The sequence below is a fragment of the Paractinoplanes rhizophilus genome (assembly GCF_042664765.1).
Taxonomy (GTDB): domain Bacteria; phylum Actinomycetota; class Actinomycetes; order Mycobacteriales; family Micromonosporaceae; genus Actinoplanes; species Actinoplanes rhizophilus.
Map to the genome: position 1 here is coordinate 1 of NZ_JBHTBJ010000010.1, position 56,713 is coordinate 56,713.

At 71.1% G+C, this 56,713-nt stretch carries 53 protein-coding genes, 1 tRNA gene and 1 pseudogene (1 of these 55 cut by a window edge); 19 read left to right on the plus strand and 36 right to left on the minus strand.

The window, feature by feature from the left end:
* Window positions 1-126 precede the first annotated feature (126 nt).
* The 7 genes and pseudogenes from ACFQS1_RS15985 to ACFQS1_RS16015 all read right to left on the minus strand — a co-directional run.
* Window positions 127-990: pseudogene (locus tag ACFQS1_RS15985) on the minus strand (IS982 family transposase); the annotation flags it as partial.
* 85 nt (window positions 991-1,075) lie between these two features.
* On the minus strand, window positions 1,076-1,429 hold the full coding sequence (locus tag ACFQS1_RS15990; protein ID WP_378968659.1) for a hypothetical protein: 354 nt from the start codon (window positions 1,427-1,429) through the stop codon (window positions 1,076-1,078).
* 47 nt (window positions 1,430-1,476) lie between these two features.
* Window positions 1,477-2,217 carry a respiratory nitrate reductase subunit gamma gene (gene narI / locus ACFQS1_RS15995; protein ID WP_378968661.1) on the minus strand — a complete coding sequence of 247 codons (741 nt, stop codon included), beginning with the start codon at window positions 2,215-2,217 and terminating at the stop codon, window positions 1,477-1,479.
* A complete protein-coding gene (gene narJ, locus ACFQS1_RS16000; RefSeq protein WP_378968663.1) occupies window positions 2,214-2,798 on the minus strand; it encodes a nitrate reductase molybdenum cofactor assembly chaperone in 585 nt (194 codons plus the stop codon). Before narJ ends, narI begins: the two co-directional genes overlap by 4 nt.
* Entirely contained in the window at window positions 2,795-4,504 is a 1,710-nt protein-coding gene (narH, locus tag ACFQS1_RS16005; protein ID WP_378968665.1) for a nitrate reductase subunit beta, read from the minus strand. Before narH ends, narJ begins: the two co-directional genes overlap by 4 nt.
* The gene (locus ACFQS1_RS16010; RefSeq protein ID WP_378969108.1) at window positions 4,504-8,127 is read right to left on the minus strand and encodes a nitrate reductase subunit alpha; all 3,624 of its coding nucleotides are present in this window, start codon (window positions 8,125-8,127) and stop codon (window positions 4,504-4,506) included. The genes narH and ACFQS1_RS16010 overlap by 1 nt, the downstream gene beginning before the upstream one ends.
* Before the next feature lie 43 nt (window positions 8,128-8,170).
* Window positions 8,171-9,370, minus strand: coding sequence for an MFS transporter (locus tag ACFQS1_RS16015; RefSeq protein WP_378968667.1), 1,200 nt, complete (start codon window positions 9,368-9,370; stop codon window positions 8,171-8,173).
* Window positions 9,371-9,483: 113 nt separating this feature from the next.
* Between ACFQS1_RS16015 and ACFQS1_RS16020 the strand changes: the two genes are divergently transcribed.
* Together ACFQS1_RS16020 and ACFQS1_RS16025 are read left to right on the plus strand one after the other, a co-directional pair.
* Window positions 9,484-10,335, plus strand: a complete 852-nt coding sequence (locus tag ACFQS1_RS16020) for a spermidine synthase (protein ID WP_378968670.1) — start codon at window positions 9,484-9,486, stop codon at window positions 10,333-10,335.
* A gap of 160 nt (window positions 10,336-10,495) precedes the next feature.
* Window positions 10,496-11,824, plus strand: coding sequence for a translation initiation factor 2 (locus tag ACFQS1_RS16025; RefSeq protein ID WP_378968672.1), 1,329 nt, complete (start codon window positions 10,496-10,498; stop codon window positions 11,822-11,824).
* Window positions 11,825-11,903: 79 nt separating this feature from the next.
* Here ACFQS1_RS16025 and ACFQS1_RS16030 read toward each other — a convergent pair whose 3' ends face one another.
* Window positions 11,904-13,145 (minus strand): TerC family protein, encoded by a 1,242-nt coding sequence (locus tag ACFQS1_RS16030; protein WP_378968674.1) that lies wholly within the window; start codon window positions 13,143-13,145, stop codon window positions 11,904-11,906.
* Between the two features lie 9 nt (window positions 13,146-13,154).
* Window positions 13,155-13,898: a pentapeptide repeat-containing protein gene (locus ACFQS1_RS16035; protein WP_378968676.1), complete on the minus strand. Its 744-nt coding sequence runs from the start codon at window positions 13,896-13,898 to the stop codon at window positions 13,155-13,157.
* Between the two features lie 278 nt (window positions 13,899-14,176).
* Here ACFQS1_RS16035 and ACFQS1_RS16040 point away from each other — a divergent pair, with 278 nt between their 5' ends.
* From ACFQS1_RS16040 to ACFQS1_RS16055, 4 genes are all read left to right on the plus strand, one after another.
* Window positions 14,177-14,650, plus strand: coding sequence for a hypothetical protein (locus ACFQS1_RS16040; protein ID WP_378968678.1), 474 nt, complete (start codon window positions 14,177-14,179; stop codon window positions 14,648-14,650).
* A 92-nt stretch (window positions 14,651-14,742) separates the two neighbouring features.
* A complete protein-coding gene (locus tag ACFQS1_RS16045; protein ID WP_378968680.1) occupies window positions 14,743-16,314 on the plus strand; it encodes a signal peptidase I in 1,572 nt (523 codons plus the stop codon).
* 21 nt (window positions 16,315-16,335) lie between these two features.
* Window positions 16,336-16,815, plus strand: coding sequence for an SLATT domain-containing protein (locus ACFQS1_RS16050; RefSeq protein ID WP_378968682.1), 480 nt, complete (start codon window positions 16,336-16,338; stop codon window positions 16,813-16,815).
* 73 nt (window positions 16,816-16,888) lie between these two features.
* Window positions 16,889-17,707, plus strand: a complete 819-nt coding sequence (locus ACFQS1_RS16055) for a hypothetical protein (RefSeq protein ID WP_378968685.1) — start codon at window positions 16,889-16,891, stop codon at window positions 17,705-17,707.
* Between the two features lie 8 nt (window positions 17,708-17,715).
* Here ACFQS1_RS16055 and gap read toward each other — a convergent pair whose 3' ends face one another.
* A complete protein-coding gene (gene gap / locus ACFQS1_RS16060; RefSeq protein ID WP_378968687.1) occupies window positions 17,716-18,717 on the minus strand; it encodes a type I glyceraldehyde-3-phosphate dehydrogenase in 1,002 nt (333 codons plus the stop codon).
* A gap of 64 nt (window positions 18,718-18,781) precedes the next feature.
* Window positions 18,782-19,747, minus strand: a complete 966-nt coding sequence (locus tag ACFQS1_RS16065; protein ID WP_378968690.1) for a GlxA family transcriptional regulator — start codon at window positions 19,745-19,747, stop codon at window positions 18,782-18,784.
* Between the two features lie 84 nt (window positions 19,748-19,831).
* Here ACFQS1_RS16065 and ACFQS1_RS16070 point away from each other — a divergent pair, with 84 nt between their 5' ends.
* The 5 genes from ACFQS1_RS16070 (at window position 19,832) to ACFQS1_RS16090 (ending at window position 23,763) form a co-directional block, all read left to right on the plus strand.
* The gene (locus ACFQS1_RS16070; RefSeq protein ID WP_378968692.1) at window positions 19,832-20,161 is read left to right on the plus strand and encodes a nucleoside triphosphate pyrophosphohydrolase family protein; all 330 of its coding nucleotides are present in this window, start codon (window positions 19,832-19,834) and stop codon (window positions 20,159-20,161) included.
* A gap of 105 nt (window positions 20,162-20,266) precedes the next feature.
* Entirely contained in the window at window positions 20,267-20,992 is a 726-nt protein-coding gene (locus tag ACFQS1_RS16075) for an ABC transporter ATP-binding protein (protein WP_378968694.1), read from the plus strand.
* Entirely contained in the window at window positions 20,989-21,744 is a 756-nt protein-coding gene (locus tag ACFQS1_RS16080; RefSeq protein ID WP_378968696.1) for an ABC transporter permease, read from the plus strand. The genes ACFQS1_RS16075 and ACFQS1_RS16080 overlap by 4 nt, the downstream gene beginning before the upstream one ends.
* A gap of 28 nt (window positions 21,745-21,772) precedes the next feature.
* Window positions 21,773-23,086 (plus strand): sensor histidine kinase, encoded by a 1,314-nt coding sequence (locus ACFQS1_RS16085; protein WP_378968698.1) that lies wholly within the window; start codon window positions 21,773-21,775, stop codon window positions 23,084-23,086.
* Window positions 23,087-23,118: 32 nt separating this feature from the next.
* Window positions 23,119-23,763: a LuxR C-terminal-related transcriptional regulator gene (locus ACFQS1_RS16090; protein ID WP_378968700.1), complete on the plus strand. Its 645-nt coding sequence runs from the start codon at window positions 23,119-23,121 to the stop codon at window positions 23,761-23,763.
* A 66-nt stretch (window positions 23,764-23,829) separates the two neighbouring features.
* Here ACFQS1_RS16090 and ACFQS1_RS16095 read toward each other — a convergent pair whose 3' ends face one another.
* From ACFQS1_RS16095 to ACFQS1_RS16130, 8 genes are all read right to left on the minus strand, one after another.
* Entirely contained in the window at window positions 23,830-24,093 is a 264-nt protein-coding gene (locus ACFQS1_RS16095; protein ID WP_378968702.1) for a hypothetical protein, read from the minus strand.
* Between the two features lie 19 nt (window positions 24,094-24,112).
* Entirely contained in the window at window positions 24,113-24,430 is a 318-nt protein-coding gene (locus ACFQS1_RS16100; protein WP_378968705.1) for a hypothetical protein, read from the minus strand.
* A 77-nt stretch (window positions 24,431-24,507) separates the two neighbouring features.
* A complete protein-coding gene (locus tag ACFQS1_RS16105; RefSeq protein WP_378968707.1) occupies window positions 24,508-25,089 on the minus strand; it encodes a hypothetical protein in 582 nt (193 codons plus the stop codon).
* Between the two features lie 65 nt (window positions 25,090-25,154).
* Window positions 25,155-25,478 carry a hypothetical protein gene (locus ACFQS1_RS16110; RefSeq protein WP_378968710.1) on the minus strand — a complete coding sequence of 108 codons (324 nt, stop codon included), beginning with the start codon at window positions 25,476-25,478 and terminating at the stop codon, window positions 25,155-25,157.
* Entirely contained in the window at window positions 25,475-26,041 is a 567-nt protein-coding gene (locus tag ACFQS1_RS16115; protein ID WP_378968712.1) for a hypothetical protein, read from the minus strand. Before ACFQS1_RS16115 ends, ACFQS1_RS16110 begins: the two co-directional genes overlap by 4 nt.
* The gene (locus ACFQS1_RS16120; protein ID WP_378968714.1) at window positions 26,041-26,586 is read right to left on the minus strand and encodes a MauE/DoxX family redox-associated membrane protein; all 546 of its coding nucleotides are present in this window, start codon (window positions 26,584-26,586) and stop codon (window positions 26,041-26,043) included. Before ACFQS1_RS16120 ends, ACFQS1_RS16115 begins: the two co-directional genes overlap by 1 nt.
* Window positions 26,587-27,012: 426 nt before the next feature.
* Window positions 27,013-27,086: transfer RNA gene (locus ACFQS1_RS16125), tRNA-Met, on the minus strand.
* A gap of 33 nt (window positions 27,087-27,119) precedes the next feature.
* Window positions 27,120-28,529 carry an MFS transporter gene (locus ACFQS1_RS16130; protein WP_378968716.1) on the minus strand — a complete coding sequence of 470 codons (1,410 nt, stop codon included), beginning with the start codon at window positions 28,527-28,529 and terminating at the stop codon, window positions 27,120-27,122.
* A gap of 119 nt (window positions 28,530-28,648) precedes the next feature.
* Here ACFQS1_RS16130 and ACFQS1_RS16135 point away from each other — a divergent pair, with 119 nt between their 5' ends.
* Window positions 28,649-29,029 (plus strand): MarR family winged helix-turn-helix transcriptional regulator, encoded by a 381-nt coding sequence (locus tag ACFQS1_RS16135; RefSeq protein WP_378968717.1) that lies wholly within the window; start codon window positions 28,649-28,651, stop codon window positions 29,027-29,029.
* A gap of 131 nt (window positions 29,030-29,160) precedes the next feature.
* On the opposite strand, the gene ACFQS1_RS16140 is transcribed toward ACFQS1_RS16135, so the two are convergent.
* The 13 genes from ACFQS1_RS16140 to ACFQS1_RS16200 all read right to left on the minus strand — a co-directional run bounded on the left by ACFQS1_RS16140 (window position 29,161) and on the right by ACFQS1_RS16200 (window position 43,139).
* Window positions 29,161-29,706: a VOC family protein gene (locus tag ACFQS1_RS16140; protein WP_378968718.1), complete on the minus strand. Its 546-nt coding sequence runs from the start codon at window positions 29,704-29,706 to the stop codon at window positions 29,161-29,163.
* A gap of 101 nt (window positions 29,707-29,807) precedes the next feature.
* A complete protein-coding gene (locus ACFQS1_RS16145; protein WP_378968719.1) occupies window positions 29,808-31,124 on the minus strand; it encodes a GDSL-type esterase/lipase family protein in 1,317 nt (438 codons plus the stop codon).
* Window positions 31,125-31,181: 57 nt separating this feature from the next.
* A complete protein-coding gene (locus ACFQS1_RS16150) occupies window positions 31,182-32,159 on the minus strand; it encodes a PIG-L family deacetylase (protein ID WP_378968721.1) in 978 nt (325 codons plus the stop codon).
* Between the two features lie 218 nt (window positions 32,160-32,377).
* Window positions 32,378-33,574 carry a glycosyltransferase family 4 protein gene (locus ACFQS1_RS16155; RefSeq protein ID WP_378968724.1) on the minus strand — a complete coding sequence of 399 codons (1,197 nt, stop codon included), beginning with the start codon at window positions 33,572-33,574 and terminating at the stop codon, window positions 32,378-32,380.
* Window positions 33,571-34,785, minus strand: a complete 1,215-nt coding sequence (locus tag ACFQS1_RS16160; RefSeq protein WP_378968726.1) for a glycosyltransferase — start codon at window positions 34,783-34,785, stop codon at window positions 33,571-33,573. The genes ACFQS1_RS16155 and ACFQS1_RS16160 overlap by 4 nt, the downstream gene beginning before the upstream one ends.
* Window positions 34,782-35,309, minus strand: a complete 528-nt coding sequence (locus ACFQS1_RS16165) for an ATP/GTP-binding protein (RefSeq protein WP_378968729.1) — start codon at window positions 35,307-35,309, stop codon at window positions 34,782-34,784. Before ACFQS1_RS16165 ends, ACFQS1_RS16160 begins: the two co-directional genes overlap by 4 nt.
* Window positions 35,306-37,141, minus strand: a complete 1,836-nt coding sequence (locus ACFQS1_RS16170; protein WP_378968732.1) for an ABC transporter ATP-binding protein — start codon at window positions 37,139-37,141, stop codon at window positions 35,306-35,308. Before ACFQS1_RS16170 ends, ACFQS1_RS16165 begins: the two co-directional genes overlap by 4 nt.
* Window positions 37,138-38,991 carry an ATP-binding cassette domain-containing protein gene (locus ACFQS1_RS16175; RefSeq protein ID WP_378968735.1) on the minus strand — a complete coding sequence of 618 codons (1,854 nt, stop codon included), beginning with the start codon at window positions 38,989-38,991 and terminating at the stop codon, window positions 37,138-37,140. The genes ACFQS1_RS16170 and ACFQS1_RS16175 overlap by 4 nt, the downstream gene beginning before the upstream one ends.
* Window positions 38,984-40,153 carry a 2-oxo acid dehydrogenase subunit E2 gene (locus tag ACFQS1_RS16180; RefSeq protein WP_378968737.1) on the minus strand — a complete coding sequence of 390 codons (1,170 nt, stop codon included), beginning with the start codon at window positions 40,151-40,153 and terminating at the stop codon, window positions 38,984-38,986. The genes ACFQS1_RS16175 and ACFQS1_RS16180 overlap by 8 nt, the downstream gene beginning before the upstream one ends.
* The gene (locus ACFQS1_RS16185; RefSeq protein WP_378968739.1) at window positions 40,137-41,135 is read right to left on the minus strand and encodes a transketolase C-terminal domain-containing protein; all 999 of its coding nucleotides are present in this window, start codon (window positions 41,133-41,135) and stop codon (window positions 40,137-40,139) included. The genes ACFQS1_RS16180 and ACFQS1_RS16185 overlap by 17 nt, the downstream gene beginning before the upstream one ends.
* Window positions 41,132-42,040: a thiamine pyrophosphate-dependent dehydrogenase E1 component subunit alpha gene (locus ACFQS1_RS16190; protein ID WP_378968742.1), complete on the minus strand. Its 909-nt coding sequence runs from the start codon at window positions 42,038-42,040 to the stop codon at window positions 41,132-41,134. The genes ACFQS1_RS16185 and ACFQS1_RS16190 overlap by 4 nt, the downstream gene beginning before the upstream one ends.
* On the minus strand, window positions 42,037-42,342 hold the full coding sequence (locus ACFQS1_RS16195) for an acyl carrier protein (protein ID WP_378968744.1): 306 nt from the start codon (window positions 42,340-42,342) through the stop codon (window positions 42,037-42,039). Before ACFQS1_RS16195 ends, ACFQS1_RS16190 begins: the two co-directional genes overlap by 4 nt.
* Window positions 42,339-43,139, minus strand: coding sequence for a thioesterase domain-containing protein (locus ACFQS1_RS16200; protein WP_378968746.1), 801 nt, complete (start codon window positions 43,137-43,139; stop codon window positions 42,339-42,341). Before ACFQS1_RS16200 ends, ACFQS1_RS16195 begins: the two co-directional genes overlap by 4 nt.
* Before the next feature lie 358 nt (window positions 43,140-43,497).
* On the opposite strand from ACFQS1_RS16200, the gene ACFQS1_RS16205 reads away from it, so the two are divergent.
* The 7 genes from ACFQS1_RS16205 (at window position 43,498) to ACFQS1_RS16235 (ending at window position 50,688) form a co-directional block, all read left to right on the plus strand.
* Window positions 43,498-44,265 (plus strand): glycosyltransferase family protein, encoded by a 768-nt coding sequence (locus ACFQS1_RS16205; RefSeq protein ID WP_378968749.1) that lies wholly within the window; start codon window positions 43,498-43,500, stop codon window positions 44,263-44,265.
* Window positions 44,262-45,434 (plus strand): hypothetical protein, encoded by a 1,173-nt coding sequence (locus ACFQS1_RS16210; protein WP_378968751.1) that lies wholly within the window; start codon window positions 44,262-44,264, stop codon window positions 45,432-45,434. The genes ACFQS1_RS16205 and ACFQS1_RS16210 overlap by 4 nt, the downstream gene beginning before the upstream one ends.
* The gene (locus ACFQS1_RS16215; protein ID WP_378968754.1) at window positions 45,331-46,713 is read left to right on the plus strand and encodes an aminotransferase family protein; all 1,383 of its coding nucleotides are present in this window, start codon (window positions 45,331-45,333) and stop codon (window positions 46,711-46,713) included. The genes ACFQS1_RS16210 and ACFQS1_RS16215 overlap by 104 nt, the downstream gene beginning before the upstream one ends.
* On the plus strand, window positions 46,710-48,047 hold the full coding sequence (locus ACFQS1_RS16220; RefSeq protein WP_378968757.1) for a thymidine phosphorylase: 1,338 nt from the start codon (window positions 46,710-46,712) through the stop codon (window positions 48,045-48,047). Before ACFQS1_RS16215 ends, ACFQS1_RS16220 begins: the two co-directional genes overlap by 4 nt.
* A gap of 88 nt (window positions 48,048-48,135) precedes the next feature.
* A complete protein-coding gene (locus ACFQS1_RS16225; protein ID WP_378969110.1) occupies window positions 48,136-49,035 on the plus strand; it encodes a TauD/TfdA family dioxygenase in 900 nt (299 codons plus the stop codon).
* Entirely contained in the window at window positions 49,026-49,733 is a 708-nt protein-coding gene (locus ACFQS1_RS16230; RefSeq protein ID WP_378968759.1) for a phosphatase PAP2 family protein, read from the plus strand. Before ACFQS1_RS16225 ends, ACFQS1_RS16230 begins: the two co-directional genes overlap by 10 nt.
* Window positions 49,734-49,752: 19 nt before the next feature.
* Window positions 49,753-50,688: a UTP--glucose-1-phosphate uridylyltransferase gene (locus tag ACFQS1_RS16235; RefSeq protein ID WP_378968761.1), complete on the plus strand. Its 936-nt coding sequence runs from the start codon at window positions 49,753-49,755 to the stop codon at window positions 50,686-50,688.
* 79 nt (window positions 50,689-50,767) lie between these two features.
* Here ACFQS1_RS16235 and ACFQS1_RS16240 read toward each other — a convergent pair whose 3' ends face one another.
* The 4 genes in view from ACFQS1_RS16240 to ACFQS1_RS16255 are tightly spaced (at most 57 nt apart) and all read right to left on the minus strand, a layout consistent with a single transcriptional unit that may run on beyond the window.
* Entirely contained in the window at window positions 50,768-51,034 is a 267-nt protein-coding gene (locus tag ACFQS1_RS16240; protein WP_378968763.1) for a phosphopantetheine-binding protein, read from the minus strand.
* Entirely contained in the window at window positions 51,031-54,231 is a 3,201-nt protein-coding gene (locus ACFQS1_RS16245; RefSeq protein WP_378968766.1) for an AMP-binding protein, read from the minus strand. Before ACFQS1_RS16245 ends, ACFQS1_RS16240 begins: the two co-directional genes overlap by 4 nt.
* A 57-nt stretch (window positions 54,232-54,288) precedes the next feature.
* Complete coding sequence (locus ACFQS1_RS16250; protein WP_378968768.1) at window positions 54,289-55,089, minus strand: SDR family oxidoreductase; 801 nt, start codon at window positions 55,087-55,089, stop codon at window positions 54,289-54,291.
* Window positions 55,090-55,092: 3 nt separating this feature from the next.
* A protein-coding gene (locus ACFQS1_RS16255; RefSeq protein WP_378968770.1) for a type I polyketide synthase crosses the window boundary here: on the minus strand, window positions 55,093-56,713 show its 3' end. 4,031 nt of this gene lie beyond the right edge of the window; 1,621 of the gene's 5,652 nt are visible here — the last part of the coding sequence; its start codon lies off the right edge, out of view; it ends in the stop codon at window positions 55,093-55,095.

Sequence of the window (56,713 nt, forward strand, 5' to 3'; positions counted from 1 at the left end):
CCTGGTCCGTGCCGGCGCCCGCTTCGAACGCGGCAAACTCGTCGAACGCCCCGCCACCGAGCAGCGCATCACCGAGACCGCAGCCGCCTGATCAAGATTTCTCATCCACAAGTCTTGACTATTGCTCCCGATGTTGGTGTTGTGCCAGATCACGGCGGCGAGAGCGAGCAGGCGTTGACCGATGCGGGCGAACAGTCCGTCATGGCGGCGGGCTCCGTGTCGTTCCAGGGAGAGCTGGCCTTTCAGGCTTTGGAAGATCGACTCGATCCATTGCCGGGCCCGGAGCAGGGCTTTCTCCGCCGGGGTCCGTGGTGTGTCGGCCTTGGCGTTGGCGCGTTTCGGGCGGACGAGGTGGATGTTGTGCAGGTCGCAGAACTGGTCGAACTCGGGGCTGGCGAAGCCACGGTCGGCCAGGATGACCTGCCCTGTGGTGATCAGGTGGTGGTCGGCCTCGATCAGGGCGGCCATCACTTCCCGTTCGTCGAGTTTCGGGTAGGCCAGGCACCACAGCACGGGCATGCCCTCGGCGGTCGCGAGCAGGTACAGGCGCATGCCCCAGAAGTAGCGGGAGTGTGACGCGCTGTAGCCGTAGCCGGCATGTCCGGCCAGATCGGAGCGTTTCGCGGTCTCGCGGGAGGTGCCGCACGGTATCGGGGTGGAGTCGATCAACCGCAGGATCGGGGCACTCGAAAGGGTGACCTGGGCCAGGGCGCGCAGCACGGTAGCGACCAACTGTCCGCTGCCACGGACTCGTTTGCCGTAGCCGGAGGCGGTCGGCAGGTACGGAAAAGCGTCGCGCAGATGGGTGCCGGCCCAGCGGATCCAGTGCCGTTCACGAGGGAATTCGAACAGCACCTGGGTGATCATCAGGCAGATCAGCTCGGCGTCGGACAACTGCCGGGCTCGTCCGGGTCCACGCCGACGCGGGACCAGGTGATCATCGACGAAGACGTACAGTGCGGTGAGAAGGGTGTTGATGTCAGCTGTCACGAGCAGACAACGACACCCTTCCCTGTTTCGATACGCCTGAGCACCCGCACGCACGCCCACCAGCCAGGATTTAGGACTCAATCATCTAGAGGGGCGGGGGCGGTGGGTCGTCGTCGACCGCGAAGAGCATGGGATGTAGCGGCAAGTAGGCGTCTCGCTGGCGGCACAGGGCCGGCGGGAGCAGCGACGAGCGGTGTTCCGGATGTTCGGCGCAGTGGCGCATGGCCCGGGACACCGCGTCCGGGTGGTGCCGGCCGCCGCCGTACTCGCCGCAGGTCTCGCAGTCCCAGCGCCAGAAGGGCTGGCCCTCCTCGGAGAAGTGGCGACGGATCCGCAGCGGCGGGCCCGCCTCCCGCTGGGCCGCCGCCAGGATCGCGGGCATCTGGACGGCGGACGGCGGCCCGCCGATGATCTGTGCGAGCGCGTTGCTGGTCGACACGGCCCACCTCCCGTACTCGTGAGAGCCGGAAGCCAGTAAACCGAGATTTAGCGGTCGAGTGGGGCTTTTGCCGGAATTTCCCACCCGCGGCGCGGGGCCCGGCTGCCGGTGATCTGGTCGCGGCTGCGATAGACGATGTACGGCCGGGTGAGGTAGCCGACCGGGGCCGAGAACACGTGCACGAGCCGGCTGAACGGCCAGAACGCGAAGAGGATCCAGGCCGCGATCGCGTGCAGCCGGAAACCGATCGGCGCCGACATGATCAGATTGCTGTCCGGCTGGAAGTAGAAGATCGACCGGAACCAGGGCGACACGGTCAGCCGGTAGTCGTGCGGGTGCCCGGTGAGGTTGCCAAGCACGGTGGCGCCGAGGCCGAGCACGATGGTGCCGATCAGCAGCACGTACATGATCTTGTCGTTGCGGGTGGTGGCCGAGAAGACCGGGCCGACCGTGCGCCGGCGGTAGATCAGGATCGCGGCGCCGGCCAGCGTCATGAAGCCGGCCACGCCGCCCAGCGCGACCGCGACCGCGTGGTAGGCCGTCTCGCTGACGCCGACCGCGTCGGTCCACGACTCCGGGATCACCAGGCCGCCGATGTGGCCGAGCGCGACCAGCAGGATGCCGAAGTGGAACAGCGGGCTGCCGATCCGCAGCAGCCTGCGCTCGTAGAGCTGGGACGAGCGGGTGGTCCAGCCGAACTTGTCGTAGCGGTACCGCCACACGTGCCCGCCGATGAAGATCGCGATCGACACGTACGGGAGGACGACGAACAGTAGGGTGGCGGTCATCGCTTCGCTCCAAAGGGCTCGAGTCCGACGCGCTCGGCGGGTGGCCCGCCCGCGGCCAGCCGGGTGACGGCCGCCCGCTGGTGGGTGGGGATCGGGGGCAACGTGGCGGCCACCGAGTCGAGAACGCCGGCCCACGGCGAGCCGGCGTCGTGCAGCGCGAGGCGCAGCAGCTCCAGGCCCGAGCGGTGCTCGATCAGCAGGCCGGGATCGTCCATCGCCGACGCGAACTCGAGCACGACGCAGAGGTGATCCGGGAGCTCCGCGGAGCTGAGGGTCAGGCCGGCCGCCGCGTACGTCTGCTTGAGCTCCAGCAGCGCCATCCCGCGATTGCGGGTGTCGCCGTGCGCGTAGTACGTCAGGAACAGGCAGCACCGCTTGCGGTGGTCGAAGGTGGCCACGTAATCCTCGGCCAGCTTGCCGGGCGGGGTGGCCCGCACGTGGTCGAGGAAGCACAGCAGCGGCTCGCCGACCGGCGCGGGCAAGGAAGAAGCCGCGGCGGAGAGCAGATCCAGCCGGTCCAGCAGAGCCGCGTCGGGGTATCCGATCATCAGGGACTGGCATTGCCAGGCGCGGGCGCTCACGGCTTCGGCTCGATCTCGGCCGCCGGGTCGCCGCCGTCCGCGCCCCGTGGCCCGTCGTGGCGCGGCGGGAAGAGGCCCTCGGGGCGGCCCTTGCCGTCCCAGTTGAGCAGGTTGACCCGCAGCTCCTTGTCGCCCGGGTCGACCAGGGTGTCGCTGGTCTGCCGCTCGACCAGCATGTGGAAGTTCTCCACCGCGATCGGCAGCGGCCCGCCGGACGACTCGCCGAACGGCCCCGAGCCGCCGCCCATCCCCGGCCCGCCCTCGTAGTTCAGGCTGCACTCGGTGGCCAACTCCTCGAGGCCGTGCGCCTGCTCGGCGTGCGCCGGCGGGATCACGTACCGCTCGTCGTACTTGGCCAGGGCGAGCAGGCGATACATCTCGTACGTCTGCTCGCCGGTCATCCCCACCGCGGCCGGGATTGACTCGTCCGGGTCGCGGCCCATGTTGATGTCGCGCATGTACGAGCGCATCGCGGCCAGCCGGCGCAGCACCGCGTCGACCGGCGCCGGGTCGCCCGCGGTGAACAGCTGGGCCAGATAGTCGACCGGGATGCGCAGCGCGTCGATCGCGGCGAACAGGTTGCCCCGGTCCTCGGCGTCGTAGCCGGTCTCGCGGACCACGTCGACGACCGGCGACAGCGGCGGGATGTACCAGACCATCGGCATGGTCCGGTATTCCGGGTGCAGCGGCAGCGCGACCCGGTACTTGTTGATCAGCGCGTACACCGGCGAGCGCTGGGCGCCCTCGATCCAGTCGCGCGGGATGCCGGCCCGCTCAGCGGCGCGCACCACGGCCGGGTCGGACGGGTCGAGGAAGACGTTGCGCTGCGCCTCGTACAGATCGTGGTCGTCCTTGACGGCGGCGGCATCGAGGACGCGATCCGCGTCGTACAGCAGTAGGCCTATGTAGCGCAACCGACCCACGCAGGTCTCGCTGCACACGGTCGGAATGCCCACCTCGATCCGCGGGAAGCAGAACGTGCACTTCTCGGCCTTGCCGGTGCGGTGGTTGAAGTAGATCTTCTTGTACGGGCAGCCCGAGACGCACATCCGCCACCCGCGACACCGGTCCTGGTCGACCAGCACGATGCCGTCCTCTTCCCGCTTGTAGATCGCTCCCGACGGGCAGGAGGCGGCGCAGGACGGGTTGAGGCAGTGCTCGCAGATCCGCGGCAGATAGAACATGAAGGTCTGCTCGAACTCGAACTTGACCTTGTCGCCGACCGCCTTGAGCAGCACGTCCTTGTCGCCGTGGTCGGGTGAGCCGCCGAGGTCGTCGTCCCAGTTGGCCGACCAGGAGATCTTCATGTCCTTCCCGGTCAGCAGCGACTTGGGCCGGGCGACCGGCGTGTGCTCCTGCAACGGCGCGTTGGTGAGCGTCTCGTAGTCGTACGTCCAAGGCTCGTAGTAGTCCTGGATCGACGGCAGCTTGGGGTTGGAGAAGATGGTGAGCAGCTTCTTGAAGCGGCCGCCGCCCTTGAGCGTGAGCCGGCCGCGACGGTTGAGCGTCCACCCGCCGCGCCACTCCTCCTGGTCCTCGTAGCGGCGCGGGTAGCCCTGTCCGGGCCGGGTCTCGACGTTGTTGAACCAGACGTACTCGGTGCCGGCCCGGTTGGTCCACGCCTGCTTGCACGTGACCGAGCAGGTGTGACAGCCGATGCACTTGTCGAGGTTCATCACCATCGCCATCTGGGCCATGACGCGCATCAGTACTCGACCTCCTGGGAACGGCGGCGGATGACGGTGACCTCGTCGCGCTGGTTGCCGGTCGGGCCGAGGTAGTTGAACGCGAACGACAGCTGGGCGTAGCCGCCGATCAGGTGCGACGGCTTGATCAGCAGCCGGGTCAGCGAGTTGTGGATGCCGCCGCGGCGCCCGTTGGTCTCGGTGCGCGGCACGTCGATCAGCCGGTCCTGGGCGTGGTGCATGTAGACCGTGCCCTCGGGCATCCGGTGCGAGACGACCGCCCGGGCGACCACCACGCCGTTGCGGTTGACCGCCTCGATCCAGTCGTTGTCGTGCACCCCGATCTTGGCGGCGTCCTCCTTGGACATCCAGATCAGCTGGCCGCCGCGGGAGAGCGAGAGCATGAACAGGTTGTCCTGGTACTCCGAGTGGATCGACCACTTGTTGTGCGGAGTGAGATACCGCACCGTGATGCCGAGCTCGCCCTTGTCGCCGATTTGCGGCTCGCTGAACAGCGCGTGCATGTTCAGCGGCGGCCGGTACGTGGGCATCCACTCGCCCAGCTCGGCCATCCAGTCGTGGTCGAGATAGAAGGTCTGCCGGCCGGTCAGCGTGTGCCACGGCTTGAGCCGTTCCACGTTGATCACGAACGCCGAGTACCGCCGACCGCCCGACTCGGAGCCCGACCACTCGGGCGAGGTGATCACCGGCATCGGCCGGGACTGGGTGTCGGCGAACGTGATCCGGTCGCCCTCACGCTCGGCGGCCAGATCCGCGAGCTTCACCCCGGTGAGCGCCTCCAGCGTGTGGAAGCCCTGGGTGGCGAGGTGGCCGTTGGTGGTGCCGGAGAGCGCCAGGATCGCCTCGCAGGCGTGCACGTCCCGGGCGATCGACGGCCGGCCGTTGCGCGCCACGCCGTTCTTCTCCCGCAGATAGTCCAATTCCTTGCCGACCTGGAAGGTGACGCCCTTGGTGGTCGCGCCGAGCGTGTCCAGCAGCGGGCCGAGCGACGCCATCTTGTCGGCGATCGCGGTGTAGTCCCGCTCGACCGGCACCAGCTTCGGCATCGTCTGGCCGGGGATCGGCTCGCACTCGCCGCGCTTCCAGTCCCGCACCCGGCCGTACGGGTTGGCCATCTCGTCCGGGGTGTCGTGCAGCAGCGGCGCTGCCACCACGTCCATCCGGGTGCCGAGGTGGTCCTGGGCGAGCCGGCTGAATGCCTGGGCGATCGTCATGAACGCGTCCCAGTCGGTACGGGTCTGCCACGGCGGCGCGATCGCCGGGTTGAACGAGTGCACGAACGGATGCATGTCCGTGGTGTTCAGGTCGTGCTTCTCGTACCAGGTGGCGGCCGGTAGCACGACGTCGGAGTAGATCGTCGTGGACGTCATCCGGAAGTCCAGCGTGAACAGCAGGTCCAGCTTGCCGGTGGGCGCCTGCTCGTGCCACACCACGTCGGCCGGCCGCTTGTCGGCCGGCGCCTCGGTCGCGCGTACGGCGTGGTCGGTGCCCAGCAGGTGCCGCAGGAAATACTCGTTGCCCTTCGCGGACGACCCCAGCAGGTTGGCCCGCCAGATGCCCAGCACCCGCGGGAAGTTCTCCGGCGCGTCCGGGTCCTCGCAGGCGAACCGCAGGTCGCCGGACTTCAGCCGGCCGACCACGTGGTCGCCGACCGGCACGCCCGCGGCCGCCGCCTCGTCGGCAAGATCGAGCGGGTTGCGGTTGAAGTGCGGCACCGACGGCATCCAGCCCATCCGCGCCGACGAGGCGATCAGGTCGGCGGTGGCCCGCCCGGCGAACTGCCCCTTCTGCGCGGTAGCGCTCAACGTGGCGGCCGAGAACGGGTCGTAGCGGTACTGGTCGGTGTGGAGATACCAGTACGCGGTCTGGATCATCTGCCGGCCGGGGCGGGACCAGTCGGAGGCGGTGCCGAGCACGCTGTAGCCGGTGATCGGGCGGACCTTCTCCTGGCCGACGTAGTGCGCCCAGCCGCCGCCGTTCACGCCCTGGCAGCCGGTGAGCGTGGTCAGCGTGAGGAAGGCCCGGTAGATCGTGTCGGAGTGGAACCAGTGGTTGGTCCCGGCGCCCATGATGATCATCGAGCGGCCGCGGGACTCCTCGGCGTTGCGGGCGAACTCGCGGGCGATCCGCGCGGCGGCCGGCCCGGGCACGCCGGTGATCGTCTCCTGCCAGGCCGGGGTGTACGGCTCGCTCGCGTCGTCGTATCCGGACGGCCAGTCGCCGGGCAGGCCCGGCCGCTGCACGCCGTACTGCGCGAGCAGCAGGTCGAAGACGGTGGTGACCAGGTGGTCGCCGATGCGGCGGACGGGGACGCCGCGGCGCATCATCGCCGCCTCGCCGTTGTCGAAGCGCGGGAGCTGAACCGCCACCGCCGGCTCCTTGGCGTTCGACGCCGTGAGCAGCGGGCGGACGTCGCCGAGGTCGAGATTCCAGTCGCCCGGCTGCCCGTAGCGATGGCCGAGCGTGCCGTTCGGCACGACCGGCATCCCGTCGCTGTCCAGCAGCACGGTCTTGAAGGCCGCGTTCTCGGACTCCGCGAGCGCGCCCGGAAGTTGAGCCGCGGTGAGCATCTTGCCCGGCCGATAGGAGCCGTCGCCCGCGTCGTCCAGCGTCACCAGGAACGGCAGGTCCGTGTATTTCGTGGCGTACTCGCGGAAGTACGGGGTTTCCCGGTCGACGAAGAACTCTTTCAGCATCACGTGCCCCATGGCCATCGCCAGGGCGCCGTCGGTGCCCGGGGCCGGCGCCAGCCACTCGTCCGCGAACTTCACGTTGTCCGCGTAGTCGGGCGACACCGCGATCACCTTCTGGCCGCGGTACCGCGCCTCGGCCATCCAGTGCGCGTCCGGGGTACGGGTCACCGGCAGGTTGGAGCCCCACATGATCAGGTAACCGGCGTCCCACCAGTCCCCCGACTCCGGCACGTCGGTCTGGTCGCCGAACATCTGCGGCGAGGCCACCGGCAGGTCGGCATACCAGTCGTAGAACGACAGCATCGCCCCGCCGAGCAGGTTGTAGAACCGGGCGCCGGAAGCGTGCGACACCATCGACATCGCCGGGATCGGGGAGAATCCGGCGAGCCGGTCCGGCCCGTACGTCTTGATGGTGTGCACGTGCGCGGCCGCGACCAGCTCGACCGCCTCGTCCCAGGTCGCCCGCACCAGGCCGCCCTTGCCCCGCACCGACTTGTACCGCCGGGCCTTCTCCGGATCGCCGGTGATCTCGGCCCAAGCCGCCACCGGGTCGCCCAGCCGGGCCCGCGCCTCCCGGTACATCTCCAGCAGCACGCCCCGGATGTAGGGATAGCGCACCCTCGTCGGCGAGTACGTGTACCAGGAGAACGCCGCCCCGCGCGGACAGCCGCGCGGCTCGTACTCCGGCCGGTCCGGGCCCACCGTCGGGTAGTCGGTCTGCTGCGCCTCCCAGGTGATGATGCCGTCCTTGACGTACACCTTCCAGGAGCAGGAGCCGGTGCAGTTCACGCCGTGCGTCGAGCGCACCACCTTGTCGTGCGACCAGCGGTCCCGATAGAACGCGTCGGCCTGACGCCCGCCGATCTCGTACAGCGCCCGCCGGTCGGGCGAGACCTCGCCCCGGGTGAGAAAGCGGCGGGTGCCGACCAGCGCCTGGGTCAGTGGATCATCGAGTTCGGCCACGAAGGAGTCCTCACGTCGTCCTGACTATGTTTCGGGTGGCCGCCTTGGCCACCGAAAAGACATCCAGCAGCAGCGCGGCGAGCGCCACCACGGCCAGCAGCACCAAGCCGAGGGCATAGTTCTGGAACTGACCATAGATCACGCCCATGACCAATGGGGGCACGAATCCGCCCAGACCACCCGCGGCGCCGACCACGCCGGTCACCGAGCCCACCTGGTTGGCCGGGGCGAGCGCCGCGACCAGGGCGAACGTGGCGCCGCTGCCGGCGCCCAGCGCGGCCGCCATGGCCAGGAACGCGATCGTGCCGAGCGGCGCGAGCGACGGCGTGAACGCCTGCACCAGCGCGCCGACGATCACGACGGACAGCGCGACGGCGAGCACCCGGGCCGGGGCGAACTTGTCGGACAGCCAGCCGCCGACCGGGCGCATCACGACCGCGAGCAGCACGAAGCCGGCCATCCGGTTGGCGGCGTCGGCGTGGGTCAGGCCGTACGCGGTCTTGAGGTAGGACGGGAGGTAGACCGAGAACGCCACGTAGCCGCCGAACGCGACCGCGTACAGGGCCGACGCCTGCCAGGTGATCCGCAGCCGGAGCGCGGAGGCGAGCCGGGCGGTGATCGGCGCGGTCGGGGTCGCGCGGTTCGGCGCGTCCCGCATCAGCAGGAACGCGACGACGGCGTAGACCGCCAGGGCGATCGCGGTGAGCACGAACGGGGTCGCGAGGCTGCCGGCGTCGACCAGCCTGACCGTGGTGAGGGCGCTGATCGCCGTGCCGCCCATGCCGGCGCCGAACAGGCCGACCGCGGTGCCGCGGCGCTCGGGCGGGTACCAGGCGTTCACGTACGGCACGCCGATGGCGAACGTGGTGCCGCCGATGCCCAGGAAGAACCCGCCGATCAGCAGGCCGGCGAGCGAGTCGTGGCCGAAGATGCCCAGGTACAGCACGGGGACGATGGTCGCCAGCGAGACCAGCGGGAACATGACGCGGCCGCCGTACTTGTCGGTCAGCGCACCCACCGGGATGCGGCCCACCGAGCCCACCACCACCGGCACCGCCACCAGCAGCGCCTGCTGGAACGAGCTCAGATGCAGGGACGTGGCGAACCTGGCCGCCAGCGGGCTGAGCAGCGCCCACGCCCAGAAGTTGATCGCGAAACCCACGGTCGCCAGGGTCAGCATCAGCGCGGGACGGCTGCGGCCTGCGGTCATGGTTGCCCCCCGGTGCACGGTGTAACCGGTCGATCACCGGCGCTTACCCATGATTGTCGACTTCATGGCCTCCGCGACAGGGACTTTGGACCCCACGTGAAATAGTCAGGCCGATGGCACAGCGCAGAGGGCAGGGGCGGCTGGTCGAGACGGTGGCCTCCGGGATCGCCGAGCTCATCCCCGATGCCGACCGGCCCGCGGCGTACAGCCTGATGCTCGACGGCGCGCCGCAGTCCTACGTCGACCTCGAGGACCCGACCCACCTCGAGTTCGAGTACATCCGGCGGATGGCCGCGGCGATCGACCTGATCGCGCCGGCCGGCGCCCCGGTGCGCGCGCTGCACCTGGGCGGCGGCGCGCTGACCCTGCCCCGCTACATCGCCGCGACCCGCCCCGGATCGCCCCAGCGGGTGGTGGAGATCGACGGCCCCCTCGTCGAGATGGTTCGCCGAGAGCTGCCGCTCCATGCCAAGGCCAATGTCCGGGTACGGGTGGCGGACGCGCGCGCCGCGCTGGAGGGCATGCGCGACGGCGGGTACGACGTGGTGATCCTGGACGTCTTCGCCGGCGCCCGCACCCCGGCCCACCTCGCGTCGGTCGAGTTCGCCCGGGAGGCGGCCCGGGTGCTCGCCCCGGCCGGATGGCTGATCGCCAACGTCGCCGACGGGCCGCCGCTGCGCTTCGCCCGCGCTCAGGTGGCCACGATCCGGGCCGCGCTGCCGCAGGCGTGCCTGGTGGCCGACGCGGCCGTGCTGCGCGGCCGCCGCTTCGGCAATCTCGTGGTGATCGCCGGCCGCACCCCGCCGCCGGTCGCCGAGCTGACCCGTCGAGCCGCCGGCGACTGGTTCCCCGGCCGGGTCGAGACCGACCTCGACCGCTTCTCCGGCGGCGCGGCGCCGGTCACCGACAGTGTTGCCGTGGCGTCGCCACCTCCACCGGCGGGGCTCTTCAGTGACCGTAAGTAACCGGGGATCAGCCAAAGGTTGACCCGGACCCGCCCTGTCGTGTTGTCGTCAGGAAATCCGGTGTGATTCACGGCCGGTGACTTGTCGGGGTCGATGCCGCCCGGTTGTAATCAGTGTCAGCCGCGTTCCACCGCGCGGCCGCCGACTGGGGGGAAGGCGCATGACCGACAAATACTTCCTGGCCGCGCCGGGATCGTCCGCCAACGAGGCGGCCGGTTCGCGCGTGCTGTGGACGGGCCGCTGCGCCGTCGCCGAGTACGCGTTCGAAGAGCCCAGCTCGCTCCCCCGCTGGACCCTGCCCGAGGAGACCGAGGTCGTCGTCACCGAGGACCGGGTCGTCTACCGCGACGTCACCACCGGCGCCACCGGCGAGCTGCTCTGGCCGTTCCCGCAGCACCTGCGCGTGCAGCCGGGCAACCGCGACACCGGCCGCTCGGCCACGGTCACGCAGATCCAGCTGGTCTGCGCCGGGTCCGGCGGCTCCTTCCCGGCCCTGGTCTTCGCGGGTGGCGACCTGAGCACCGTCGGCGACGCCGACCGGCTGGCCAACGTGTTGCGCCAGGCGATCGCGCGCTACCGCGTCGAGCACGCGGGCGACCTCGGCATCCCGGCCCCGCAGACCCGCATGCTGTCCCGCCTCGTGATCGGCCCCGAGTTCCACAACTACCAGGGCGGCGAGGGCCAGACGGTGTCGCTGCTCGGCTCGGTCCCGGTGGTCGAGCCGCAGCCCGAGCCCCACCCGTACGCGGATGAGCCGTTCCTGCAGCCGTACTTCCCGTCGGCGCCGGCTTCGGGCTCGGTGCCGGCGGCGGCGGTCTCGGATTACGCGCCGCAGTCCGGGGCGTCCGCGTATGCGTCGCAGTCCGGCGCGCCTGCCTACACGCCGCAGCCCGAGCCGTCCGCTTATGCGCCGCCCGCCTACGCCCAGCACCAGGACCAATATGCGGCCGGCCATGCCCCGCAGCCCGCGTATGCCCCGCAGCCGGGCCACGCCGCGCAGCCGGGCCACGTCGCACAGCCCGGCCACGCTTCGGAGCCCGACTGGCACCAGCCCGCTCAGCGCCAGCAGCTTGCGCACGAGGCCGACGAGCAGCCGCGCTCGCCGGGCTGGCCGATGACCGGCCGCGCCGAGTTCGGCGTCACCCCGCCGCAGGTGCCGCGCCCCGGCTTCGACGAGATCGCCCGCTCCCGACCCGCCCGCCCGGCTGACGAGGCCACCCTGCGCGGCGCCCCCGACCTCGAGGCCCGCGCCGCCGACCTGGCCGCCCGGGTCGCCGACCTGATCGCCGGCGGCACCGGCCTCGATCACCAGCGCACCGAGATGACCAACCTCTCCACCGTGCTGGGCGGCCCCGACGCCCCGGCCGACCGTGCCGAGCAGGCCCGCCGCGCGGCCGCCCGCTTCAGCGGCAACTCCGGCCGCGCGCACGGCGTCACCCCACGCCGCCCCGCCGACGACGAGTTGGGCTCCGCAACCCGCCGGCTCTGACCGCCACTCCCGGCCGGCCGCTCCGCCACTCCTGCCGCGCCCGCCCCGCCCTGCCCTGCCCGCGAGGCTCGACGCGCCGCTACTCCCCGGCCGCGCCCGAGGGTGACGCGCCCGCCCCCGCCGGCTGGTAGCACCGGCCCAGGGCCACCCGCTCGTCGTGCAGCTCGTGCGCCCGCTGGAGCAGCCCCATCAGATCCTCCTCGGCCCGCAGCCGCGCCCGGTACCTCTCCGGCAGGCTTTTGATCCGGTCCTCCTCCACCAGCAGCTTGTGGAAGATCTCGTCGCAGTAGGCCGGGTCGGTCTCGATGTCCAGGAACTCCGTCGCGTGCCGCCGCGCCGCCGCCACGTACGTCTGCGCCCTGCCCTTCGGGCTCAGCAGCGACACCACCACGGTGATCAGCAGGATGCTCACGATGATGGCCAGCGACAGTCCCGTCGAGATCTGGGCGGCGTGGATCGGCTCGCCGTCGTTGATGAACGGCACGTTGTTCTCGTGCATGGCGTGCAGGATCAGCTTCACGCCGATCAGCGCGAGGATCGCCGCGAGCCCGTAGGACAGGTACACCAGCCGGTCGAGCAGCCCGTCGATCAGGAAGTACAGCTGGCGCAGCCCCAGCAGCGAGAACGCGGTCGCCGTGAACACGATGTACACGTTCTGGGTGAGCCCGAAGATCGCCGGGATGCTGTCCAGCGCGAACAGGATGTCCGTCCCGCCGATCGCCACCATGACCAGCAGCATCGGGGTCAGCACCCGCTTGCCGTTCTGGTAGGTGAACAGCTTGTCCCCGTCGTACGCGTCGGAGGTCCGCAGCGCCCGCCGGGCCAGCCTGATGATGATGTTGTCGGGCGGCTCTTCCTCGTTGCCCTCCTGCTTGAGCAGGTTGCCCGCCGTGACCAGCAGGATCAGCCCGAAGATGTAGAACACCCAGGCGAACGAGTTGATCAGCGCGGCGCCCAGGAAGATGAACGCCGTCCGCGCCATCAGCGACACCGCGATGCCGACGAGCAGCACCTTCTGCTGGTCGGCACGGGGCACCTTGAAGCTGCCGAGCAGCAGCAGGAACACGAAGAGGTTGTCGACCGACAACGCCTCCTCGGTGACGTACCCCGCGAAGAACTCCGCCCCGGCCTGCCCACCCGCGAAGATCGTCACGCCCAGCCCGAACAGCAGCGCGATCGACACGTAGATCGCCGTCCACCGGGCCGCCTCGCCCAGGGTCGGGATGTGCGCCTTGCGCACGTGGAAGAAGAAGTCGAACAGCAGCAGACCGACAATCCCGAGTACGGTCAGCAGCCACACCCAGCCCGACACGGTCTGCATGGCCACATCCTAGGGATCGGTGACCGCCGCGCGCAGTTGTGCGCCGGTGAGGAAGAGGACACCCGTGAGGTTCGCCCCACGCAGGTCGGCCCCACGCAGATCCGCCCCCGTGAAGTCGGCCAGCCGCATATCCGCCTCCCGCAGATCCGCCCCGATCAGCAGCGCCCCGCGAAAGCTCGCCCCACGCAGGTCCGCCCCGCGCATCTTGCGCCCGATCAGGTTCGCCCCGCGATAGTCCTTCCGCGGCGTGCCCGCCCGCGCCGCCGCGCTGGCCTTCTGCAGCAGCGGGTTCACCTGGCGCCGCACCGCGTCCACGTCCAGCCCCCGCAGCTCGGCGGGCGTTCCGCCCGCAAGGTGGTCCAGCTGATCGAGCGACTCCCGCAGCTTTTCGTGTACGCGGTGCGCACGCTCGACCTTCAGCGCCTCGGTGACCAGCCACATCAGCTCGTGCAGTTGCCGCACCACCGGCAGCAGCCCCAACATCCCCGGCGCGCTACGCCAGTCCTCGGTCCCGCCGTAGGTCTCCTGCGTGATCCGCTGCCCGGCCCCGAAGCAGTCGAACACCACACACCCGCGAAAGCCCTTCGCCTCCAGCTCTTGGTGGATACCGCACCGAAACCCGCCACCCAAGTTAGGACAGGCCTTCCCCGCCGCTTTATCGATCGCAAAGTCAGACGATTTCGCGAACGCCGGCGCCACGCAGCAGAGCCCCACACAGCTCGCGCAGTCCGCTTCGAGTACCCGTTCGCCCACCCGACCAACTCTCTCAGACCCCTTGCTCCCCGTTGTCCGGGGTGGGCCCGCCGGGGCTCGCGATGCCGCAGCACCTCCTTGTGGCGAACTCCCAGGAATCTGCCAGAAAAGCCGCCGGAAACCTTCACCGCGTCCGCCCGCACGGCCGATTCATCAGTTGTCCGCGGCGGGCAGGGAAGCCCGCCGAAACAAGCGCAAGAGCCCGGCGGAGCCGGGTCTCAGCCACAGGCCGCCCGGTCGATGGCTACGGAAACAGGGGGAACGATCTTATGCGCAGCATGAGCATGCTCCAGCTCCTCGGCGGCGTAGCCGCCGCCGGCGTCGTCGCCGCAGGCACCACCGCCCTCACCGGCACCGGCGTCTCGTGGGGCGGCAACGGCACGGGTCAGGCCACCCAGTACGTCGGTGGCCGGCTGACTCAAACCGTCTCGGGCGGTGCGAGCATAACCGCCGTCGACTACGCCACCAACACCGTCGGTGACCAGGTCACCTCGATCTCTGTCTCAGTCACCGGTGCGACCGGTGGGTACCTGACCGTCACGCCTGCTGGCGGCGTGCTTTCCGGCGCGGACTTGTGGAGTTGCACGAGCGCTGGCATCCAAGCCACGGCCACCGACGCCACCGGGCCGAAGGTGAAGATCACAGCATCCCCGGCTACCGTTGTCTGCGCCACGTGGGACAGCAATACCAGCGGAAACGCCGGCTACTACAGCGGGCTCAACGCCGTCCAGCTGGACGTGACCAACAGCTAATCCGCTCCGCCCGACAACTCGGAATGCAACGCTAGCCAGAGAGCAGCGTGCATCCGGGGGAACCGATTCAGAGACGTTTTCGTACCTACATCGTGGCCGCCATCCTCGGGATGGCGGCCATCGGTGCTTGGGCCATCATGACTGAGCGGATCAGCTACGTTGCGACCCACGGCACCAGCATGAACCCCGTCTACTACGAGGGCGACCTGGTCTTTGTCGTGAAGGCCGATTCATACCGTGTAGGGGAAATTGTCGCCTACCATGGGGACGTTCCCGGGCAACGGATTCTGCATCGCATCATTGGCGGGGACGGCGCCGCGGGATTCGTCGTGAAGGGAGACAACAACGAGTCGATCGACCCGCTGACTCCCACCGACGACGAGATGATCGGTCGTGCTGTCCTACACGTTCCGCACGGGGGCATCTGGCTGAAGCCTCTCCTGGGCCCGAGCGGGCTGGGAATGCTCAGCTTTCTCGTCATCAGCGGGGAAACCAGGCCGCGGACGCGCCGCGACATCCCCCGTGGCCGGCGCAAGAAGAGGGTGAAGGCCATGTCGTCGCGCCAGGGAGGTTCTTGGGCAGTCGCCGTCGCCGTCCTGAAGGCGGTTGAACGTCTGCCGCCCGTGCTCCGCGTCGCCGCGGCGGTCGCCGCGGGGCTGACCTTGTGTGCGCTTGTCCTGGGAATCCTCGGGTGGATGAGGCCGACCATCGACAAGCAGGCCGGTGAATCAATCCCGGAGCAGTCCATTACCTTCTCTTACACCGCGAAGGTACCGAAGTCAGCCGGCTACGACGGCACCACGGTGACCGCGCCAGAACCAATCTTCCGCAAGCTCGCCAGCAGCGCGGTCCTGCGCACCCGATATCAGGGCCCGGCCGGCATGTTCACCCTCACAGCAGCGTTGACCAACGGAACCGGCTGGCACACCAACCAGACCTGGGTGCAGAAGAAGCCCTTCCCCGGCCCCACCTACGACTCGACAATCACCCTTGATTTCGCCGCCCTCGCGAAGCGAGCCGACGACGCGTCGCGCGCCATCGGCGCAGGGCCGAACGGCTCCGTGACGATCGCTTTGAGCGCGATGGTGGAGTCGAAAGGCCTAGCCACGTTGAGTGCGCCCTTGCAGATGGCCATCACTCCTTTCCAAATGTCTCTGGTTGAAGGCGCGAAGCTCGAGACCAAGGCTGGAGGCACCACACCTGACCTCCTCGTGCCACGCGAGATACGAATCTTTGGCGTATCCCTCATCACCGCGTCACAGGCGCGTTCCAACGCGATTCTTGCCCTGATCGGCGCGGTTGCGATCGCCGTCGTGGTTTTGCTGGCCGCACGCCGACGCATGCCGACGCGGACCCGGAGCGAGATCGAGGCTCGCTACCCGCAGTTGCTGGTGCCCGTCGAGCCGATGCCGAGTCCGCCCGGCAAGCCCGTCGTCAACGTCGACAACTTTCCGGCTCTGGTGAAGCTGGCGGAGAAGTACGGCCAGATGATTCTCACCTGGCGGCGGCCCGACGCCGACGACTTTGTGGTCCGGGATGAAGGGATCACCTACCGCTACCGGGTGCCGCTCGATGAGCCGACCCTGCAGAACGTTGAGCTGATCAGTCGGCCCAGCGCCGGGTCGCATCGGCGGAAGGCCTCGTCGCCCTCGCAAGTTTCTTGACCGTCCCGGCAGACTGTGGCGGTGACGCAGGCGCAGCGCAAGCAGCTCATCGAGATTGACAGCCGGCTCTCCGAGGAGGAACTCGGGGACCGTGCCCTCGTGCACGCCATGGTGCAGCTGGACTGGTACGGGTCGCAGATGCGCCGTACCCGTACGAAATATGTCTTGTCCGAAGCGGGAGCGCTCTTCCTGGCGGGGGCGGCCACGGTGCTCGCGGCTCTGAGCGCACCGGCCTGGATCACCGCAACCACCGCGGCGCTGGTCGCGTTTCTGGCCGGGCTGCGCCGGATCGTCTCCTGGCACGACGACTGGGTGGCGGCCGCCGAGGCACGGGCCAAGGCCGCGGCCGAGATCGCGCAGTACCGGCTGCGGGGAGCGGCGGAACGGACGCCGGAACGGCAGCGTGAGCTGGTCGCGGCTATCGACGCGCTAGTGCTCGACGAGACTCGCATGTGGGGGCGCCGGCGCCGGGAGAAGGTCCGGGCCGAACCCGCCGCCTGATTCCGCTCACGTGGGGGCCGCGATTGCCGATGATGCGGGCCCCGGCCCTCCGACCTTCAGGAACGGAACAACCATGCCCGCGTACGAGAACGGCCGGCCGGCGATCACGTCATCGCCGAGCCATTCGACGGGGCAGGCGGTCGTTCCGGCCGACGGGAAAGCCCTGGCCTACAACCGGAGGCAAGACCTGACTTTGGCGTACGGGCTCAAGCCGCCCCCGCCCGTCGAGGTCCCCGACAAGGTCAAGGTCGTCGCCCAAGTTCTCACACCGGAGCTCGCACCGCACCCGGCCAACCCCGATCCGCGGCCCGCCCCGGCTCCCGACCCCGCGCCGCAGCCGACCCCGGCCCCCAGACCGGCCCCGCGCCCGAGACCACCCGCGGAGGCGAAGCGCGCGGGGGGCCAAAAGGCGGAGGCCAACCGGGCGGCGGCCAACCGGGCGGACGTCAAGGCCCCGGAACCCGAGCCCACCCCGACGGCGCGGAACCGGCGGCCCGGCATCTGGGTCGCCGTGCTCGCGGCAACCTCGCTGGCCGCCGCCGGCGCGGGCGTATGGGCCGTCGACGCCGAGGCCAAGACCCGGACGTGCGACGTCGTAAAGGAGCTGACCGCGACGAGCGGCGGGCCGACCCCCGCCGACCTGGATCGGGCGCAATCGGCGCTGAACCACCGGATCGGCCGGCTGCTGTTCCACGCCGGTCTGACGGACGCCGCGCGCGGCCTGACCGCCGACATCACCTCGACAAAGAGCCTGCGGGCGAAGAGCCTCCGGGCGGATGCCGATGTCGCGCGGATGCTGGCCGTGGTCGCGTCGATCAACGACCACGGCCGGGCGGCACAGCGCGAATGCGGAATCCCGGAGCGCGACCTGTTCGAGGTGACGAGCGGCTGAGCGTCGCCCTACCGCAGGCCGGCGAGCAGCTCCAGGGTGTCGATCACGCGGTGCGAGAAGCCCCACTCGTTGTCGTACCAGGCGACCACCTTGACGTGCCGGCCGTCGACCCGGGTGAGGGCCGAGTCGAAGATGGACGACGCCGGGTTGCCGACGATGTCCGACGACACGAGCGCGTCCTCGGAATACTCGAGGATGCCCCGCAGCGGGCCGTCCGCCGCGACCCGGTACGCGGTCAGCACCTCGTCGCGGGTGACGTCGCGGCCAACCGTCGTGTTGAGCTCGACGATCGAGCCGACCGGCACCGGTACCCGGATCGAGTCGCCGGAGAGCTTCCCGTCCAGGCCGGGCAGCACTTTGCCGATCGCCTTGGCCGCGCCGGTCGTGGTGGGCACGATGTTGACGGCCGCGGCGCGAGCGCGCCGGGCGTCGCGGTGCGGGCCGTCCTGCAGGTTCTGCTCCTGCGTGTACGCGTGCACGGTGGTCATGAAGCCGTGCTCAATCCCGGCGAGCTGGTCGAGAACGGCGGCCAGCGGCGCGAGCGCGTTGGTCGTGCACGAGGCGTTGGAGATGATCGTGTGCTTGCCCGCGTCGTACGCGTCGGTGTTGACGCCGTAGGCGACCGTGACGTCCGCGCCGTCCGATGGCGCGCCCACGAGCACCTTCTTGGCGCCCGCGTCGAGGTGCGCGCGTGCCGCCTTGGCCGAGGTGAACTTGCCGGTCGCTTCCAGCACCACGTCCACCTCGAGCGCTGCCCACGGCAGGTTGGCCGGCTCGCGCTCGGCGAGCACCTTGATGCGCCGGCCGTCGACCACGATGGTGTCGCCGTCGACCGTGACCGGGCGGCCGAGCCGGCCCGCGGTGGAGTCGAAGGCCAGCAGCCGCGCCAGAGCGGCGGGCTCGGTGAGATCGTTGACCGCGACGACGTCGAGTTTGCTGTCGCGTTCGAGCAGCGCTCGCAGCACGTTGCGCCCGATGCGACCGAATCCGTTGATGGCGATGCGAGTCATGCGTCCAGCCTCGCCCGGAGGGCCGCGCGGAGCCAGCGGCGCCCGCGCCACGGTTCGCAAGGATCTAGCCACCGCTGGCGAAGGTCCGCCGGTACTGGCTCGGCGTCGTGCCCAGCACCCGCTGGAAGTGCAGCCGCAGGTTGGTCCCGGTGCCGAGGCCGACGTCCGCGGCGATCTGCTCGACACTACGCTCGGAAAGCTCCAGCAGCTCGCGGGCCAGGTCGATGCGGGCCCGCAGCACCCACTGCATCGGCGTGTATCCGGTGTCCTCGCGGAAACGCCGCGAGAACGTGCGCGGCGACACCGCGGCGTGCCGGGCCAGCGCGTCCAGGGTGAGGTGCTTGCCGAGGCGGTGCAGGGCCCACTCCCGGGTGGCGGCGAACCGCTCGCCGAGCGGCTCGGGAACGCTGCGCGGGACGTACTGCGCCTGGCCGCCGCTGCGGTAGGGCGCCGCGACCAGGCGCCGGGCCGCGTGGTTGGACGCGGCCACCCCGAGGTCGCCGCGCAGGATGTGCAGGCACAGGTCGATGCCGGACGCCGCGCCGGCCGACGTGAGCACGCTGCCCTCGTCGACGAAGAGCACGTTCTCGTCGACTTTGATCTCGGGGTGTTTCGCGACCAGCGCCCGGGTGTAGTGCCAGTGCGTGGTGGCCCGCTTGCCGTCCAGCAGGCCGGTGGCGGCCAGCGCGAACGCGCCGGTGGAGATCGCGGCGAGCCGGGCGCCGCGGGCGTGCTCGCGCAGCAGCGCGCCGACCACCGCCGGCGGCGGATCCTCCCGGTCGGGGAAGCGGTACCCCGGGATGAACACGATGTCGGCCCAGCTCAGCGCGTCGAGCCCGTCCGCCACGTGGTACGAGAGCCCGTCACCGCCGGTGACCAGCCCGGGCGCCGGACCGCACACCCGCACCTCGTACGGCATGCTCGCCCGGGTCGTGAAGACCTGCGCCGGAATGCCGACGTCGAGCGGTTTCGCCCCCTCGAGCACGAGCACGGCGACTCGGTGCAGGCGGTCGGCGGGCTCGGCGGGCACGGACCCCAGGGTAGGACGTGGCGCGTCACGATGGCGCGATGCGGCCCCATACACCGACCGCAGGCCAGGCAATAATGGCCCGCCATGGACCTGGACGAGTACCAGCGCGGCGCGCTCCGCACCGCCGCTCCGCGCGAGAAGAAGAACGAGCTGCTCCACCTGGTCCTCGGACTCGCCGGCGAGTCCGGTGAGGTCGCCGAGAAGTTCAAGAAGTGGATCCGCGACCTGGACAGCGACGAGTCACGGATCGACCGGGCCGACATCGCGAAGGAGCTCGGCGACGTGCTGTGGTATGTCGCGGTGCTCGCCGACTACCTCGACCTGTCGCTGGACGACATCGCGACGGCCAACCTGGCCAAGCTGGCCGGCCGCCAAGAGCGCGGCGTGCTCAGCGGCAGCGGCGACAACCGCTGACTCGTCGCGGCTCCCGCCGGCCGGGCCCGATGGGGGAAAACCCCCGGGCGGAGTCGGATGGTTCCCGGCTTCTGGCCGCCGCCCGCGCTGCCTAGCGTCGATCGTGTGATTGAGCTACGTGAGCTGACCAAACGTTACGGCGACCAGCTCGCCGTGGACGCGCTGAGCGTCCAGGTCCGGCCGGGGGTGGTCACCGGCTTCCTCGGCCCGAACGGATCCGGCAAGTCGACGACGATGCGAATGATCCTCGGCCTGGATGCCCCCGACCGCGGCGAGGCTCTGATCGACGGCGTCCGATACCGGGACCTGCGCCGGCCCTTGACGGTGGTGGGCGCTCTCCTCGACGCGGGGGCGTTCCACCCCGGCCGCAGCGGCCGGGCGCATCTGGCCGCCCTGGCCGCGAGCAACGGCATCCCCGGTTCCCGGGTCGAGCAGGTGCTGCGCATCGTCGGTCTGTCCGAGGCGGCGGCGCGGCGGGCCGGCACGTACTCGCTCGGGATGCGGCAACGGCTGGGCGTCGCGGTGGCGCTGCTCGGCGATCCGGGCGTGCTCCTGCTCGACGAGCCGGTCAACGGGCTCGACCCGGAGGGTATCCGGTGGATCCGCGAGCTGCTGCGCGGGCTCGCCGCCGAAGGGCGGACCGTTTTCGTCTCCAGCCATCTCATCGCCGAGATGGCGCTTACCGCCGACCGGCTGGTCGTCATCGGCCGCGGCCGGCTGCTGGCCGAGACGACCGTCGCCGAGCTGGCCGCCGGCGCCGAAAGCCTGGAGGACGCCTTCTTCCGGCTCACCTCTGAGGTCACCGACTATCGCGGAGTGGGAGCGTCATGAGAAACGTCGTCCGGATGGAGTTGATCAAGCTGCGCAGCGTGCGGTCGACGTGGTGGCTGGCAATCGCCGCGGTGCTCTCGATGGCCGCCGTCGGGGCCGGGGTGGGCCTCGGGTACCGATCGCACACCCCGGTCGCCACCGCCGCCCAGATCCTGGACAACAGCCTCGGCGGCGCCATCGTGGCCCAGCTGCTCCTCGGAGCGCTCGGCGTCCTGACGGTGACCGGCGAATACGGCATGGGGATGATCCGCTCGACGTTCGCCGCCGTCCCCCGCCGCGGAATCGTCCTGGCCGCGAAGGTCGCGGTGTGCGGCGGCGCGGCCCTCGCCGTTGGCCTGGCCGCGAGCTTCGCCGGCTACCTGGGCGGGCAGCTCGCGATCCGCGGCACCGCCATCCCGGCCGCCTCGCTCGGCGACCCGGCGATCCTGCGCGCGGTCGTGCTGACCGGCGCGTATCTGGGTGCCACCACCCTGATCGGGGTCGGCATCGGGGCGATCGTGCGGCATTCGGGCGGCGCCATCGGCACGCTGTTCGGCCTGATGTTCGTACCGATGATCGTGGCCGGCCTGTTCGGCGAGAGCGGCATCGCGGTCGGCCGTTTCGTCCCGCTGCTCATGCTGCTCAACTCGGTCGCGGTGACCTCGCCCGTACCCGGATTGTTCGCCGGCTGGATCTGTGTGCTGCTGATGTGCGGGTACGCCGCGGTCGCGGTCCTCTGCGGCGGCGTGCTCCTTCGCCGCCGGGACGCGTGAGCGGCGGGTGACCGGCGACAATGGGCTGATGACCGCGCTGCGCGCCCCGTTCACCACCCTGGCCCTGCGCCAGGCGGTGTTCTGCGTCGCCGGCGTGGTCAGCGCGGTCGCGATCCTGGCCGTGCCGGCGGTCGTGCCGGCCGCGGGCGCCCTCATCCTCTGGGCGACCGGCGCCATGTCCCAGCAGCCCGCACCGGCCGTCGCGCCGGTGTTCCTGGTCCTGTTCCCGCTCACCATCGCGCTGCTCGTCGTCCTGGCGGCCCCGCTCGGGCGCGCGATGGGCGCCGCCCATCGCCACCTCGCCGCCCGGCTGCTCGACGCGCACGTGGACCCGCCGCCGGCACGGCGCTCGAAGTGGGTCGCCGACGGACCGGGCTGGCGCGCCATCGGGTACGGCCTGCTCAAGGTGCCGCTGGCGATCCCCGAGGGCTACGGCGCGTTCTGCTACGTGTTCGGCGTGGCCAACCTCAGCTACCCGGTGTGGTGGCCGCTGTTTCGCAACCACCCGCCCGGCACCACCCTCGGGCCGGTGTGGGCGCTGACCCCGTTCGGCACCATCGGGACGCGGACGTTCGCGGGAACGTTCGGCATCGCGGCGGCGGGCCTGGCGATGCTGCTGGTCGCGCCGTGGTTGATGCGGGCCGGCATCGCGGCGGATCTCGCCGCGATGCGTCGGCTGCTGGGTCCCCGACGGCTCGCCGAACGCGTACGGGAGCTCCAGGTCAGCCGGGCCCAGGCGATCGACGACGCGGCCGCGATGATGCGCCGGCTGGAGCGCGACCTGCACGACGGCGCCCAGATCCGGCTGGCCACGCTGGCGATGAACCTCGGCATGGCGGCCGAGAAGCTCGGCGCCGACGGCCCGCCGCCCGACCTCGCCCAGGCCCGCGAGCTGGTCGCGCTGGCCCACCGCGGGGCGAAGGACGCCCTCGCCGACCTGCGCGACCTAGTCCGCGGCATCCACCCCCCGGTGCTCGACAACGGTCTCGGCGACGCGCTGGCGACGCTCGCGACGAGCAGCGCCATCCCGGTCGCGGTGCACGTCGAGCTGCCCGGCCGCCCGGCGCCCGCGATCGAGACCATCGCCTACTTCTGCGCTGCCGAGCTGCTGGCCAATGCGGCCAAGCACAGCCGGGCCGGCCGGATCGGGCTGAGCGTCGTCCGGTCCGGCGACCGGCTGACGCTGACCGTCGAGGACGATGGCGCCGGCGGGGCGAACCCGGACGGACCCGGGCTGTCCGGCCTGGCCCGCCGGATCGCGGTCGTGGACGGCCGGATGCGCGTGCACAGCCCGGCCGGCGGCCCGACCCGGGTCGAGATCGAGCTGCCCACGTACGTGTGAATGGACGCGTACGTGTGAAGGGAGGCGAGGGCATGCGGGTGGTGATCGCGGAGGACGCCGCGATGATGCGTGAGGGGCTGGTCCGGCTGCTCACCGACCGCGGTTTCGAGGTGTGCGCCGCGGTGGCCGACGCGGACGCGCTGCGGTCCGCGGTCGCCGAGGTCGTGCCGGACGTGGCCGTCATCGACATCCGGATGCCACCGACCCACACCGACGAGGGGCTGCGCGCCGCGATCGAGCTCCGGCGCGACCACCCCGGGATGGGTGTGCTGGTGTTCTCCCAGTACGTCGAGACCCGCTACGCCACCCGCCTGCTGGCCGACCGGCCGGCCGGCGTCGGCTACCTGCTCAAGGACCGCGTCGCCGACGTCGCCGACTTCGTCGACGCGCTGACCCGGGTGGCATCCGGCGGCACCGCCCTGGATCCCGAGGTGGTGGGCCACCTGATGCGCGCCGGGCCGGACACGGCCGGGCTGGCGTCGCTGACTCCCCGGGAGCGCGAGGTGCTCGCGCTGATGGCCGAGGGCCGGTCCAACGCCGGCATCGCGGCGGCCCTGGTCATCACCCCCGGCGTGGTGGAGAAGCACGTGGCGAACATCTTCGCCAAGCTCGGCCTGCCGTCCTCGGACAACGACAACCGCCGCGTCCTCGCGGTCCTGCGCCACGTAAGCGGCTGACATCGCCCCCACGTGGCGGGATGCGGGCGCAGCCCGGATCGCGGTCCGGGCTGCTCGATCCGGCCGTCAGAGGTCGCTGGTCTCCGGTACGCGATTGATCTCGATGACACCCGACTCCCCGCGGGAGACCTCGGCCATCTCGTCGGTGTGCCGGAACTGGCCCGCCTTGCGCAACGGCAAGGTGCTGCGGATCAGATCCGCCGGCACGTGACTGTACTTGGCGAACACGCCGTACGGACGGTTCGCCTTGAGCCCGGCACACACCACAAGGGACAGTGTGCCGTCGCTCTCCTGTTCCACGGCGACAATGCCGCGATCGGTCATCGGCATGGTGCAATCTCCTCACTGTTCATGATGGACGATCCGCCGGCACCGGGGCGAACGGCGACAGCGCCGTCGAGCCGCCCCGGAACATCACCCGTCGCCAGTCGCCGGCGTAGCAGAAGACACCGCAGGCGGTTCGCACCCCCAGGCGCCGCGGCAGCCGGGCCGCCAGGACGTGCCGGGTGACCTCGCCCATGGCGTACACACTCTCGATATCCGGCCACATCGACACGCTGAACATCACTTTGCGCCGCCAATCCACCATCAGCCGGCTCCCGATCAGGGCATCCGTCTGACGCCGGACGGCGCGCTTGATCCGTACGTGCAGGACAAGCAACGTCAAGAGGTTGACGAGCCCGCCACACTCGAACCTTGTCACCACGACCTGGCCACCCGTCGGATCCAGGTCGAACAACGGCTCTACGGGGCGAGCGCCTGCGCGACGGTCACCGCCGTCACCGCCACGATCACCACCGCCGAGCCTCGCCGTATGTGCTTCAGCCACTTCCTGCTCCAATTCGGGCTGGTGCGGTCATCGGCGCCCGCGGTGAGCGACATCGCCGCGACGACCAGCGTCGCCACGACCGACACGCCGATCAGCGCCACGGCCGCCAGCGAGGGCTCGAGCAGCACCAGGGCCGCCAGCGCCACCCACACCATCGAGGTGGTCTTCTGCGTCGTGAACAGCAGACCCAGGTCGAAGCCCCAGGTCAGGCCGAGCGACCCCGACGGCAGCTTGTTCACCAGTTGCTGTGGCACCTGACGCCACACGTGCGGCGTGCGTTGGGTGAAGTCCGCCACGGCGAGCAGCACACACACCGCGACGAGCAGGGTCAGCCGCACCCCGGTCGGCAACGGCTGAACCAGCCGGCCGAGCAGATAGACGGGTACGGCGAGAACGGCGCCACCAGCGGCGCCGCCGATCGCCAGGCCGACCAGAAAGCGGACGCCCCGGACGCGTGTCCTGGTGTTGCGCAACAACGGACCGGCGACCCCGGTCATGGACACGCCTCAAGGGCTGAACGCCTGCAGAATGGCTCCCAGTAGCCCGACGATCACCCAGGGGGTCATGAACAGCTGCCGGCCGATCCGTTCGCCCGACTGACCCCGTAGATGTAGTGCTCACAGCACTGGCACGTCTTGCTGCCGTCCCGGCACGTCCAGTTGTAGTAGTAGGTGTAGGACCCGCTGGTGTACTTGCACTCCGAGAGGGACATGTTGGGCGGGTTGTGCACCAGGGTGCAGCAGTGCCAGTTCGCCGCGTACGACGGTGAGCTGCGTCCGAAAACGGCGACGGCCGCCGCCAGCCCGCCGGCGCCGACTCCCGAGAGCAGCCGCCGCCGGCCGACCGCTCTGGGCTTGCGCGCGGCCGCGTCTTCCTTGTCGCTCATGCCTTGACCTCCTGACGTTTCGGTTCAGGCTGGGCAAATATGCTTTCCGCCAGCGCGTTCAGGGCATTGACGTCCCCGAACACGTGTGCCGCCACCAGGCGACCGTCGGCAAAGAACAGACCCACCGGGCTGGAATGGACATCCAGCTCCGTACGGACCCATTCGCCGGCCTCGTCGATGAAGTGCGGGTAGCGTTCCAGCGACTGCTCCTCGATAAAATTCCTCCCCACTTCTCCGGCACTGCAGGACACCGCGAGGGCGAACGGCCGAGCCGGGCTCGGCCCACCCTCCAGCACGAGTTGCCGTGCGACCTCCTGGCAGGATCCACACGACGGGCTCAGCACCAGCAGGAGACCCTGCGGCGCGTTGCCGACCGCCGACAATTCCGGCGGCCACCGGGACGGCTGAGCACCGAGCCGCGCCTCCTCGAGCGGCCGCGTCCCGGTCCAGCGTCCGTTCTCCTCGGGTTCACCGACCCGCGAGGCCAGCTCGCCGAACATGGCGAACAAGAGCACGACGGCCCCGGCCAGCACGAGCAGCGCCACCCCAAAAGCGATCTCCATCAGCTGTCTCCCATTCGCACCAGGGCCGCCTTGCGCCGCAACAGCTGCAGCGCGACGCCACGATTCATCCAGACGCAGAGCAGGAGCAGGAACAGCGCGGTCAGCACCGGCCCGAGCCGGAAGGATCCGCCGACCACAGTGGCCGTGGCGCTGAAGACTCCAAAGGCTGCCAGGACGAGCCCCACGACGACGTTCAGCAGGCCCAGCGATCGCGGAGCGCCGGCACCCAAACACCCGCACGGCGCCTCGCTGCGCCGAAGCATCCCGGCGACGCCCAGCACCGCGAAAGCCACGCCGAGCACGGCGGCCGCGATCGCACCGGGCACGCGCACGGCCGGCGCGAGGAGCGCCAGCCCGACGGATATCTCGACGGCGGCGACGACCCGGACATGGCGGTCGCGGAGGGCGCCGAAATAGCGCGGCGCCAACTCCGCCAGAGCGCGGCGCAGTGGTGCCGGAACGGCCATCTTGTAGAGGCCCGCCTGCAGGAGAACCGCCGCGGCAACGGAATTGAGCACGATTAAGACGGACCCGGCCAGTTCCATACTCCCCCGCAGCTGTCGTGGCCCATGTCGAGTAAATTTCTCGACCGCGTCTGCGCAGGAGTCTATGTCCATCCAATTGCGACGGTCAATGGGCGAGACACGCCCGCCACCAATAAGACTTCGCGATCATCGGTCCGCGCCGGCCGCGCAATTGATCAATTCCGCAGAGATCATTCTCAATGCGGCGAAGGTCAGCCGGAAAGCAGCAGTGGGGCGTGTGCCGGGCTGTGCGCTCATGAAGGCCCGCCCCGACCACGCGATGCGCAGCCGAAGGCAAGCAAGCCCCCCAGAGGACCCAACCGCACCACCCACCCACCCACCGCAACCGCTCGCACCGTGGGGGGTTCGGGGGGCTCGGCCCCCCGGCAGACATGCGAAGAGGCCCCCGGTCCGCGCTTTCCGCGGACAGAGGGCCCCTAGGACTCGTAGCGGGGACAGGATTTGAACCTGCGACCTCTGGGTTATGAGCCCAGCGAGCTACCGAGCTGCTCCACCCCGCGTCGGCAGACAAAGCCTACCGCGCGGGGCCTCAGTCATGCCAAGCGGGCCCGCCGCACCCGCCCCACCAGCGGAACCACGTTCAACAGCAGCCCGGCGACCGCGACCCCGGTAACGAGGTTCAACCCCGGGTGGAAGGAGCCGAAGTCGGTGGCCTCCCCCGCGCCCGCCGACACCAGCGCGGTGACCACGGCCAGGACCAGTGCGGTCCCGACCTGGCCGGACGACTGCACCAGCCCGGAGGCCAGGCCCTGCTCGTTGTCGGCGATGCCGTCGGTGGCCTGGGCCATGATCGAGCTGAAGCCGAAGCCGAAGCCGCCGCCCAGCAGGATCATCGTGGGCAGCACGGTGAACAGATAGTGCGGCTCGGTGCCGGCGGTGGCCAGGAACCAGAGGTAGCCGAGGCTGAGCGAGACCATCGCGGTCACGATCAGCGGCCCGGTGCCGTAGCGGTCGATGAGCCGGCCGACGAACGGCGAGCCGAAGGCCACGATCAGGCCGGCCGGCAGCAGCGCGAACGCCATCCGCAGCGGCGGCCAGCCCAGGACGTCCTGCAGGTAGATGGTCATCATGAACTGGAAGCTCACGTACGAGCCCATCAGCGCGATCATGCTGGCGTTGGCCCGGACGATCGAGCCGGCGCGCAGGATGCCGAGGCGGACGAGCGGGTGCCGCACCCGGTTCTCGGTGAGCACGAAGCCGGCCAGCAGCGCCACCGCGAGCACGAACATCCCGACGGTCAGCGGGTCGAGCCAGCCGCGGGTGGGCGCCGAGACGACCGTGTAGACCGCCAGCAGCATGCCGGAGATGAGGGTCGCCGCGCCCAGGAGGTCATGTCCGCCGTGTGCGGCCGGCTTGTCGCGGGCGATCAGATAGAAGGCGCCGACCAGGGCGGCGATGGCGAGCGGGACCGGCACCAGGAAGTTCCACCGCCAGCCCAGGCTGGTCAGGACGCCGCCGAGGATGAGGCCGGAGGAGTAGCCGCTGGCCCCGAAGACCGTGAAGATCGACAGCGCCCGGTTGCGGGCCGGCCCCTCGGGGAACGTCGTGGTGAGGATCGACATGGCGGTCGGCGCGGTGAACGCGGCGGCGAGGCCCTTGACGAACCGGGTGGCGATGAGCAGGCCGCCGTCGTCGACGAGGCCGCCGACCAGGGACGCCACGGTGAAGACGGCGAGCGCGATCAGGAAGACCCGGCGCCGGCCGAGCAGGTCGGCGGTGCGGCCGCCGAGCAGCAGCAGGCCGCCGTAGCCGAGCACGTAGCCGTTGACGATCCACTGCAGCGAGGTGGTGGACAGGCCCAGTTCGGAGCCGATGGAGGGCAGGGCCACGCCGACCATGGAGACGTCGAGGCCGTCCAGGAAGAGGACGGCGCAGAGGACCGCGAGCACTCCCCAGAGCCGAGGTGTCCAGCGGAGCGCGACCGGCTCCGCGACGGCAGGCATGGGTTCCGTGATAGTCACGGCGGCGACGCTATATGCGTACGCATAGAATGACAACGCATTAGAGTCGAGCGCAACAAATGCTGGTGCAACGAAAGGCGGGCGAGGGTAGGATGCGCCGCATGGAGGCCGAAACCGAGCTCGTCGACCGGTGGCGGTCGCTGCTCTCCAGCTACAACGCCGTCGCCGCGCAGCTCGAGCGCGCCCTGCAGGAGGCGCACGGCCTCACCCTGAGCGACTTCGAGACGCTCGATCGTCTCACCACCAGAGACTGTGACAAGCGACGCATGCAAGATCTCGCCGCGGCCATGTACCTGAGCCAGAGCGCCCTCTCGCGCACCGTCGCGCGCCTGGAAAAGAGCGGTCTCGTCGAGCGCACCCACTGCGTGGACGACCGGCGCGGCGTCTTCGTCGAGCTCACCGCGACCGGCTTCGAGCGCCACGCCGAGGCCCGCAAAACCCAGCTGGCCGTCTTGAGCCGGCACCTGACGCCCACCGGCTGAGGGACACACGGCCCAACGGCAAAAACCCATTTATCCGTACGCGTCAGGTTCCAGCACCGCCCGACGACGCGGCCTTGGCGTGTTGTCACGCCAAGTGCCGCGACCGCCGGGCTGACCCGTCGTGGATTTCCTCAGCCGGCCACCGGGCGGCTGACATCGCTGCGGTCTCGGCCGCTCAGCTCCCGGTCCAGCGTCTCCTGCGCCTCTCGCATCGCGCGGGCGTACGGCTCCTCACTCAGCCGTCGCATGCCCATCTCGGCCGGGACGTCCTCGACGACCGCGCTGATCCACCAGATGTTGCCGAACGGGTCACGCACCCGGCCGCCCCGCTGACCGAAGGCGTGGGTGGCCGACGCGGTCACCACCCGAGCCCCCGCCGAGATCGCGCGCTCGATCGCCGCGTCGGCATCGGTGACGAATACCCGGAGCAATGACGGCATGGCCGGCCAGTCCGGCCGCCGGTCGAAGGCGAGCAGGATCGTGTCGCCCACCCGGATCTCGGCATGGCCGATGGTGCCGTCCGCCAGCGGCACCCGGCCCAGCTCGACCCCCTCGAACACCGCGGTGACGAAGTCCAGCAGCTTCCCGGTGTCGGGCGTGACGATCCACGGCGCGACGGTGGTGTATCCGGCGGGTGCGGTGCTGTTCATGCGAATCTCCTCGTTCCGAAGCGGCATGCGCCGAAGGTAGATCGCATTCAGGCCAGTTCCTGTCCGCATCGCCGGGCCGGGCCGCCGGAGACGGCCCGGCCCGGTTCGCTCAGCCGAGGACGGTTCGCTCAGCCGAGGACGGCGTGCAGCGGGATGTAGCGGCCGATCAGCTGGTCGCCGGCCGCGTTGGGGTGGTAGCAGTCGGTGCGGAGGTCGGCGATCATCACCGTCGGGTCGGCGGGGTCGCGCAGCACCGCGTCGAAGTCGAGGACATCGTCGAAGACGCTCGACGTGCGGATCCACCGATTGACCTCGAGGCGGGTGTTCTCCTTGGCGCTGCCGGCCTCGTTGCACATCGGCAGGATCGTGGACGCCACGATCCGCGCGCCGCGGGCGTGCACCCGCGCCGCGATCGAGCGCATCGCGCCGATCACCTGGGCCGCCGACGCCGGGGGCGCGTAGTCGCCGCCGCCGATGTCGTTGGTGCCCTCCAGCAGCAGCACCGTGCGCAGGCCGGGCACCGAGAACACGTCCCGGTCGAGGCGCTGCGGCGCGGGTGGGCCGCAGCACTGGTTGGTCGGGTCGTACGGGTTGGGCTGCACGCTGACGGTGTTGCCGGAGATGCCGGCGTTGGCCACCGCGAGGCGCGATTCGGCGGGCAGCGCGTCCAGCCGCTCGGCGAGCACGTCGGTCCACCGCTGGCCCGGAGGCCCGTACGCGTTGTAGCCGTCGGTGATCGAATCGCCCAGCGTGACCAAGGTCCCCCGGGCAGCCGGTCGATCGGCGGTGACCAGGTCCAGCCACCACGTCTGGCCCGGGTGGTAGCCGGTCGCGGTGCTGCTGGTGTCGCCGGGAATGACCGGGTAGCCGGGGAACGCGTCATCGGACACCGCCGACGCCGTGTTGCCGCCCGTGCCGATGTAGGACGCCGGCGGGTCGTACGCGAATGGCGGGAATGTGTGGTCGTTGACCGGGCTGCCCGGCGCGTAGACGCTGACCGCCACGTCCTGCTGCGCGGCCACGGTCATCGACACCGCGTCGCTGACCACCTCCCGCCCCGGCGGGATCGTGACCGAACGCGCGCCACGGAAGGTGACGCGCTTGTTTGACCCCGGCATCAACCGGGCCGAGCCCGGCGCCACCGGCCGGCCCGCCCACGCTTCCTTGATGACGACCGGCGACGATCCGAACGGGTTGCCGAAGCGCAGCCGGATCCCCGAGCCGGAGACCGACACCCGGGCGATCTGCCGCACGGTCGCATCCGGCGCGACGCCGTGCACCCCCTCGAGGGATGCCGACCAGATGCCCGCGGGGCGGACGGCCGGCGGCGACCCGCCCGCGTTGGCGGACGGACCGGCGTAGCCGAACAGCGCGACGACGCACAGGCCGAGGATCAGGCCAACGATTGACCGGCGACGAAAATTGCGCACAGTGATCACCTCCATCTTCCCCGTCATATTGACACACGTCATTGCGTGTCGACAGGGCCCCGCCGGGCCGTCTCAGCCCTGACCGGTACGGATGGTCCGCGAGAATCGGGGCGCATAGAAGTTGCCCAGACAGGCCGCCGCGCTCTGGCAGACCTTCCGATCGAACGGCGCGTACGCCAGGAAGTACCGGAGCTTCGCGTCCCGCGCGTCGTCCGCCAGGTTCGCCGGCGCGTTCTCCACCGGATAGCCCATGAACGCGGTGATTCCGTGCGGCCACCGATAGTTGCGCTGCGCCGCCAGCGTGAAGTAGCCCGCGGTGTGGTGGTCGGCATGGTCGCCGTCGCCGTACCGCCCCTCGTAGTCGAGCGTCCGGATCTCGTCGGGCCGATACCGGTTCATCAACTCCGTCAATGTGCTGGTCAGCGCCGACCTGGTGTACCGGTCGCCGTCGTCCACGGTCCGCAGATTGATCAGGTCACCGCGCCACAGCTTCCGGAGCCCGTCCGCCGGCCGGCCCGGGGAGGTGCTGGCATCCGGCAGCCGCAGGAACACCAGCGACACGCGTTCCTGGCCCAGCGTGAACCGCGCCGCCGACCGTCCGCCGACGACCAGCCTGTCCTCGCGCCACCACTTCGAGGACCCGGCCATCGCCGCGTACGCCTGCCGCGCCCCCTTTTCCCGCCCGAGCCAGTAGCTTCGCCCGCGCCCGGCGTCGCCCGCCGTCAGGAAGACGGTCACCACGCACCGCCCGGCCGCGAGATCGTCGCTGACCACCGGATTGATGAACAACAGGTCGTCGTCCTGATGCGCTACCACGTTCATGCTGCGCCCGTCGCACCGCTCGGCGGCCGGCGCACCGAACGCCCGCGCTCCGGCGGACATCAACGACGTGCTCGCCGGGCGAGCGACCATCTGACCCATGCCCGGGTCATTCACCCCAGCAGCGGAGGCGCCGGCCCCGCCGAGGACAGCACCCGAGGCGGCCAGCCCACCCGCCATCACCGCGGCCAGCACCCGCCGCACCCGCTCGAAGCCCATCGATCCCGCCATCCGATGCCCCTGGTTCACGCCGCTTTGGCACCGCCCCTTTCGACCGCCCCATCTCCCGCTTGACGACCACCCCCGAGCTACAACCGACAAGCAACCGCCCGCCGGAATTCGCGCCGCGCTCCCCGATGCACCGGGATGCACCCGGATGCACCGCACCAGCAACGTCTCCCATCCACTCCCCCCACCGCCGCACATCGAGTCCGCCGGAACGGGCCGGATCAGCCGTGGGTGACCTGCTGCTGCCCGGCGATGGACAGCTCGCTGAGAAACCGTTCCAGCGCACCGGCGTCCAGCGATTCCACGAACGCGAGCGCGGCCGACCGGGAACGGGCGGCGATGTCCGCGTAATGCTGCGGATCGTCCAGCAGGCGCCGGACCGCCGCGGTCCACGGGCCGATGTCCTGCGGCGGGATGGACGGGACCGGGCGGGCTGGATCGGCGTGCACGTCGTACGCCTCGATCCGCCGGACCGGCAACAGGTACGGCACGCCGAGCTTCGCCTCGACCAGGCCCGCCACCCCGCTGGCCACCACCGGGATGCCCCGCAGCATCGCGTCGATGCAGGTGAAGCCGAACGTCTCGTCCCACAGCGACGGCATCACCAGCACCTTGGTCCGGCGCAGGACGTCGTCGATGTCATCGGCCGGCGGCAGCACCGTGATGTTCGGCCGCGACGCGAGCGCAGTACGGTCCTCCGCGGTGGCGCCCCAGGTCGGCACCGCCAGGAAGGGCACGCCGGACAGCGAAGCCGCCAGCGGCAGGAAGATGTCGATGCCCTTGTAGGCGCACGGGTTCACCATGGTGACGAAGGCACCGTCGCCGGCGACCGCCGATGGGATCGGCGCGTAGACCGACGGATGGATCAGTGCCGAGGGCAGGCTCGCACCGTCCATCAGGTAGTCCTGGATGGCCCGGCTGATCGACACGATCCCGGCTGTCCGGCGGAGCAGCCGGGTGCCGGCCTCGCTCGGATAGAAGGCAGCGGGACCGAAGGGCAACTGCTGGATCGTGTACGCGATGTAGACCACCCGTCCGGGCGCGGCGGCCAGCGCCGCGGCGAGCACCATTCCCCCCGGGTCGTCGGACGGGACCACCACCCGGTCGGGCTCGACGTCGGCGATCGTCCGTCGCACCGCCCGGGCCAGATGCGAGGGCTCGATGACAGCGTGCCCGTGCACGCCCGCGAACCGGTAGGTGAGAACACCGTTCTCCGGCCGGATGTCGGTCACTCCGTGCTGGGCCAGGTACTCCTCGAGCGCGGGAACGTCACTGCCCCGGAGCGCCCCGGTCAGCGGTGCGACGACGTGACACTCGTGACCGCGGGCGGCGAGCTCCTCGGACAGGATCCGATTCGCCTTGTTGGCGCCGCCGTGCGCCGGCAGATGGAACATGTTCTGCGCGACGACGATTCTCATGCCGGTTCTCCTCCGGAGCGGACGGCCGGCGTGCCGGACCGGCTCTCGATGGCCTCGACGGCCCGTTCGACGGCCCGCTCGGTGCTGTCGTCCGCGAGTTGGGCCGCCGCCCGGGCCGCGTAGCCGGTGTCGCCGACGAGGCGCCGCAGGTCGTCCACCGGCCCGGGACCGGTCCAGGCCGCCGGCGGCGCCCATTCGGCCAGTCCCAGGGCGGCCAGCCGGCTCGCGTTGTCCGGACGGTCGAGGCCGTGGGCGAGGATCAGCTGCGGCGTTCCGGTCCGTAGCGCCCGCATCGCGGTACCGATGCCGCCGTGGTGCACCACCGCCGCCGCGTGGCGCAACGCGGCCGACAAAGGGATCTGCGGGATCCAGCCGACGTGCGCCGGCAACCGGTCCGGCAGCAGGTCGCGGTGCGGGGTCACGACCACCACCGGCCGCTGCGCACCGCCGGCGACCGCCACCGCGGCCGGGTAGAAGTCGTGGTGCAACATGCGGCCGGTGCCGCCGGTGACCAGCACCGGCCCGGGAGCCAGCAGGGCGGCGTACTCCGCCGGTACGTCTTCGGCGTGCTCCTGGTCGCCGGGGACGAACCCGGTGACCACCGTGCCGGGTGGCGCGGGCAGGCCGGCCCGGTCGAACCACTCGGGCCAGAGGGCGAGGGTGAGGTCGGCCGAGTGCAGCCAGCGGTCCCAGTCGTCGATCGCTGGCAGCCCGAGGTCGCGGCGAATTTCGGCGAGGTCCGGCGCCAGCCCGTACGTGACGCCGTAGGTCATGATCTGGTCGGTGATCAGCTGCGAGGGGTACAGCGCGATCCAGGCCGTCCTCGCCCCGGTCAGCTCGGCCGCCATCAGCATCGAGACGGCCGATCCGTACCGACCGAGAATGACGGTGTCACCCGGATCGTCCAGGGCGCGTAGCACCTCCACCTCGAACCGGCACTGCTCCAGCAGGCCGTTGCGCCGGTAGAAGTCGCGCAGATCCCTCGGGCCCCGCATGCTGAGCAGTTCGGGGGTGCGGCGAAGGTGACGTCCGTAGTCCTCGGCATTGTCCAGGGCCACGAACTGCAGGCCCGCTTCCTCGGCCGCGGACGCGTACGGCGCATGGGTGAGCACCGCGACGTCGTGGCCACGTTCGCGCAGGCCCCGCCCCAGTCGAACGAGCTGGCCGATGTCGCCGGCGGTGCCGTGCGTGACGATCAGGACACGGCTCATGGCTGACGTCGCTCCCGGACCAGATCGAGCACCCGCGCGGCCACCTCGTCCGGGCCTCGCCCGTCGGTGTCGACCACCGGTCCCCGCTCGGCCAGCCCGTGGTAGGCCTTCTCGTACCGTTCGAGCTGCTCCAGCCGCCACGGCCGGGCGCCGGTGTCCACCGTGTCCGCGTCGATGCGCCGGCGGAGCTCACTCGACGAGGCGTGCAGGGTCACATGCAGCACGTCCAGCCCACGCCGGCGCATCCCGTCCAGAATCTCCGCCTGGTAGTCGAGATTGAGCACCGACATCGGCATCAGCACGGTGGCGTGCCGGCGGGCCCGGCGGGCGGCGCCTCGAACGGTTCCGGTCCGCCACATCGGGAGATTCTGGAAATCGCCGGGCTGGAAGATGCCGAGCGTCCGCTGCAGAAGCCCGCCGTATACCTCCGGGTCGTACGTCGTGGCGTCCTCCAGGCTCGGGTGAAGGCGAGCAACGGTGGTGGATTTGCCGACCCCGAAGGGCCCGTTGAGCCAAACGATCACTGGTGGTTCTCTCCTTCTGCCGGCCCGGCGGTGGCGACGACTCCGCCGGCATCCCCGCGGGCGGCGCCATGGTAGGCGGTGCAGTGCATTTCGTACATCCGGGCGTAACGGCCGCCAATCCCCATCAATTCGTCGTGGGTGCCCAGCTCCGTCAATCGGCCGCGATCCAGCACGACGATGAGATCGGCCGACCGGACCGTGGAGAATCGATGCGAGACCACCACGGTGATGGTGCCGAAGCGTTCGGCCAGCGTGCGGGACAAATGAGCCTGGCGGGTGAAGATCTCGTCCTCGCTGGGAGCGTCGAGCGCCGCCGTGGGTTCGTCGAACAGCAGGAGAAGTGGCGTGTCGCGCATGTTGCCGCGGGCCAGGGCGACCTTCTGCCACTGCCCGCCGGAGAGATCGACGCCGCCCGGCAGGAGCGGCCCGACCGGCGTCTCCAGTCCAGCCGGGAGGCGGGTTTCCAGATCGGTGGCGGCCGATCGATCGAGCGCCGCCCGGACCAGGTCGGCGTCGTCGATCCGGGGTAGGTCGCCGACGCCCACCGCTTCCCGGAGCGAGACCTGGTAGCGGCCGAAGTCCTGGAAGGCCGCGGAGATCGCGTCCCGCCATCGCGGCTGCAGATCCTCGACCGGCACGCCGTCGATCAGCAGCCGGCCCGAGGTCGGCGGGTAGAAACCGGCCAGCAGCTTCACCAGCGTCGACTTGCCCGAGCCGTGCTCGCCGACCACCGCCACCACCGATCCGGCCGGAATGTCGAGCGTGATCCGCTCGAGGCACGGATCGGCGGCGCCCGGATAGGTGAAGCTGACGTCGTGGATCGCGATCCCGGTGGTCAGCCGGTCGGGCATGGGGAGGTCGCCACCGCGCCAGGCGCGCCGGGAGTACGACTCGAGCCAGCGGTACGGACCGGTCACCGCGGCCGCGGTGAGCACCCGACTGACCACGTAGAGCAGACGTTCGATCATGCTGCGCAGCTGGCCGACCAGCGTCACCACCATGATGAGGTCGCCGATGGTGCGCTGCCCGGTGGCGACCAGACGGACCACGAACACGAGCGCCACGACGTAACCGAGCACGACGACCGCCCCGCCGGCGCCGGCCAGGGCCGCCGACCGTATCGAGGCGGCGACCTGGATGCCGGAAGCCCGTTGCCAGGCTGCCGTGGCGAGCCGCATCACCTCGCCGTGCGCGGACGCGGCCCGGACCTGGCGGACGGCCTCCGGCTGGGTCACCACCTCGTGGAGATGACGTTCCAGCCGTTCGTCCTCGGCGGCCCGGAGTGCGGCCCGGCCGAGCCGCCCGTACGCAAGGGCGTTGAGTGCACCCGCGGGCAGCATCAGCAGCAGCATCAGCAGCAACGCCGGGTGGACCGCCGCGAGCAGGACCATGGTGGCGAGCACCCGGATCACCGAGGAGACCACATCCACGGCGGCCCAGCCGCCCTCGGCCAGCAGGGTGCCCCGGCCCTGGACGAGGCTCAACCGGTCGGCGTAGCTCGCCCGTTCCAGATGTTCCAGGCCCGGCAGCGCCGCGGACATCTGCTGGATCTGCGGATCGAACTCGAGCCGCCCCACCCGGTCGGCGATGTCGAGCCGGGTCTGGAACTGGACGAAGTCCCCGACCGCAGTGAGCGCGAACGCGATGGCGGTGACCGCCGCGCCGGCCAGCGCGGCACCGGGCCGCCGATCCGTCGCGCTGTCGACGACGGCACGGATCCCGACCGCGGTCAGCACAAACATCGCGTTCTGGACGAGCACCAGTCCCAGCACGACCAGGGTCCGGAACCGGTCGACGGCCCACGAGCGGCGCAGGACCAGCCACCACGTCACGACGCCGGAACCTCCGCGCCGGACGCGGTTGCCGGTGCGGCGAAACGGTCGGCCTGCAATCGGTACAGGCGGCTGTACGTGCCCCGAGCCGCCATCAACTCGTCATGGCTGCCGGATTCGGAGGCGACTCCGCCGGACAGCACCACGATCGTGTCGGCCCTCCGCACGGTGGCCAGGCGGTGCGAGATCAGCAGCACACATGCCCGGCGGGCGACGTCGTGGATCCGCGAGATCACCTCGGTCTCGGCGTGGATGTCGAGGTGGGCGGTCGGCTCGTCGAACAACACGATCCGCGCGCCGGCCCGCACCGCGAACAGCGCGCGGGCCAGGCCCACCCGTGCCCATTGCCCGCCGGAGATCTCCACCCCGCCGGTGCGGTCGGGCGAGAGCGGGGTGTCCCAGCCGGCGGGGAGGCGAGCCACGAGCTCGTCGAGGCCGGCCTCCCGGACCGCGTCCTCCAGATCGCTCGTGGACCGATGCGCGGGTGCGGCCAGCCGTACGTTGTCCCGGAGCGAAAGGTGATAGCGCAGGGGATCCTGGGCCGCGACGCACACCAGCCGATGCCGGTCGGGACGCCCGGTCAGCGGGACGCCGTTCAGGGTGATCTGCCCGGCCCGGGGCTGGTACAACCCCGACACCAGCTTGGTCACGGTGGTCTTGCCGACCCCGTTCAACCCGACCAGCGCGGTCAGCCGGCCGCGAGGGACCACCAGGTCCAGGCCCCGCAATACGTCATGGCGGGAATAGCCGAACCGGACCCGGGCGAGGCGCAGCGCCTCGGCACGGCCGGCGTCCGGCACCGCCTCGACCGGCCGCACCCCGGCGCTCGGCGACATCGCGGCGGGCGAGCGGTGCCGCAACTCCTCGAGGGCCCGGGCGGCGGGCAGCCCGTCGGCGTAGTCGAGGATCTCCTGGGCCACGAAGGCCCCGCTCGCGGCCGCCCACACCGCGGCCAGGTCGGTCGCCAGCCGGTCCAGGCCGAGCTCACCCCGGGCCGCGGACCACGCCAGCACGCCCATCACCACGCCGGTGCCGCCGGCCAGGATCAGCGCGCGCAGCCACTGCCGCCGCAGCACCCGGCGCCGGGCGGCGTGGTGCGGGGTCAGGTGTGCCTCGGTCGCCGACCGGTACCGCGCCTGCATCCAGCCGGCGAGGCCGAAGATCCGCAGTTCCTTGGCCACCTCCGGGCCGGTGAGCATCGCGGCCCAGTAGCCGGCCAGCCGCCGGTGCGCCACCCCGTCCGTCCAGGCCGCCGCGGGCAGCAGCGCATCGGCCGCCTGCAAGCGGCGGATGACCAGAATGGTCAGCAACAACAGCGCGGCGGACAGGGGCGCGTCGCGCGCGACGACGATCACCGCCAGGATGTTGGCGAGCAGCCGCGACCACAGACACAACAGTCCCCAGACCGCGGACCCCGAGGTACGGCCGGTCCGGTTGGCCGGCTCGCCGGCCGCGCGGACGATCAGCTCCTGGTAGCCGGGGTCCTCGAGCATCGGCAGGCTGGCCAGTTCGGACACCGCGGCCTCGACGGCACGCCGGTGGGCGCCGTCCACCCGCCGGGTGAGCGCGAGACGCAGCGGCTCGACCGCGAATTCCACCAGCTGGGCGGCGATGAGCAGCACCGCGAGCGGCAGCAGGGCGCCGAGGACGGCGGTCACGGGCTGCCGCGTGCCGGACATGTCCACGAGTTTGCCGACCAGATCACCCGCGACCACCGCCACGGCCGCCGGCACCAGGGCGCGGCCGGTGAGGATGCCGATCGAGAGCAACCGCAGTGCCGGACCGGTACCCGCCCAGAGGCGAAGTACGAGCCGACGGTCCGAGATCGGCACCCGCGCCGGCTCAGGCATCGTCCACCAGAGCCTCGGGCGCCTCGAGGAGCCCGCGCAGCCCGGTGAGAAACGCGGCGGCCTCGCGACCGTTCAGGACGCGATGGTCGTACGCGAGTCCGAGATGGACCACCCGGCGCGCTCGCGGTTGCCCGTCCTCCAGCACACACCGTTCCTGCACGGCCGGCAGCGAGACGACGCAGGCCTGTCCCGGTGGGACCAGTGGCCGCGAGAACACCACGCCGTCCTCGGGGGCCAGGGCGAGCGTGATGTTGGCTCCCCGCAGAATGTTCTCGCTCAGGCGCGCGTGCTGCGATCGCTGCCTCAGCTCGGTCAGCCGGGCGGCGACCTGACCGAGCGTGGCCCGGTCGGCGTCGGGCACGACCGGAACCGCGAGGCCCGATCCGACATCCACGGTGACCCCGACGTGGGCTCCGGGCCGGACCCGAGGCGCGGAGGGATCATCGGTGCCGGCGAAGGCCCACGGGAAGTCCGCCCGGAGACGGCCCAGGGCGAGGACGGTCAGCTCGGTCAGCCCGACCATCGCCCGGACGCGACGACGGGCCACCCGCGACGCTGCCACCGCCGCATCCACGCCGACCTCCATCACCAGGAACGCGGCCGGGATCTCGAGATGCGAGCGGGCCGCCGTGGCCGCCACCGCCGCCTGCCCGCGCGGCAGGCGCACCGGTTCGCCGTGCGGCGCGACGGCGACCGTCGGCCGGTGGGCGGCCGGGGCGACGGCCCGGACGTCGTCGGCCCGGATGACGGCCTTGCCCAACGCGTGCAGGGCGGCCGTGGAGACACCGAGTTCCTCGGCGAGCCGCCGGGCCGGCTCGGTGATGACCGGACCGGCGGCCGCCGCCGGGCGATCCGTGGACTCGGCGCCCAGCACGACCGCGGCGGGTGGCTGGTGCGTACCGGAATCGTCGGCGGCTGCGCCCTCCGGGACGATCCGGGCCACGATCTCGCCGACCCGGCACCGCTGCCCCGCCGCCACCGCGTGCATCGCCCGGCCGGCCGACGGGGCGGCGATCTCCTCGACCGCCTTGGAGGTCTCGACCGCTACCAGCGCGTCTCCCTCGGCCACCGCGGCGCCGTCCTGGACCAGCCATTCGAGAACGACGTAGTCCTCGTCGAGGGTGTTCAGCCGGGGGGCCCGGACCTCATTCGCTGACCGCATGGCGTACCCGCTCCATCACTCGGTCGACATTGAGCAACACGGCTCGTTCCAGATGTGCCGCCGCGGGGATCACCTCGCCCTCCGAGTGGGCCAGCACCACCCGGCGGCCGGCGCCGAGCCGGTAGGCGACCTCGGCGCCCCACGTGCCGCCGGGCAGGCTCTCCTCGACCACGACCACCGGCACGCCCGGCGGAAGCAGTCCGTTGACCGTCTTCTGGTCGAACGGGTGGGTCCGGGCCAGCACGAGGATGCGGCAGACGACGTCCTGGGTGAGCAGCAACCGGGACGCTGCCTCCAGCACCCGGTTCGCGGTGCTGCCGCCGCAGATCACCACGCAGTTCACCACGCCGGCGTCGACGTCGAGCACGGCAACACCGGGCTCGGGGCCGACGAGCTCGCCGGTGAACAGGCCCCCGGGCGGCCCGGGCGTCCAGGTCGGCTCGGTGTACGAGACCTTGTCCTCGAAGAGCAGACCCGGCCGGCCCTCGGCCAGCATGGAGCTCAGCACCGAAGCGCTGCGATGGGCCGGGGACAATTCGTAGACGGTGAGACCGGGCATCCCGATGAAGTGCTTCTGCAGGCTCTGGCTGTGGCTCGGGCCGTAGCCGCGCCGGCCCCCGGACGGGCACCGGACCACGAGCCGCACCGGCCACGGGGCGCCGTACGTGCCGGCCGCGGTACTCGCCGCGTACAGGATCTGGTCGACGGCGAGCGTGACGAAGTCCGAGAACATCAGCTCGACGACGGCGGTGTGCCCGGCCAGGGCGAGCCCACTGGCCGCGCCGACCATCGCGGCTTCGCTGATCGGCGTGGACCGGACCCGGTCCGGGAAGCGGCTGGACAGACCGCGTGTGATCTTGAAGGCGCCACCGTACGGGTCGAGCACGTCCTGCCCGAGCAGGAACGCCTCCGGGTCTTCGGTGAACAACTCGTGCAGAGCCGCCCGCAGCTCCTCGCCGAGGCGCTCACCCCGGCCGGTCACGACCACCGCGCCTCAGGACGCGCCAGCACCTCGGCGATCGCCCGGCCGACCCGCTCGGCCTCGGCGTCGCTGACCTCGTCCCACTCGCGTTCACCGGCGGGACCCGACCGGAACCAATCGGCGGCCCGGACCCGCTGCAACTCCGCTTCGCCGCGCGTGTCGTCACCCTTGCTGTGCGGTCCCACCCGTACGGTTCGGAACTCCAGCACCGCCGGCGTGCCGGACCGGACGCCCGCGACAACCGGGGTCACCACGGGACGCAGGACGTGCGGCCGCATGTCGTCCAGCCGGACATGCCGGACACCGAATGCCTCGGCCCGGCGGCCGATCGATCCGGCGGTGTGCGCCGCGGACGGCGTCGTCTGCGCGATGCCGTTGTTCTCGACGACCACCAGCAGCGGCAGCGACCACAGCGCGGCCAGGTTCAATGCCTCGTACACGGCGCCCTCGCCCCAGGTGCCGTCGCCGACGTAGACACAGGCGAGCCCGCCGGCTCCGGCGTGCTGATGGTGCAGCGCCGCGCCGGCGGCCACCGGCAGGGATTGGCCCTGGACGCCGAGCGACCGGAATCTGCCGGCCCGCAGGTGCTGGCTGCCGCCCACGCCGCCGCTCGCCCCGCCCTCGCGTCCCAGGATCTCGGCGAGCAGGCTCCGCAGATCGCCACCGTGGGCCAGGAAATGACCGTGGCCCCGGTGGTTGCTGAACACGTCGTCGTCGCGCCGGATCAGCGGCGCGAGCGTCACCGGGACGTATTCCTGACCCAGGCAGGTGTGGGTCGTTCCGCCGAGCAGTCCGTCCGCGTACAGCTCGTGCAGCCGGAGCTCGAGGTGCCGGATGCGCATCATCAGGCGCAGATCGCCGAGATCGTGACGCTTCGGCGCCCTGGTCGTCGCCGCGTTCGTCATGGCGCTTCCGGGTGGTCCGCCAGCAACCGGTGGATCATCGCTTCCACCGTGCGGATCGTGATGTCGTCGGCGAAGAGCTCGTCCATTCGCAGCTCGACGCCGTAGCGGTCACGGACGAGCGCGAGCATCTGGACCAGCGACAGCGAATGACCGCCGAGATCGAAGAAGTCCTCGTCGTCCGACGTGGGTTCGCGGTGCAGGACGGCGGTCCACAGTGCCCTCAGCTCGGCCGGGTCGGGGAGGGTCGTCCGGATCGCCGGTTCCGGCCGCCACGCCGGGTCCGCGCCCGCCGTGGCGGTCACCGGGCACCGGCCAGATCGCCGACCACGCCGGCCACCGCGACGACCGCGGGGTCGGCGAGCAACGAGCCCGGCGCGTCGATCGGATGCAGCACGACGTCGTCGGCGAACGGCTGCCACGGGTCGGCTCCGGGATAGAGGTCGGCCGCGGCCCGGATGACGTGCAGCGCACCCCGGTGGATGCCGGGGACGTAGCTGCCGGACGCCGCGTCGTTGGCCGCGCTGACGTCGAGCATGCGCTCGAGTCGTTCGATCGGGAAGCGAGGCGGGAGCACCCGGCGGCGGACCGCCTCGGTCTTGACCTGTTCGAGCGCCTCGGCGCGCGGGCGTGCGGCGAGCTGTCGCCAATCCAGGTCGAGAAAGAGGGTCTGCTCGATGAGCACTCGCCATTGATTTCCGTTCGATTCCGGGGTGTAAACCGGGCTGGAATCGACGGTCACGACTGCGGAAATGGGCACCGGAAGTCCCTGGAGACGCTCTGCCGTCGCCACGGCGAGCACGCCGCCCAGACAGTAGCCGAGCAGAATAGTCGGCGCGCCGGAAGATTGGTGGGCGATATCGGCGGCATAACGATCGGCCATCAGGGCGATCGAGCGGTCCGGGCCATCCTGCTCGAGGCCCGCCGATTGCACCCCGTAGACGTCGAAATGCGCGGCCAGATAATCGGCCAGCCGCCCGTACGGGGCTACGCTGCCACTGAGCGCATGAAAGCAGAGGACTGTGCCTCGTGACCGCGCTGCCTGCTGCAGCGGCACCACAACCGATGCCCGCGAAACAGACTCCGGCACGCCGACCAACACATGCTCCCTCCCCGTAGCACGATAGTCGTGCGGAAGCTCGGCCCTTTGCTCATTCTTGCAGAAGGGCCACGGCGGTCAATATAAACAGATACTCCAGCCAATACAAGGAGTCAGCCCGAACGATCACCTATCGGGATTGCGGTCGCTGTCCGCACACGAATGATCACGTAGAGTGGTGATCGGTGCGGTCCGGCGCTCACCCGTCACCCGTTGCGCAACGGCGGCGATCTATGCTTCAATCCCCGGTGGCGGATGGCGGGGGTTGTCCGGAACATGCTCGACGATTCACCGGCGTCTTCAACTATCACCGTCGCAGCGTTTTACGCGGCGAAATGCCGGAATGGATCGGGGGCGGCATATGGTGACCACCGACGAGTCTGCGTGCATTGAGGCACGCCAAAACGGAATCGATGTCCGGGATCCGCTCACCGAACCGATTACGGTGCTCCTGCCCTGCGCCGGCGAGGGGTCGCGATTTCGGGCCCCGTATCCCAAAGAATTGCATTGCATAGCGCGCGGAATGACCGCTCTCGACGCGGCCTTGGCCCCCGTGGTCGACCTGGCCCGGAACTGCCCGGTTCGATTGGTCGCGGTCGCCGGCCCGGGCCGTGAACCGACGCTGGAGCGGCTGTACCCGTACGGCGAGATCCTTGATCTTTGGATTACTTTTCAGAACGACCGCCACGGATCGGAAATGCCCGGAGCACTCCGGGCCGCACGCGACCTCATCTCCGAGCGCGTGCTGGTCGTCCTGCCGGATCAGCACTTTTCCTGGACGCCGCAGGCAAATCCGCTTGTCGACTGCGTGGCCGCTCTGCGAACCGGGGATTGGGGTGTCATCGCCGCACCGCCCGGTACTCGCCCGCTCTCCGAGGACGGAGCGCTGGCGGTGACCGCCGGCCCGCACGGGCTCCGGGTGACCGCGGCGGCCGAGAAGCCGCCGGACGACACCGGTTTCGACGCCGCCTGGGTGGTCCTCGGGTTGCGCCGCTCGGCCTGGGACCGCCTGCCCGACGTGTTCCGGCGTACCGCCGTCAGCCCGCTGATCGGCGCGCCCGTGGTGTTCGTGGACGGTTACCGGCACCTCCACGTCCCGGACAGCGTGAACGGGACCAGCACATCATGACGGTGGGCACTGGGCACGTGGTGCTCGATGCCGGCAGCTATCCCGTCGACGGCGCTCGAATCGGCGGCATCGGCCTGCGGATCTGTGAACTGGCGGAGACCCTGGCGGAATTCGTGCCGACCACCGTGATGGCCGAGAGCGTCGCGGGTGCCGTGCCGGCCGGTCGTGCCCGGATGGTGTCCTCCCGGTCCTGGCCCGAGCTCGCCGATCAGGCCGACGCGGTCATGTTCTTCGACGGGGGCTCGACCCGGCGCCTGCGCGAGGCGCAGGAACATCGGTGTCTGGTGATCGTGGAGAACGCCCCGCCGATCGAGCAGCTGGAGTACCCGTCGCTGCGATCCGCGGCCGACCCCGGCGCCGTTCACCGGCGGCTGGTCGACGACTACACGGCACAATTGCGCGCGGCCGACCACTTCCTCTGCCGGTCCGCCGTCGAACGCCTCACCCTGATCGCCAATCTCTGTCTGGTGGGCCGGTTGAGCGCGGCGGCGCTGGATCGGTCCCGGACGATGGATCACCTGATCTCCCTGGTGCCGATCGGCTTCAGCGCGTCGAGCGCGCGACGCGCCGCCCGGGCCGATCCCCGGCCGGGGCCGGATCTGTTGTGGACCGGCGGCCTCTGGGCCTACTTCGACCCGGTGGCTGTGGTGGAGGCGATAGCGCTGTGCCACGAGGCGGCGCATCCGGTCAGCCTCGGATTCCTCTACGGCCAGGCGCAGCCCGACAACGCGGTGGTGGTGGACGAGGTCGTGGCCGCGATCCGGGCCCATCACCTGGAGGACTGGGTCGAGCTCCGTTCGGGGCCGATGTCGCACCTGCACCGGGACGGTGCGGTCAAGGGAGCGAAAGCGCTGGTCAGCGTCGCGAGGCCGGGGATCGAGAACGACACCTGCGTCCGCCTGCGGATACGCGACAGCCGGCTGTACGGACTTCCGATGTTGTGCGACAGCTTCGGTCCGACGGCCGTGGAAGCGGCAGCCGACGGGCTCGGCGCCGCGGTCGACCCGCGTGACCGCGGCGGGCTCGCCGCGAAGATCATGACCCTCACCACAGAGAGCAAAGCTCATGACACTCACGGACCGATCGGCCAGTACGACTACACCCGCAGCACCGCCCGGTTCCTCGACTGGCTCCTCGACGCGATCGCCCGGCGCGGAGCGAGGGTCTGACGACACCGCGTCCCGGATCTGGCACAGCTGGACACCGGTCCGGCAGCGTACGCGGCCGGCCATCGTCCGCGGCGCCGGCTACCACGTCTGGGACGACGCGGGGCGGCGCTATCTCGACGCCACCTCATCGGCGCTCAACGCGGTCTGCGGGTACGGGGAGTCCCGGATCGAGGCAGCCGCCCGGACGCAGGCCGCCCAGCTTCACCACTTCGAGCTGTCGCGGTTCACCCATCGGCCGGCGGCGGCGCTCGCGGAACGGCTGACCGGCCTGCTCGGCGGACCGCTCACCCGTACGGTTCTGGTCAACAGCGGCTCGGAGGCGGTGGAGGCGGCCGTCCGCATCGCGATCGACCTGTGGCCGCTGCGCGGCGAGCCGCGTTCCCGGGTGGTGACGCTGGAACGCGGCTATCACGGCTCGACGGCGCTGTGCCAGTCGCTGTCGGGACTGCCCCACCTTGCCAATCGCTACCGGGACCCGATCCCGGTCACCCGCGTGCCGCTTCCCCGCGAGGGCGCCGCGCTGCGCACCGCGGACGGGCTGGAGCGCGCGTTCGAGCTGATCGAGCAGGCCGTCGCCGAGCCGCACGAGGACGGGCCGCCGGCCGCCGTCGTCCTCGAGCCACTGCTGAACGTGGGCGGCGGCATCGTCCTCCCGCCGGGCTTGCTGGCCCGGCTGCGCCGGCTGTGTGATCGCACCGGCGCCTTGCTGATCCTGGACGAGGTTTTCACCGGCCTCGGCCGGACCGGCGCCTGGTTCGCCTCTCAGCATGAGGACGTACGGCCCGACCTGATGGTCCTGAGCAAGGGCCTGAACGGCGGGTACGCCCCGATCGGGGCGGCGGTCGCGGCCGGGCACCTGGCCGAGGACTTCGCCGCCGAGCCGGTCGTCGGCGGCCTGCGGTACGGGCACACCACCTCCGGCCATGCGATCGCCTGCGCCGCCGCCCTGGCCACCCTCGACGTCATCGAGGAGGACGGCCTGGTCGCCCGGTCCGCCCGGCACGGCGCCGACCTGCTCGACGCGCTCACCGCCGGCGCCACCGGTCCGCTGGTCACCGACGTACGGGGGCGCGGCTTGGTCGTGACGGTGGAAATGGCCGACGCCGATCTCGCGGCGCGCCTCGTGCAGGCGGCCACGGCTCGCCGACTGCTGCTGCGACAGCAGGGGCGGGCCGTGATGGCCGTACCGCCGCTCACCATCGACGAGACCGGTGTCCGGGAGATCGCCGAGTCGGTGGCCGGCGCACTGGACGACGTGCGGACCGGGGGCCGGCCGTGAGCGACGACGCCACATCGCCGGCGGCCGTACGCCGGATCATCGACGCGATCGCTGACCTACGTGCCCACCGTCCCCTCGCCGAGTCCACGATCCGCGGCATCGTCGACGACTACCTGGGCGGCCGGGTCACCGATTACCAGATGTCGGCCTGGCTGGCCACGGTCGCCTGCACCGGCCTGGGGCCGGCCGAGACCGCGGCTCTGACAATGGCGTACGTCGACAGTGGACTGCGGCTCACCCACTCCGGGGCCGGGCGGGTCGTCGACAAGCACAGCACCGGTGGGGTCGGGGACAAGGTCAGCCTCTTCGTCACGCCCGTGGTGGCGGCCTGCGGCGTCCCGGTGGTCAAGGTCTCCGGCCGCGGACTGGGTTTCATGGGCGGCACGGTGGACAAGCTCGAGTCGCTGGCCGGCCTGCGACTCGATCTCTCCGCCGCCGAGGTTGCCGACACGTTGAAGGCCGTGGGCATGGTGATCACCGGGCAGAGCGACGAGCTGGTCCCCGGCGATCGAGCCACCTATGCCCTGCGGGACGTGACGGGCACCGTCGAGAGCATGCCGCTCATCGCGGCCAGCGTGATGAGCAAGAAGATCGCCACCGGGGCGGCCGCGGTCGTCCTGGATGTGAAATGCGGTGAGGGTGCCCTGGTTCCCGGCCTGAGCGAGGCACGGACGCTGGCCCGGCTCATGATCGACATAGGCCGCGCGGCGGACGTGGAATGCCGGGCCGTGCTGACCGACATGGACCGGCCGCTCGGGCGCGCCGTCGGCAACGCCGCCGAGGTACGCGAGGCGATCCAGGCACTGCACGGCGAGGTCTTCCCCGGCTATCACGAGGTATGCCGGGAGATCGCCACCCAGATGGTGAGCCTGGGCCGCCCGGAACTGGAGCTCGCGGCGTGTGCGGATCTCGTCGACCGGGCGGTCGCCGGCGGCGAGGCACTGCGCACCTTCCGCCGGTGGGTCGAACACCAAGGCGGTGACGTGGCTCAGATCGACGACCCGGACCGGCTGCCGAGTGCCCGCAACGAGATCGTCGTACCGGCCACCGAGGACGGCTGGGTCACCGCGATCCGGCCGACGGAGATCGGCAAGGCCGCGCTCTGGCTCGGGGCGGGACGTTTCCACCCCCAGGCCTCCCTCGATCACAGCGCGGCGGTGCTGCTCGACCGCCAGGTCGGGGAACAGGTCACGGCCGGCGAGCCACTGGCCCGTCTTCTCTGGAACGGCGGCCGTCCCGACGAGGCCGAGAAGGCGGTCCGCGCGGCGTTCCGGATCGGCGGCCGACCGCCCGCGAGCAGCGGCGCGGTTCTCGAGGTCGTGAGCGGGTCCTGACCGCCGCCGCACCTGCGGGTGCAGTCGCCCAACGGCGGCCAGTCGGAGGCACCTCCGGCCGACCGCCCGATGATTGGAGTGAAGTGTGATGACAATCGACTCGTCGGACCTCCTGAAGAAAGCGGAGAACGTTCCCACCTTCGACGACGTTCCGTGGGACTTCCCCGTCGCCTGGGATCCGGGCGGCGGGGAATCGGACGGACGGGCGGCGGTCCGCGAGGTCGTCCACCGCTACCAGCGGCACGGGTTCGCCATCGTGCAACTTCCGCGCGGGACGACCGGTGAGCACTCGCTCGCCCCGATCGCCGAGGCGCTGCGGCTGGGAGCTCCGTTCGTGCCGCCGCTCTACCGGCTGAACGGCAACACGCCGCCCGTGGTGTCGCGGATCTCCGCCGGGCTGAACGTCTCGACCCCGGACGCCACTCATCCCTCGTTCGGGCGGACCAGCGGGCAACGCCTGCACACCGACGGCACCCTGCAGGACATCGGGGAGATTCGGACCACGCTGCTGCTGTGCCAATCGGTGAGCCGGACCGGGGGCGACACCCGCCTGTTCAACGCCACCGCGGCCTACGCCGGGTTGCTGGCCACCGATCTGCCGGCCGCCCTGGCGCTGGCCACGCCTGGCTGCCTCGTACGCCGAGCCACCGTCAACGGCAGCGACGACTTCAACGCGGGGCCCGCTTTCGCCGTCGTCGACGATCAATTGGTGACCCGCTATTCACTGACCGACACCGACCGGTGGGAGGTGCCGGACGGAATTTCGGCCGACGATTTGTGGCGCGGAACCGCGTACCTCGAAAAATGCGCGGAGGATCCCACGCTCTACCGCGAGCTGCGGATGGCGCCGGCCCAGGTTCTGGTGCTGGCCAATGCGCGACTCGCACACGGGCGGACCGCTTATACCGACGATCCGCGGCAGCCGCGATGCATGTTCCGGACCCTGCACGAGCGGGAGCCCTCTCCGGAGCTGACCCCATGCCCGTAGCGGACGGCGGGACCGGCGTCACCGCCGGCTTGAGCCCACCGCGGGCGCGGCGCGACGGTCGGGTCCTTCTGCTGGCCGGCGGCGCCGGCGGCCTGCTCCTCCTGGTGCTCGGGTGGGTCGTCGACCGGTGGGCGACGCCGGGCGTCGACCGGTGGCTCGCCGGCTCCGGCGGGGGTTCCGGCTCGACGATGCGAAGCGTCGCGGACACCGTCTCGTCGGCCGGCGGACTGCCCTGGTGGTGGCTCGCCTGCACGATCCTGTTGGTCGGCTCGTTGCGGAAGAGGCAATGGTGGACGGCGGCCGCGGCGGCGGTGGTGGCGCTGGTGGCCGGCTACGGCCGTACGGCGCTGGCGGAGTGGATCGCCCGCCCGCGGCCACCGTCGGCCGGGCCGGACGCGTACCTCAACTCCTTCCCCAGCGGCCACGCCGCCCAGGTCACGACGGCCGCCGTGGTGCTGAGCGTCTGGGCCTGGTACCACCTCCGCGCGGCAGCGCCGGCCATCGTCATCGGCTCCGCCGTGTGTGCCATGGTCGTGGGTGTCAGCCGGGTCGTCACCGGACAGCACTGGGCCACCGATGTGGCGGGTGGCTGGTTGTTCGGAGCCGCGGCGCCGATGCTGCTGCTCGGCGCGGGAATATGGGCGGACGCGGCCCGGAACGACAATTTGGAGCCGTCCGCCCCATTCCCGTCGGCGTGATGTCCGCTATTCTTCCGGGGTGAGCGAATCCACCTCTCAGCAAACGTCCGAAAATCGTTCCGATCGGGCCGCGAAAAAGGTCATCCTGCCGTCCGGCGGATTAGCCACGCGCCTGCTCCCGGCCACCAAATCAATTCCCAAGGAATTGCTGCCGATCGTCGACACGCCGATTCTTGAGCACCTGCTGCGGGAAGCGGGCGACGCCGGCATCACCGACGCGCTGGTGATCACGGTGCGCGGGAAGGAGGCGATCAACGACCATTTCGACACCGACCCCGCGTTGCTCGCGCACCTCGGCGACCGCTACGAGCGGCTTCTCGCCGGGACGCTGGACATCATCGACCGGATCACCGTCCACAGCGTGCGCCAGGGCGGGGCGACCGGCATGGGGCTCGCCGTACACCGCGCCCGCCGGCATATCGGGAACGAGCCCTTCGCGGTCGTCACCGGTGACGAGCTGCTCGACCGGGAGGCCGGCCTGCTGACTCGCATGATCGAGCTGCAGGCGGCCCGCGGCGGCATCGTGCTGGCGGTCAGCCCCGTGCCGGACGAGCTCGTACCGCTGAGCGACATGGCCGCGGTCAGCGAGGACGGCTCGGCCGAGCTGTTCACGGTGACCGACGTCGTGAAGCGGCCCCGCCTCGAGGACTCCCCGTCCCGGCTGGCCCTGGTCGGCCGCTACGTGCTGCCGCCGGAGATCTTCCCGGTGCTCGGCCGCACCGCCGCCGACGCGGGCGGCGAGGTGCAGCTGCCGGACGCGATGGTCGAGCTCGGCCGCGCCGGCGTGCCCATCCACGCCGTCCGGTACACCGGCGCCCGGTACGACGTCGCCACCCGGCTGGGCCTGCTGACCACGGCGATCCAGTTCGCCGGGCAGCGCGACGACCTGCGCGACGACCTGCTCGCCTGGTTGAGGAGCTACCTCAACGCCCAGATGCCCCAGCCCGTCGGCTGACCCAGTGCCCGCGGACGGTCATCAGCCGTCCGCGGGCCCTACCGGCGCGGTCTCGGCCAGGGCTTCGATGCGACGGCCATCAGTCGTCCGCGTGCCCTACCGGCGCCGTCTGCGCCAGTGCCTGGGTGAGGGCCTCGGTCAGCTCCGCCACGGTATGGAAGGCGAACACGACGCGCAGCGGAAGCTCGTGGCCCGTGTGGTCGCGGACTCGCGCCACCAGGCGGGCGGCCGCGAGCGAGTCGAGACCGAGATCGAGCAGCTGATCGTCCGGGTAGATCTCGTCGAGGTCGAGAATTTCGGCCAGCGCGTTCCGGATGAAGGCGTCGACCTGTGCGGCCGCGGTCATCGCGACGCCTCCCCCGCGGCGTCGTCCTGGCCGAACTCGGCCAGCCGGGCCGCCAGCAGGGCCGGCGTGGGCGCCTCGTAGACGTCCCGCAGCGACAACGTCAGACCGGTCGCCGCGCGTACCCGGGCCGAGAGCCGGGCCGCCAGCAGCGAGTGACCGCCGGCGTCGAAGAAATGGGTGTGCGGGCCCGGCTCCGGATGTTCCAGCAGAGCGGCCCACAGGCGGATGAGCGCCTCCACCGTCGGCTCGACCGCCCCCTCCGGCTCGGTGTCGTCAGCCGGGATCGGCGTCGCGGGATCCGCCGTCTCCATCGCCTCCAGAGCACGCCGGTCGAGTTTGTCGTTGGCCGTTCGGGGAAGCCGATCCACCAGCCGGAGGGAAGACGGTACGGCCGCCTCCGGCAGTCGCCCGCGCAGCCAGGACCGGATCTCGGTGGGGTCCGTTTCCGCCGATCCGGTACGGATGAACCCGGCGAGCGACGCCTCGAGCCCGGTGCCGCGCCGCACCACCGCCACCTCCAGCACGTCGGGATGGGTGAGCAGCGAGGCCTCGACGGCATCGAGCTCGATCCGGGTGCCGCGTACCTTGACCTGGCGATCATTGCGGCCGGCCAGGCGCAGCCGACCGTCGAATCCCCAGCTGCCGAGATCACCGGTCCGGTAGACCCGGCCCAGCAGAGGATGCCGGACGAACCGGTCCGCGGTCTCCTGCGGGCGCCCGGCGTAGCCCTCGGCCAGGCTGCCGGCCAGCCACACCTCGCCCGGCAGCCCGGGTGGCAAGGGCTCGCGGGCCGCATCGAGCACGTACGCCCGCCGCCCGGTCAACGGACGCCCGACCGTGATGTCGGTGGGGTCCTCGACCAGCTCGCCCGTCGCCCAGACGGTCGCTTCGGTCGGTCCGTACACGTTGAACAGCCGAGCGCCCGCGCCAACGAGCGCGGCGGCCAGATCGGAGGTCAACGGCTCGCCACCGCACAGGGTGGTCACGCCGGCCAGCGCATCGCGAGCCAGCGACGGCAACAGCAGTCGCCACACCGTCGGTGTCGCCTGTACCAGGGTGGGCGCGGCGTTCCAGAGCGATCCGGTCGCGTCCTGCTCCAGTCCCACCGGCTCGGCGAAGGGCAGCAGGACGTGGCCCCGCACGAGCGGGAGCACCAGCTCCAGCACCGACACGTCGAAGGTGAAGACCGTTGTCCAGGCGGTACGCCGGGACGCCTCGGGGCCCAGCAGGTCAGCCATGGCGGCGATGGTCGACTCCAGCTCACCGTGCCGCACGCGGACGCCCTTGGGCCGCCCGGTCGTACCGGACGTGAAGATCACGTAGGCGAGAGATTCCGGGCCGGCGACGGCACCGGGACGCGTGCCGTCCAGCCCCTGGCGCTCGTCCGACTCCCCCACCGCGTGCGGCTCCCCGACCCCGCCCGGCAGCGATTCGGCCGGTCCCGGCTCGGCGGCGATCAGATGCGGGCGGCCGTCGCTCCACCAGTCGTTGGCGTCCGCCAGCCCGTCGTCGCTGACCAGCACGACCACGCCGGCGTCTTCGCATTGCTCGGTCGCGTGCACCGGCACTCCATCCGGGGAGAGCGCGAGGAAGGCCGCCCCGGCTGCCCACACCGCGAGGACGGCGGCGGCCAGCGCCGGCCCGCGCCGCATGCGCAGCGCCACTACGTCGCCCGGCTTCACCCCGGCGTCGATCAGCCGGTCGCACAGCTCGCCGGCCGCCCGGTCGAGCGCCCGCCGAGTGATGACCGTCCCATTCACCTCCACCGCCGGCGCGCCCGGGTCCGCGGCGGCCAGCGTCGTCCATCGGTTCAGCAACCCGGGGCCCGGGGCGCTCTCGGACGAGCCGGCCGGAGCCGTCACCGCCCTGTCGGCGGCTGTCCAGAAGTCCAATGACCGCAGCGGACGGTCCGGGTGCTCGGCCGCCGACAGGAGCAGCTGTTCCATCCGGGCCAGGAACGCCTCGACGTACGGCCGGTCGAGCACCTCGGTGCTGAACGCGGCGCTGAGCACCAGCGACTTCTCGAAGTGCTCGACGTACAGCTCCAGGTCCAGCCGGCTGACGCCGTGATGCCAGCGCCGACGCTCGATCTGGCGCGCCGCTCCGCCCCCGATCCAGGCATCCCGCGAGGTACGGGGGATGTAGGTGAACAGGTAGCGGAACAGCGAGGTACGCCACGCCCCGGCGCCCTGGCCGTGCGGTGCGAGGCTCAGCCCGTCCACCGCGGTATCGCGGTGTTGCAGCCCGAGCAGGACGGCGTCACGCGTGTGTTGCACTGCGCTCTCCATGCCCAGGCCGAGGTCGATCCCGGTCAGGATCGGCAGAGTGTTGACGTGATAGCCGATGGCCCGCAGCGTGTCCGCCGTACGCAGGTCCACCGGCAAGCCGATGGCCAGCCGAGGATCCGCGCCGTGCCGCTGGAGAGCCACCGCGAACAAGGCGAGCAGCACCACGTTGTCACTTGCTCGGGACCGGTGTCGCAGGGTGGCCAGGGCATTCGACGCCGCCGGTGACAGGCTCCGCGACACCAGCGAGCCACGGAACGTCGGGCGTTCCGGGTCGGGCCGGGCTCCGTTCAGCGGTGAGCGATCGGGTGACATCTCGGCCAGGGCGGTCTGCCAGTACCGGACCTCGTCCGCCCGGGGTTCCGCCGGCGCGCCGAGATCCGGTGCGGACGGCAGCGTCAGCCCGAGGCGTCCGGCGCTCATGCTCTCGTAGCCGAAGGCGACCTCCTCCACCAGCAGTTCCGCCGAGCGGCCGTCGAAGACCACGTGGTGCGCCGTGAACAGCACCGCGCACCCGTCCCCGAGCAGCCACAGGCCGACCCGGAGCAGCAGATCGCGCTCGAGGTCGAACGGCCGGGCCACGAACGCGCGCATCGCCTCGTCGAGCTCGTCGCCGTATGCGGCCGTCTGCACCTCGACCGTGACGTCCAGCTCGGCGAGGTCCCTGATCCGGCGCACCGGGACGCCGTCCTGCTCGGTGAACGCCGAGCGCAGTTCCGGGTGGCGGGCGATCACCGATTCGACCACGGCGCCGAGCAGGGTGCTGTCGAGGTAGGCGTCGCACTCCAGCCCCACCGCCACGTTCGCCACCGCTGACCCGGGGTCGAGCTGGTGCAGCATCCACATCGCCCGGGATCCCGGGTCGAGCGAGCGCCACGAGCCCGCGGCCGGTTCGGACTGTGAGGATGACATCGATTCACGCCTTCCAGGCAGAGATTTCCGCGTCTGACCGCATCGTCGCCTCGGCGATCAGGAGTCGGTGACCGGCGGATTGAGGAACAAGCCGCCGTCCACCACGAGATTCACCCCGGTGATCCAGCTCGCCGCCGGTGACAGCAGGAAGAGCGCCGCCGAGGTGATGTCTTCCGGGGTGCCGAGGCGCCCCAGCGGCACATGCCGGGCGTCGTCGGCGAACGGACTGTCGGTCGCCAGCATGTTCTCGGCGACGCCCCGGGTCGGTACCGGACCGGGGGCGATGCCGTTCACCCGGATCCCGTGCCGTCCCCACTCGAACGCCCAGCTGCAGGTCAGCGAGAGGATGCCGGCCTTGGCCGCGCCGGAGTGCGAGAATCCCGGAAATCCCCGCTCCGGCTGGACGATCGTGATGTTGAGGATGTTGCCGTGCCGTTGCTCGATCATGTGGCCGACGAACGCCTGGGTCACGGCGAACGTCCCGTAGAGGTCGGCCTGGACGACGGTGTCGAACGCGCGCCGGGTCATCCGCTCCGCCGGCGTGAAGAAGTTCGCGGCGGCGTTGTTGACGACGATCGACGCGCCGCCGAACCGGCTCATCACGAAGTCCTGCAACCGGTCGACGTCGTCCGCCTCCCGGACGTCGCAGGGCAGGCTGCTGACGATGCGTCCGGTCCGGGCCGCGATCTCGAGCTCGGCGGCCTCCAGCCGCTCGATCGATCGACTGGTGATCATGACCTCGGCCCCGCGTGCGGTCAGCGCTCGCGCGATGCGCAGACCGATACCGGACGCCCCGCCGGTGACGACGGCCACCTCACCGTCGAACAACTTCGGGTTGAAGAAATCCTCGGGATCCATGGGTCAGCCCGCCTTCGTCGCGAGAAGTTCCTTGGCCAGCCGCTCGATCGTGTTGGCGTCGAAGAGAGCCCCGGCGCTCAGCTCCACGCCGAACCGCTCGCGCAGGCGCGCGCTCAGCTGCACCGCCACCAGCGAGTTGCCGCCGAGCTCGAAGAAGTCCTCGTCCAGGCCGATCTCATCGATGCCCAGGGCTTCGGTCCAGAGCTCGCGGACCGCCGCGACGATGGTCTCCATCGAATCGGGCACCGCCGCCGGCGCGGAGCTTTCCGTCCCCGTGGTGGCGGGCGCGGGCGGCGGGGTCGGAGGGGCGGTGACCGCGGCGACGGTCACCGGCTTCGGCGCGGGCTCGGTCGGGCGCGGCGCCACCGCTGCGCCGGACCACGGCATGCCCGGCACCGCTCCACCCGCCTTGGGCAGCACGAGGAGGAACGACGGATACCGGCCGTCGAGGATGTCCAGCAGCGCCTGCGCGCCCTCGCGAGGCCGTAGCAGGTTGTCGTCCACCTCCACCGGCCGCGATTCGCGCAGCGGCGCGTTTCCTACCGGTCCGGCGGCCGCGCTGCGCATCTGCTCCAGTGTCTGCACGCTCGGGGCGGCGACCTTGGGCTTCTCGGCCAGCCGTCGCATGAAGTCGTCGGCATCGACCTCCCGGACGGTGTAGCCGGTCACCTGAACGAGCAGCCGGCCGGTGTCCGGCTCGTACAGGTCGATGTCGACCAGGCGCACACCGTTCTTGTCCGGGCTCATCCGGCCGTGCGCCAGGACGCGAGCCGGTATCGGCGCGAAGAACCGCAGGCGGCGATAGAGGAAGGGGATGTAGTGCCGAGCCTGGGGCTCGGCGCCCTCCGCACGAGGACCGTCCGCCCGGTCCTCGTCCCCGGCCGGGATGATCATGCCGGCCCGGTCCAGCACCGCCGGGTGCAGCAGGTGCTCTTTGAGATCGGCCTGGTACTCCTCGGGCACGACGAGCTCGGCCAGGCACTCGCGAGGGCCGACTTCGAGGCGGGTCACGCAATCCCAGCGCGGGCCGAACTCGAGCCAGCCGCTCTGCGGGGACGGCAGCCGCGCCGGCGGCGCCTCGGCCAGCCCGGCCCGGATCGCGGCCACGTCGGCGTCCTGCGGCACGTCGGCCGGCCCGGCGGCGACCACTCCGTTCACGTGGTGCTGCCACGGCCGTTCGGTGCCGGCCGGCCGGGACTGGAGGCGGAAACGGTGCACGTCGGCCATCGGCGTGAAGGCCACCCGGAGCTCGATCGGCTCCGGCGCGTTGACCGGGGCTGCCAGGACGGCGTCGCGGACCTCGACCGCCCGGTCGGCCGGAACGAGACCGAGCTCCCGGGCCGCGGTGACGATCAGTTCCATGGACGCGGTGCCGGGAAGGGCGGAGCGGCCGGAGAAACGGTGTTCGGTCAGTTCCCAGTCCGTCTCGGGCGACAGGGTCCGCCGGAATTCCAACGCCTCCTGGGTGTCGGCCGGGGGCTCGCCCCGGCCGTCGCCGGTGGCCGGCGCGGCGGGCCGCGCGGCCGCGGCGGAGCCGCCGGTGAGCAGCTCGGCCACGCCCGCGGCCGCTTGCGCGAGCATGCCGACCTCGGACCACCCGGGCCAGGCGACCGAGGTCGTCCAG

Coding starts and splice junctions, on each gene's coding strand:
- narI (WP_378968661.1), bottom strand. CDS start 2,217: ATGACCGCCACCCTACTGTTCGTCGTCCTCCCGTACGTGTCGATCGCG.
- narH (WP_378968665.1), bottom strand. CDS start 4,504: ATGCGCGTCATGGCCCAGATGGCGATGGTGATGAACCTCGACAAGTGC.
- ACFQS1_RS16015 (WP_378968667.1), bottom strand. CDS start 9,370: ATGACCGCAGGCCGCAGCCGTCCCGCGCTGATGCTGACCCTGGCGACC.
- ACFQS1_RS16020 (WP_378968670.1), top strand. CDS start 9,484: ATGGCACAGCGCAGAGGGCAGGGGCGGCTGGTCGAGACGGTGGCCTCC.
- ACFQS1_RS16025 (WP_378968672.1), top strand. CDS start 10,496: ATGACCGACAAATACTTCCTGGCCGCGCCGGGATCGTCCGCCAACGAG.
- ACFQS1_RS16030 (WP_378968674.1), bottom strand. CDS start 13,145: ATGCAGACCGTGTCGGGCTGGGTGTGGCTGCTGACCGTACTCGGGATT.
- ACFQS1_RS16040 (WP_378968678.1), top strand. CDS start 14,177: ATGAGCATGCTCCAGCTCCTCGGCGGCGTAGCCGCCGCCGGCGTCGTC.
- ACFQS1_RS16055 (WP_378968685.1), top strand. CDS start 16,889: ATGCCCGCGTACGAGAACGGCCGGCCGGCGATCACGTCATCGCCGAGC.
- gap (WP_378968687.1), bottom strand. CDS start 18,717: ATGACTCGCATCGCCATCAACGGATTCGGTCGCATCGGGCGCAACGTG.
- ACFQS1_RS16070 (WP_378968692.1), top strand. CDS start 19,832: ATGGACCTGGACGAGTACCAGCGCGGCGCGCTCCGCACCGCCGCTCCG.
- ACFQS1_RS16080 (WP_378968696.1), top strand. CDS start 20,989: ATGAGAAACGTCGTCCGGATGGAGTTGATCAAGCTGCGCAGCGTGCGG.
- ACFQS1_RS16085 (WP_378968698.1), top strand. CDS start 21,773: ATGACCGCGCTGCGCGCCCCGTTCACCACCCTGGCCCTGCGCCAGGCG.
- ACFQS1_RS16090 (WP_378968700.1), top strand. CDS start 23,119: ATGCGGGTGGTGATCGCGGAGGACGCCGCGATGATGCGTGAGGGGCTG.
- ACFQS1_RS16095 (WP_378968702.1), bottom strand. CDS start 24,093: ATGCCGATGACCGATCGCGGCATTGTCGCCGTGGAACAGGAGAGCGAC.
- ACFQS1_RS16105 (WP_378968707.1), bottom strand. CDS start 25,089: ATGACCGGGGTCGCCGGTCCGTTGTTGCGCAACACCAGGACACGCGTC.
- ACFQS1_RS16110 (WP_378968710.1), bottom strand. CDS start 25,478: ATGAGCGACAAGGAAGACGCGGCCGCGCGCAAGCCCAGAGCGGTCGGC.
- ACFQS1_RS16115 (WP_378968712.1), bottom strand. CDS start 26,041: ATGGAGATCGCTTTTGGGGTGGCGCTGCTCGTGCTGGCCGGGGCCGTC.
- ACFQS1_RS16120 (WP_378968714.1), bottom strand. CDS start 26,586: ATGGAACTGGCCGGGTCCGTCTTAATCGTGCTCAATTCCGTTGCCGCG.
- ACFQS1_RS16130 (WP_378968716.1), bottom strand. CDS start 28,529: ATGCCTGCCGTCGCGGAGCCGGTCGCGCTCCGCTGGACACCTCGGCTC.
- ACFQS1_RS16135 (WP_378968717.1), top strand. CDS start 28,649: ATGGAGGCCGAAACCGAGCTCGTCGACCGGTGGCGGTCGCTGCTCTCC.
- ACFQS1_RS16140 (WP_378968718.1), bottom strand. CDS start 29,706: ATGCCGCTTCGGAACGAGGAGATTCGCATGAACAGCACCGCACCCGCC.
- ACFQS1_RS16145 (WP_378968719.1), bottom strand. CDS start 31,124: ATGGAGGTGATCACTGTGCGCAATTTTCGTCGCCGGTCAATCGTTGGC.
- ACFQS1_RS16150 (WP_378968721.1), bottom strand. CDS start 32,159: ATGGCGGGATCGATGGGCTTCGAGCGGGTGCGGCGGGTGCTGGCCGCG.
- ACFQS1_RS16155 (WP_378968724.1), bottom strand. CDS start 33,574: ATGAGAATCGTCGTCGCGCAGAACATGTTCCATCTGCCGGCGCACGGC.
- ACFQS1_RS16160 (WP_378968726.1), bottom strand. CDS start 34,785: ATGAGCCGTGTCCTGATCGTCACGCACGGCACCGCCGGCGACATCGGC.
- ACFQS1_RS16175 (WP_378968735.1), bottom strand. CDS start 38,991: ATGCCTGAGCCGGCGCGGGTGCCGATCTCGGACCGTCGGCTCGTACTT.
- ACFQS1_RS16180 (WP_378968737.1), bottom strand. CDS start 40,153: ATGCGGTCAGCGAATGAGGTCCGGGCCCCCCGGCTGAACACCCTCGAC.
- ACFQS1_RS16190 (WP_378968742.1), bottom strand. CDS start 42,040: ATGACGAACGCGGCGACGACCAGGGCGCCGAAGCGTCACGATCTCGGC.
- ACFQS1_RS16205 (WP_378968749.1), top strand. CDS start 43,498: ATGGTGACCACCGACGAGTCTGCGTGCATTGAGGCACGCCAAAACGGA.
- ACFQS1_RS16210 (WP_378968751.1), top strand. CDS start 44,262: ATGACGGTGGGCACTGGGCACGTGGTGCTCGATGCCGGCAGCTATCCC.
- ACFQS1_RS16215 (WP_378968754.1), top strand. CDS start 45,331: ATGACACTCACGGACCGATCGGCCAGTACGACTACACCCGCAGCACCG.
- ACFQS1_RS16225 (WP_378969110.1), top strand. CDS start 48,136: ATGACAATCGACTCGTCGGACCTCCTGAAGAAAGCGGAGAACGTTCCC.
- ACFQS1_RS16230 (WP_378968759.1), top strand. CDS start 49,026: ATGCCCGTAGCGGACGGCGGGACCGGCGTCACCGCCGGCTTGAGCCCA.
- ACFQS1_RS16240 (WP_378968763.1), bottom strand. CDS start 51,034: ATGACCGCGGCCGCACAGGTCGACGCCTTCATCCGGAACGCGCTGGCC.
- ACFQS1_RS16245 (WP_378968766.1), bottom strand. CDS start 54,231: ATGTCATCCTCACAGTCCGAACCGGCCGCGGGCTCGTGGCGCTCGCTC.
- ACFQS1_RS16250 (WP_378968768.1), bottom strand. CDS start 55,089: ATGGATCCCGAGGATTTCTTCAACCCGAAGTTGTTCGACGGTGAGGTG.